This window comes from Saccharothrix sp. NBAS 001, from assembly GCF_056640475.1.
Genome location: NZ_CM153251.1, coordinates 1 through 57,671, shown reverse-complemented (window position 1 = coordinate 57,671; position 57,671 = coordinate 1). Strand labels below are relative to the sequence as shown.

At 70.7% G+C, this 57,671-nt stretch carries 47 protein-coding genes (1 of these 47 running past the window's edge); 18 read left to right on the top strand and 29 right to left on the bottom strand.

From position 1 onward, the window contains the following. The 3 genes in view from AC0HI0_RS00235 to AC0HI0_RS00225 are tightly spaced (at most 59 nt apart) and all read left to right on the top strand, a layout consistent with a single transcriptional unit that may run on beyond the window. Positions 1-115 carry the 3' portion of an MFS transporter gene (locus AC0HI0_RS00235; RefSeq protein ID WP_480934555.1) on the top strand. The gene continues 1,085 nt to the left of window position 1, outside the view, so only the last 115 of its 1,200 coding nucleotides appear in the window; the start codon falls outside the window, past its left edge; its stop codon occupies positions 113-115. Between the two features lie 59 nt (positions 116-174). After that, complete coding sequence (locus tag AC0HI0_RS00230; protein WP_480930166.1) at positions 175-831, top strand: hypothetical protein; 657 nt, start codon at positions 175-177, stop codon at positions 829-831. An 11-nt stretch (positions 832-842) separates the two neighbouring features. Continuing rightward, a complete protein-coding gene (locus AC0HI0_RS00225; RefSeq protein WP_480930165.1) occupies positions 843-1,685 on the top strand; it encodes a transporter substrate-binding domain-containing protein in 843 nt (280 codons plus the stop codon). A gap of 39 nt (positions 1,686-1,724) precedes the next feature. Here the strand turns inward: AC0HI0_RS00225 and AC0HI0_RS00220 are convergent, their stop codons facing one another. From AC0HI0_RS00220 to AC0HI0_RS00210, 3 genes are all read right to left on the bottom strand, one after another. Next, positions 1,725-3,053, bottom strand: coding sequence for a cytochrome D1 domain-containing protein (locus AC0HI0_RS00220; protein WP_480930164.1), 1,329 nt, complete (start codon positions 3,051-3,053; stop codon positions 1,725-1,727). Between the two features lie 175 nt (positions 3,054-3,228). Next, a complete protein-coding gene (locus AC0HI0_RS00215) occupies positions 3,229-4,464 on the bottom strand; it encodes a hypothetical protein (protein ID WP_480930163.1) in 1,236 nt (411 codons plus the stop codon). A gap of 47 nt (positions 4,465-4,511) precedes the next feature. Beyond that, positions 4,512-5,372: a glycosyltransferase gene (locus tag AC0HI0_RS00210; protein ID WP_480930162.1), complete on the bottom strand. Its 861-nt coding sequence runs from the start codon at positions 5,370-5,372 to the stop codon at positions 4,512-4,514. A 119-nt stretch (positions 5,373-5,491) separates the two neighbouring features. On the opposite strand from AC0HI0_RS00210, the gene AC0HI0_RS00205 reads away from it, so the two are divergent. The 3 genes from AC0HI0_RS00205 to AC0HI0_RS00195 are packed head-to-tail and all read left to right on the top strand — an operon-like array spanning position 5,492 to position 9,179. Then, the gene (locus tag AC0HI0_RS00205) at positions 5,492-6,541 is read left to right on the top strand and encodes a glycosyltransferase family 2 protein (RefSeq protein ID WP_480930161.1); all 1,050 of its coding nucleotides are present in this window, start codon (positions 5,492-5,494) and stop codon (positions 6,539-6,541) included. Then, positions 6,526-7,965 (top strand): lipopolysaccharide biosynthesis protein, encoded by a 1,440-nt coding sequence (locus AC0HI0_RS00200; RefSeq protein WP_480930160.1) that lies wholly within the window; start codon positions 6,526-6,528, stop codon positions 7,963-7,965. The genes AC0HI0_RS00205 and AC0HI0_RS00200 overlap by 16 nt, the downstream gene beginning before the upstream one ends. Next, positions 7,962-9,179 (top strand): rhamnosyltransferase WsaF family glycosyltransferase, encoded by a 1,218-nt coding sequence (locus tag AC0HI0_RS00195; RefSeq protein ID WP_480930159.1) that lies wholly within the window; start codon positions 7,962-7,964, stop codon positions 9,177-9,179. Before AC0HI0_RS00200 ends, AC0HI0_RS00195 begins: the two co-directional genes overlap by 4 nt. A 303-nt stretch (positions 9,180-9,482) precedes the next feature. Here AC0HI0_RS00195 and AC0HI0_RS00190 read toward each other — a convergent pair whose 3' ends face one another. Next, the gene (locus AC0HI0_RS00190; protein ID WP_480930158.1) at positions 9,483-10,754 is read right to left on the bottom strand and encodes a hypothetical protein; all 1,272 of its coding nucleotides are present in this window, start codon (positions 10,752-10,754) and stop codon (positions 9,483-9,485) included. Between the two features lie 479 nt (positions 10,755-11,233). Further along, the gene (locus tag AC0HI0_RS00185) at positions 11,234-12,088 is read right to left on the bottom strand and encodes a hypothetical protein (RefSeq protein ID WP_480930157.1); all 855 of its coding nucleotides are present in this window, start codon (positions 12,086-12,088) and stop codon (positions 11,234-11,236) included. A gap of 196 nt (positions 12,089-12,284) precedes the next feature. On the opposite strand from AC0HI0_RS00185, the gene AC0HI0_RS00180 reads away from it, so the two are divergent. Next, positions 12,285-13,418 (top strand): hypothetical protein, encoded by a 1,134-nt coding sequence (locus AC0HI0_RS00180; protein ID WP_480930156.1) that lies wholly within the window; start codon positions 12,285-12,287, stop codon positions 13,416-13,418. Next, positions 13,415-14,806 carry an O-antigen ligase family protein gene (locus AC0HI0_RS00175; protein ID WP_480930155.1) on the top strand — a complete coding sequence of 464 codons (1,392 nt, stop codon included), beginning with the start codon at positions 13,415-13,417 and terminating at the stop codon, positions 14,804-14,806. The genes AC0HI0_RS00180 and AC0HI0_RS00175 overlap by 4 nt, the downstream gene beginning before the upstream one ends. A gap of 277 nt (positions 14,807-15,083) precedes the next feature. Here the strand turns inward: AC0HI0_RS00175 and AC0HI0_RS00170 are convergent, their stop codons facing one another. The 9 genes from AC0HI0_RS00170 to AC0HI0_RS00130 all read right to left on the bottom strand — a co-directional run bounded on the left by AC0HI0_RS00170 (position 15,084) and on the right by AC0HI0_RS00130 (position 27,880). Next, positions 15,084-15,641 carry an acyltransferase gene (locus tag AC0HI0_RS00170; protein ID WP_480930154.1) on the bottom strand — a complete coding sequence of 186 codons (558 nt, stop codon included), beginning with the start codon at positions 15,639-15,641 and terminating at the stop codon, positions 15,084-15,086. Beyond that, positions 15,638-16,744, bottom strand: coding sequence for a DegT/DnrJ/EryC1/StrS family aminotransferase (locus AC0HI0_RS00165; RefSeq protein WP_480930153.1), 1,107 nt, complete (start codon positions 16,742-16,744; stop codon positions 15,638-15,640). Before AC0HI0_RS00165 ends, AC0HI0_RS00170 begins: the two co-directional genes overlap by 4 nt. After that, complete coding sequence (locus AC0HI0_RS00160) at positions 16,741-17,394, bottom strand: NeuD/PglB/VioB family sugar acetyltransferase (RefSeq protein ID WP_480930152.1); 654 nt, start codon at positions 17,392-17,394, stop codon at positions 16,741-16,743. Before AC0HI0_RS00160 ends, AC0HI0_RS00165 begins: the two co-directional genes overlap by 4 nt. 98 nt (positions 17,395-17,492) lie before the next feature. Next, positions 17,493-22,268, bottom strand: a complete 4,776-nt coding sequence (locus tag AC0HI0_RS00155) for a DUF4082 domain-containing protein (RefSeq protein ID WP_480930151.1) — start codon at positions 22,266-22,268, stop codon at positions 17,493-17,495. Between the two features lie 291 nt (positions 22,269-22,559). Continuing rightward, on the bottom strand, positions 22,560-23,675 hold the full coding sequence (locus AC0HI0_RS00150; RefSeq protein WP_480930150.1) for a DegT/DnrJ/EryC1/StrS family aminotransferase: 1,116 nt from the start codon (positions 23,673-23,675) through the stop codon (positions 22,560-22,562). Beyond that, positions 23,676-24,668, bottom strand: coding sequence for an NAD-dependent epimerase/dehydratase family protein (locus AC0HI0_RS00145; protein ID WP_480930149.1), 993 nt, complete (start codon positions 24,666-24,668; stop codon positions 23,676-23,678). It abuts the gene before it with no gap. Continuing rightward, a complete protein-coding gene (gene rfbC, locus AC0HI0_RS00140; protein ID WP_480930148.1) occupies positions 24,665-25,267 on the bottom strand; it encodes a dTDP-4-dehydrorhamnose 3,5-epimerase in 603 nt (200 codons plus the stop codon). Before rfbC ends, AC0HI0_RS00145 begins: the two co-directional genes overlap by 4 nt. Beyond that, on the bottom strand, positions 25,264-26,415 hold the full coding sequence (locus AC0HI0_RS00135) for a Gfo/Idh/MocA family protein (protein WP_480930147.1): 1,152 nt from the start codon (positions 26,413-26,415) through the stop codon (positions 25,264-25,266). The genes rfbC and AC0HI0_RS00135 overlap by 4 nt, the downstream gene beginning before the upstream one ends. Position 26,416: 1 nt before the next feature. After that, positions 26,417-27,880, bottom strand: coding sequence for a sugar transferase (locus AC0HI0_RS00130; RefSeq protein WP_480934554.1), 1,464 nt, complete (start codon positions 27,878-27,880; stop codon positions 26,417-26,419). A gap of 606 nt (positions 27,881-28,486) precedes the next feature. On the opposite strand from AC0HI0_RS00130, the gene AC0HI0_RS00125 reads away from it, so the two are divergent. Then, the gene (locus AC0HI0_RS00125; RefSeq protein ID WP_480930146.1) at positions 28,487-29,062 is read left to right on the top strand and encodes a hypothetical protein; all 576 of its coding nucleotides are present in this window, start codon (positions 28,487-28,489) and stop codon (positions 29,060-29,062) included. A gap of 264 nt (positions 29,063-29,326) precedes the next feature. On the opposite strand, the gene AC0HI0_RS00120 is transcribed toward AC0HI0_RS00125, so the two are convergent. After that, a complete protein-coding gene (locus tag AC0HI0_RS00120; protein WP_480930145.1) occupies positions 29,327-29,569 on the bottom strand; it encodes an RNA-binding S4 domain-containing protein in 243 nt (80 codons plus the stop codon). 477 nt (positions 29,570-30,046) lie between these two features. Between AC0HI0_RS00120 and AC0HI0_RS00115 the strand changes: the two genes are divergently transcribed. Continuing rightward, positions 30,047-30,475, top strand: coding sequence for a DUF742 domain-containing protein (locus AC0HI0_RS00115; protein WP_480930144.1), 429 nt, complete (start codon positions 30,047-30,049; stop codon positions 30,473-30,475). 95 nt (positions 30,476-30,570) lie between these two features. Here AC0HI0_RS00115 and mug read toward each other — a convergent pair whose 3' ends face one another. Genes mug through AC0HI0_RS00095 form a run of 4 tightly spaced genes read right to left on the bottom strand, consistent with a single transcriptional unit; the run spans position 30,571 to position 33,991 of the window. Beyond that, a complete protein-coding gene (gene mug / locus AC0HI0_RS00110) occupies positions 30,571-31,071 on the bottom strand; it encodes a G/U mismatch-specific DNA glycosylase (RefSeq protein WP_480930143.1) in 501 nt (166 codons plus the stop codon). Beyond that, the gene (locus tag AC0HI0_RS00105) at positions 31,068-32,738 is read right to left on the bottom strand and encodes a bifunctional metallophosphatase/5'-nucleotidase (RefSeq protein WP_480930142.1); all 1,671 of its coding nucleotides are present in this window, start codon (positions 32,736-32,738) and stop codon (positions 31,068-31,070) included. Before AC0HI0_RS00105 ends, mug begins: the two co-directional genes overlap by 4 nt. Before the next feature lie 9 nt (positions 32,739-32,747). Next, entirely contained in the window at positions 32,748-33,425 is a 678-nt protein-coding gene (locus tag AC0HI0_RS00100) for a copper resistance CopC family protein (RefSeq protein ID WP_480930141.1), read from the bottom strand. Between the two features lie 20 nt (positions 33,426-33,445). Further along, positions 33,446-33,991 (bottom strand): hypothetical protein, encoded by a 546-nt coding sequence (locus AC0HI0_RS00095; RefSeq protein ID WP_480930140.1) that lies wholly within the window; start codon positions 33,989-33,991, stop codon positions 33,446-33,448. Positions 33,992-34,425: 434 nt separating this feature from the next. Here AC0HI0_RS00095 and AC0HI0_RS00090 point away from each other — a divergent pair, with 434 nt between their 5' ends. From AC0HI0_RS00090 to AC0HI0_RS00070, 5 genes are all read left to right on the top strand, one after another. Next, a complete protein-coding gene (locus tag AC0HI0_RS00090; protein WP_480930139.1) occupies positions 34,426-35,178 on the top strand; it encodes a response regulator transcription factor in 753 nt (250 codons plus the stop codon). After that, positions 35,156-36,595 (top strand): sensor histidine kinase, encoded by a 1,440-nt coding sequence (locus AC0HI0_RS00085; protein WP_480930138.1) that lies wholly within the window; start codon positions 35,156-35,158, stop codon positions 36,593-36,595. Before AC0HI0_RS00090 ends, AC0HI0_RS00085 begins: the two co-directional genes overlap by 23 nt. A gap of 65 nt (positions 36,596-36,660) precedes the next feature. Beyond that, entirely contained in the window at positions 36,661-38,463 is a 1,803-nt protein-coding gene (locus AC0HI0_RS00080; RefSeq protein ID WP_480930137.1) for an ArnT family glycosyltransferase, read from the top strand. Continuing rightward, complete coding sequence (locus AC0HI0_RS00075; protein WP_480930136.1) at positions 38,460-39,713, top strand: bifunctional glycosyltransferase family 2/GtrA family protein; 1,254 nt, start codon at positions 38,460-38,462, stop codon at positions 39,711-39,713. Before AC0HI0_RS00080 ends, AC0HI0_RS00075 begins: the two co-directional genes overlap by 4 nt. Further along, positions 39,710-41,536 carry an ArnT family glycosyltransferase gene (locus AC0HI0_RS00070; RefSeq protein ID WP_480930135.1) on the top strand — a complete coding sequence of 609 codons (1,827 nt, stop codon included), beginning with the start codon at positions 39,710-39,712 and terminating at the stop codon, positions 41,534-41,536. The genes AC0HI0_RS00075 and AC0HI0_RS00070 overlap by 4 nt, the downstream gene beginning before the upstream one ends. Here AC0HI0_RS00070 and AC0HI0_RS00065 read toward each other — a convergent pair. The 4 genes from AC0HI0_RS00065 to aspS all read right to left on the bottom strand — a co-directional run bounded on the left by AC0HI0_RS00065 (position 41,529) and on the right by aspS (position 46,617). After that, entirely contained in the window at positions 41,529-42,356 is an 828-nt protein-coding gene (locus tag AC0HI0_RS00065; RefSeq protein WP_480930134.1) for an SGNH/GDSL hydrolase family protein, read from the bottom strand. The genes AC0HI0_RS00070 and AC0HI0_RS00065 overlap by 8 nt on opposite strands. A 51-nt stretch (positions 42,357-42,407) precedes the next feature. Further along, positions 42,408-43,607 (bottom strand): hypothetical protein, encoded by a 1,200-nt coding sequence (locus tag AC0HI0_RS00060; protein ID WP_480930133.1) that lies wholly within the window; start codon positions 43,605-43,607, stop codon positions 42,408-42,410. A gap of 148 nt (positions 43,608-43,755) precedes the next feature. Beyond that, positions 43,756-44,697, bottom strand: a complete 942-nt coding sequence (locus tag AC0HI0_RS00055; RefSeq protein ID WP_480930132.1) for a DUF389 domain-containing protein — start codon at positions 44,695-44,697, stop codon at positions 43,756-43,758. Positions 44,698-44,826: 129 nt separating this feature from the next. Beyond that, positions 44,827-46,617, bottom strand: coding sequence for an aspartate--tRNA ligase (gene aspS / locus AC0HI0_RS00050; protein WP_480930131.1), 1,791 nt, complete (start codon positions 46,615-46,617; stop codon positions 44,827-44,829). 155 nt (positions 46,618-46,772) lie between these two features. On the opposite strand from aspS, the gene AC0HI0_RS00045 reads away from it, so the two are divergent. Continuing rightward, a complete protein-coding gene (locus AC0HI0_RS00045; protein ID WP_480930130.1) occupies positions 46,773-47,564 on the top strand; it encodes a peptidylprolyl isomerase in 792 nt (263 codons plus the stop codon). A gap of 105 nt (positions 47,565-47,669) precedes the next feature. On the opposite strand, the gene AC0HI0_RS00040 is transcribed toward AC0HI0_RS00045, so the two are convergent. After that, positions 47,670-48,857: a S8 family peptidase gene (locus AC0HI0_RS00040; RefSeq protein ID WP_480930129.1), complete on the bottom strand. Its 1,188-nt coding sequence runs from the start codon at positions 48,855-48,857 to the stop codon at positions 47,670-47,672. 240 nt (positions 48,858-49,097) lie between these two features. Between AC0HI0_RS00040 and AC0HI0_RS00035 the strand changes: the two genes are divergently transcribed. Then, positions 49,098-49,535: a GNAT family N-acetyltransferase gene (locus AC0HI0_RS00035; RefSeq protein WP_480930128.1), complete on the top strand. Its 438-nt coding sequence runs from the start codon at positions 49,098-49,100 to the stop codon at positions 49,533-49,535. A 29-nt stretch (positions 49,536-49,564) separates the two neighbouring features. Here the strand turns inward: AC0HI0_RS00035 and AC0HI0_RS00030 are convergent, their stop codons facing one another. The 3 genes from AC0HI0_RS00030 to AC0HI0_RS00020 form a co-directional block, all read right to left on the bottom strand. Next, positions 49,565-50,692: a S8 family peptidase gene (locus AC0HI0_RS00030; protein ID WP_480930127.1), complete on the bottom strand. Its 1,128-nt coding sequence runs from the start codon at positions 50,690-50,692 to the stop codon at positions 49,565-49,567. Between the two features lie 58 nt (positions 50,693-50,750). Then, positions 50,751-51,962: a S8 family peptidase gene (locus tag AC0HI0_RS00025; RefSeq protein ID WP_480930126.1), complete on the bottom strand. Its 1,212-nt coding sequence runs from the start codon at positions 51,960-51,962 to the stop codon at positions 50,751-50,753. A gap of 75 nt (positions 51,963-52,037) precedes the next feature. Next, on the bottom strand, positions 52,038-53,204 hold the full coding sequence (locus tag AC0HI0_RS00020) for a S8 family peptidase (protein WP_480930125.1): 1,167 nt from the start codon (positions 53,202-53,204) through the stop codon (positions 52,038-52,040). A 343-nt stretch (positions 53,205-53,547) separates the two neighbouring features. Here AC0HI0_RS00020 and AC0HI0_RS00015 point away from each other — a divergent pair, with 343 nt between their 5' ends. Next, positions 53,548-54,510, top strand: a complete 963-nt coding sequence (locus AC0HI0_RS00015; RefSeq protein WP_480930124.1) for a hypothetical protein — start codon at positions 53,548-53,550, stop codon at positions 54,508-54,510. 24 nt (positions 54,511-54,534) lie between these two features. Here AC0HI0_RS00015 and AC0HI0_RS00010 read toward each other — a convergent pair whose 3' ends face one another. Both AC0HI0_RS00010 and AC0HI0_RS00005 read right to left on the bottom strand, forming a co-directional pair. Then, positions 54,535-55,692, bottom strand: a complete 1,158-nt coding sequence (locus tag AC0HI0_RS00010) for an acyl-CoA dehydrogenase family protein (protein WP_480930123.1) — start codon at positions 55,690-55,692, stop codon at positions 54,535-54,537. A 50-nt stretch (positions 55,693-55,742) separates the two neighbouring features. Next, the gene (locus tag AC0HI0_RS00005; RefSeq protein WP_480930122.1) at positions 55,743-57,671 is read right to left on the bottom strand and encodes an acetyl/propionyl/methylcrotonyl-CoA carboxylase subunit alpha; all 1,929 of its coding nucleotides are present in this window, start codon (positions 57,669-57,671) and stop codon (positions 55,743-55,745) included.

Below are 57,671 nucleotides of genomic sequence, written 5' to 3'. Positions count from 1 at the left end.
GGTCTCGTCGGTCGGATTCGGTTTCCTGCTCCAGTTCGCCGCGTTCGGCACCGCCGTGTACGCCGCGATCGGCGCATTGGTGCTCTCCGTCGTGGTGGCTTGGCGAATGACCTGAAACACCCGCTCTGAACCGATATCGTGGGCGCTTCCGACGGAGTGCTCCGGAGCGGCCCCTTGAAACGTCCGTGGTGGGCGATCCAACTGCTGTGGGCAGTGCCCCTGCTGCTCGGCGTGTCGTGTTTCGTGGTCTGGTTGCTGTTGCTGGGCAACAAGGGTCAGGGCATCGCGGACGCGGTGTCGTTGCTGGTCGGCACCGCTTCGCTGGTCGCCACGGTGATCAGCCTGCAGAATTCGACGGTCCGTAAAAGGGCGGAGAAGTCACCCCGCCGGCCATTGCCGCGCTGGGCCGTGGGCGCGGTCGTCGCGGCGGTCGGCGCGATAGCCGGCGCGTTCTTCTGGCTCATCGTGGTGAAACCGGACGTGCCGGTCACCGACCTGGTCGACCTGTCCAACGCGGACCGGATGAAGGACGGCGAACTGGCCTCCTTCCCGGTGCCCGGTCGACCGCCCGAGCGCCAGTACCTCTACTTCGTGCCGTCGCTGGTCAACCACGAGCCGGTGGGCGACTGCGTCGGCGCCGCGCGGTTGAGCGTCACGCTGGTCCGCGACGGCCGCAAGGACCCGCCCCGCGAGGAACTCCTGTCCGACCGCGAGATCCGGCTCGACCTCGACGGCACGACCCGCGAGGCCCGGGTGCTGGTCGCGCTGTCCGTACCGGACCCGACGTGCGTCGTGGACCTCAGCGTCACCGAAGCCGTGCTCTACAACTGAGGAGGACCCGGATGTCCCGCCGCATCACCGCCGTGCTCGCCGCGGTCGCCGCGCTGGCCGCCTGCCAGGGGCCGGTCGGGGGCCAGCGCCCGACGTCCAGCAACCAGAGCACGTTGATCCGGTCGGTGAACGTGGGTGTGGGCACCGACATCCCCGGACTGGGCCTGCTCAACCCCGACACCCACGAACGCCTGGGCTTCGACGTCGACCTGTACCGCTGGCTGGGCAACAACACCGAGCCGAAGTTCGCGCCGGTCGAGGTCGACGTGCTGATCGCCGACCGGGTCAACGCGCTGGCGCTGGGTCGCGTGCAGCTGGTCGTGGAGGTGTTCTCGATCACCGACGAGCGGCGCGGCAAGATCGGTTTCGCCGGGCCGTACCTGACTTCGCAGCAGGGTTTCCTGGTGCGCGACGGCGAGGGCACCGCGATCAAGTCGCTGGACGACCTGGCCGGCAAGACGGTGTGCACCCAGGCCGGCAGCACCTCCTACAACCAGCTCACCACCGGTGCCCTCAAGGGGCAGGTGACCACGACCAGCGAACTGGGCACCCGCCAGTGCGTGGACCGGTTGCTGCGCAAGGAGGTCGACGCCGCTTCGACGGACCAGATCGTGCTGCGCGGGTTCGCCCGGCAGAACCCGGGCTTGAAGGTGCTCGACCTGACCTTCGGGGCGCAGGAGCGCTACGGCGTCGGCCTGCCGAAGGGCGACCGCGAACTCTGCGAGCGGATGTCCCAGGGGATCAAGGACTTCATCACCAACGGCGCGTGGGACCAGTTCTTCCGGTCGAACTTCGGCGACCTGTCGCCGGAGGGCCACAAGCCCGACCCGAACCGCCTCGACCCGTGCCCGTGACCGCCGGAGGGGCGGCGGCCCCTCCGGCGGTCGCCGGCCTCAGAGCAGGCCGATCCAGCCGTGCGCGCGCGACGGGCCGTGCGCGCTGTCACCCGGGAACGCGGCGGTGTAGCCCTGGAGCAGCGTCGCCAGGCCGACCAGCAACGGCACGTCGGCGTTGCAGGAGGCCCGGCCCGACGAATTGGTGACCGCCGTGCACAGCGGGTGGCCCTTCAACGTCCGGAACGCGACCGTCTTGCCCACCACGGGGTTTCCGGTGTGCGACTCCTTGAGCGTCGCGTTCATGCCGCGCACGGTGAACCCGACCAGCCGCAGTTGCAGCGTCGCGTACCCGGCGGTCAGCTTGGTCGGCGCGGGCGGCACCGCGTGGATCGCGACGCCGACCGGGTTGGTGCCGACCGGGATCGTGCCCACCACGGCCAGCGTCGCGGTGTCCACGATGGACACCGTGCCGCTGTTGAAGTTGGTCACGTAGGCCTTGCCGCCGTCCGGGGTCAGCGCGACGCTGATCGGTCGGTTGCCCACCGCGATCGCGGTGATCGGGGCCAGCGCCGGGATGTCCAGCACGGACAGCGTGTGCCCCTCGCTGTTGGTGACGTAGGCGCGGGCGCCGTCCGGCGAGATCGCGATGCCGTGCGGGATGAAGCTGACCGGGATGGTGCCGATGATGGCGTTGGTGGCCACCGCGACCACCGCGACGTTGTTGGAGAACTTGTTGACCACCAACAGCTTCGTTCCGTCCGGCGTCACCGCGACGGCGGTCGGGGTGTTGCCGGTGGGGATCTCGGCGATCTCGGCGTTGGTGGCCGTGTCGACCACGGACACCGTGCCCGCGCCGACCACGTCGTGCGCCACGTACAGCCGGGAGCCGTCCGGGGTCAGCGCCACGCCGTCCGCGTTCGGCCCCACCGGGATGGTCTCGGTGGCGGTCAGCGTCGCCGCGTCCACCACGGACACCGTGCCGGCCCGGTAGTTGGAGACGTAGACGTGGCCGCCGCTGGGCGACACCACGACCCCGGCCGGCCCGTCACCGACCGGCACCGCCGCGTCCACCGTGTTGGTGGGCGTGTCGATGACGGTCAGCGTGTTGTTGCGGACGTTGGTGACGTACCCGCGCGCGCCGTCGAACGCGACTCCCACGCCGTACGGGGAGTTTCCGTTCGAATCGGACAGCGTGCTGGTGACGGTGTCGGTCGCCGTGTCGAGCACGGAGACCCCGCCGCCGTTGTTGGCGACGTAGCCGAGCACGCGGGTCGGCGCGGCGACCGCCGTCCCCGCGGGCACGAGGAGCAGCGCCGCGCCCAGCGCGACCGCGCCGCCGAGGGCGATCGGTCTGCGGAACTGCCTGCGTCGGTCGGTTCTGGGCATCGGGCGCCTCCATGTCGACTGGTATCCCGCATTGCCCCAATCGCGGGAAGCCCTCCGCCCGTTAGCCGCGAATCCGCTTCCTCCGCACCGTGATCGGTACGGACGCACCGCGCCCGACCCCGGTGACCGCACGCGGGCACGACCGACGGCCCGCACCCCCGACAGCCCACCGACCTCAGAACCGGTAAACGTGAACCTGGTACGGACCGAAATCGTCGACGATCTTCCCGTTCTCGATCGGCACCGTGCGGTTCTCGTCCACCACGGTCGCCGTGCCCGATTCGACCGGAACGGTGATCTCGACCCGCGCCGATCCACTTCGGGGAAGCGAAGTGTTCCCGTCGGTCTGCGCGAGCACCCACCGCGCGCCCTCGGTCTCCTTGTGCAGCACCGAAACCGGCACCCCGTTGGCGCTCTTGGCGGTCACCCCGGGCCGGTTGGCCGCGTTGAGCACCGGCGCGAGCGACTTCAGCCGGGCGTTGACCTCCTTGACCTTCGCGGTGATCTCCGGCCGGGTCAGCACGCTGGAGTACTCGCCCTTGCCCTCGGTGTAGAAGCTGTGCGCGAAGTAGTTGATGCCGGTCGCGCCGTGCAGGATCGTGTTCCACACGGCGGATTCGAGCTGGTCGGGCGTGATGGTCTCGCCGTGCGTGTGCGGGTGCCCGGTCTCCACGAACCCGTAGAGCGGCTTGTCCGGCCCGCACCACTTGCGCATGGTGTCGATGACCTCGCCGTAGCTGAACGCCCCCACCTTGTCGCCGCGATCGGGGTGCGTCCACCCGTAGTAGTCCGCCGACGCGATGTCCGCCGCGGCGCAATAGGTGCGCATGTCCTCTTCGTACGACTTCTCGATGTGGCCGTACCCGACGCCGCCGCCGGGCGTGCCCATCCACACGCCGAAGTTCAGGTAAGTCGGCCGGGACGGGTCCTTGGCGCGGACCTCCTCCGCCTTGGCCAGGATCGCCGACGGCTGCATGTCGGGGTGGAACACGTCCCCGTAGACCTTGTTCATGTCCGGTTCGTCGGCGATCAGGTAGCCGACGTAGTTGCGCGCGTGCGCGGTGTCCTTGAGGACGTCGTCGACCCGCTTCGGGTCGGGGTACACCCGCCAACCGGTCTCCAGCAGGCCCTCCTTGCGGAGGTACCACCACTCGTCCTCCCAGAGCCCGAGCCCGAAGTCGACGCCGATCTCCTGGTAGGTCCGGCCGATCTTCGCGCCGTTCTCGACCGACGACGGGTCCTGCATCCAGACGTTGATCGGGAACAGCCCCGGGTCCCCGGCGGGGTTGGGCCCGTTGGCCCACTTCTTGTAGTGCTCGGCCACCGAGGCGACCGACGAACCGGTCGACGGGGCGGACGAGTGGGAGGCCGGCGGTTCGGCCTCCGCCGTGCAGGCGGCCGTGAGAAGCACCACAGCGACCGCCAGTCGGGCACGAACCATCGGTTTGGACGTCCTGTTCAGCTCGGTGACTTGACCCGGCCGCGCGCGGCGAGGACCTGCTTGGCCTTCTCGAACCCGCCCGGTCCGAGCACCTTCATCGCGGCGGTCTTGGCGAGGTAGCGCGCCCCGTCCCGGGCCACGCGCACCGGGTGCCCGACGAACCGGTCGCGGGCCAGCACCCGGCCGTCCGGCTCCGGCAGGTCGTCCAGCGAGTCGCCGAACAGCGCCCGGTAGGGCGCGGGCGAGACCAGCCGGCCCCGCGTCCGGTTGCTCACGTTGCCGCCGTGCACGACCTGGAGCCAACCCGGCGCGCCGCCCAGCGAGACCGCCTCGGCGTGCCGGTGCAGCCGGTTGTGCCAGTCCGCCCAGCAGGTGATCGGGTCGTCCCAAGTCTCCCGCACGGACGCGAACGCGTTGTCCTCGTCGTGGTGCGCGAACAGCCCACCCGGGCTCTTGACCAGCCCGTTCGCCAGGTACAGCGCGGTGCGGCGACCAGTCGGCCGGTCGGCTTGGAGCCGCGCGACGAAGTCCGCCGCCAACCCGTCGTCGTTGTCCAGGTTGGTCGTGATGAGCCCGTCGCCGCGCACCGGGAACAGCTTGCCGAGGTCCTCGACCAGGTCCTCCCGGCTCACCTGCTCGCGGAACACCGGCGTGTACGCGTCGCCGTGCTCGCGGATCCGGTCCTTGAGCCACTCGGGGCTCTCCGGGTCGAAGTAGATGATCCACCGGTAGTTCGCGGACGTCTGCGCGCGCACCGACGGCAGGCAGTACCGCTCGAACAGCCCGACGCGCTCGGTCAACCACCCCTCCCGCGCCCGCACGATGCTCTCGGCACCCACGGACGGCAGGTTGAAGCGCGTCAGAATGACGTGGTCCATCACGACCCCTTCCCGTTGCCCGGTACATCGGGATCCCGGGCCCATCGTTATCCGCGCGCTGCTGACGATCCGTGACGGCAGGCGGTTAACGATCCGACGCCGTCACCGATGTCTAGGACGTGACTCAAGCCCCGACACGACCCACGGTCGACGTCGTCATACCTTGCTACAACTACGCGCGATTCCTCAGAGCATGCGTGCAGAGCGTGCTCGACCAGCCGGGCGTGGACGTGCGCGTGCTCATCATCGACGACACGTCGACCGACGACACACCCGAGGTGATGGCGGAGCTGACCGAGGACCCGCGTGTCGAAGGTCGCCGCCACGAAGTCAACCAGGGACACATCGCCACCTACAACGAGGGCCTGCTGGAGTGGGCCAAGGCCGACTACACCGTGCTGCTGTCCGCCGACGACCTGCTGGCACCGGGCGCGCTGGCCCGCGCCGCCGAGGTCTTCCAGGCGAACCCGAACGTCGGCATGGTGTACGGCCGGGTCGTGTACTACGCCGACCACGACGACCTGCCCTCGATCGTGACGCCGCCCGCCGGCCACACCGTGTGGTCCGGAGTGGACTGGATCGAGAACCGCTGCCGCACCGGGCAGAACGTGCTGTCCTCGCCCGAAGCCGTGGTGCGCACGTCGATCCAGCAGCAGGTCGGCGGCTACCGGCCGGACCTGCCGCACGCCGGCGACCTCGAAATGTGGATGCGCATCGCGGCGGTCTCCGACATCGGCTACGTGCGCGGCAAGCCCGCCGCGTACTACCGGGTCCACCAGCAGAGCATGTTCCGCACCCAGTTCTCGTCGGTGTTCGCCGACCTGGAGCAGCGACAGGCCGTGTTCGACCGGTTCTTCTCCGAACACCCGGACCTCCCGCCGCGCCTGAAGAACCTGGCCGACCGCTCCATCGCCAAGGACGCGCTGTGGCGCGCGGTCCGCGCCTACGACCGCGACAAGCTCGACGAGATCCCCACCGAGGAGCTGGTCGAGTTCGCCCGCAAGGTCTACCCGCACACCGAGCGACTGCCCGAGTACCGGGCGTTGAAACGGCGCAAGGCGCTGGGCCCCGCGCTGTGCAGCCGGACCCAGGTGTTCGTCGGCGCGCACCTGGCCAAGCGCGGGCGCGGCCTGGTCGGCAAGCAGGTCTGGAAGTGGCGCGGACAGTGACCACCCTGGAGGGCAAGGTCACCAGGGCGATCCGGTGGAGCGCCATCAACAGCCTCCTGCAGCGGGTGTCGCAGGTCGGCGTCGGCGTCCTGCTGGCGCGGCTGATCGCACCGGAGCAGTTCGGCGTGTTCGCCGTCGCACTCGTGGTGCTCAACATCGTGCTCAGCGTGAGCGAGATGGGCGTGAGCGTCGCCCTGGTGCGCACGGACGAGCCGGTGAAGGACCTCGCGCCGACCGTCACCACGCTGTCGATCCTGTCCGGGTGCCTGCTGTGCGGCATCTGCGTGGTCGGCGCGCCGTGGTTCGCCGAGGCGATGGACACCCCGCAGGCGACCGGTGTGATCCAGCTCATGTCGGTCGCGCTGGTCGTCGCGGGCGCGTCGGCCGTGCCCGGCGCGCTGCTCCAGCGCGAGTTCCGGCAGGACCACAAGTTCGCCGCGGACACCTCGGCGTTCGTCGTGGGCACCGCGGTCGTCATCGTCATGGCGCTGCTGGGCTTCGGCGCGTGGAGCCTCGCCTGGTCCCGGATCGCCACCAACCTGACCGCCGCCGTGGTCATGTTCGCCTTCACCAAGGAGCGCTACCGGCCCGGTTTCGACCGCACCCGGGCCCGCGAGCTGCTCGGCTTCGGCCTGCCGCTGGCGGGCGCGTCGCTGCTGGTGTTCGGCGTGCTGAACGTGGACAGCATCATCGTCGGCAGCCTGCTGGGCACGCTGCCGCTGGGCTACTACCTGCTGGCCACGAACCTGGCGAACTGGCCGGTCGGCGCGTTCTCCCAACCGGTCCGCAGCGTGTCGCTGGCCGCGTTCTCCAAGGTCCGCGACGACCCGGACCTGTTCCAGCGGACCTTCGCCCGAGCGCTGGGCCTGCTGGCCCTGTTCACGGTGCCCGCCTGCGTCCTGCTGGCGTCCCTGGCGGACCCGTTGGTGCGCACCGTCTACGGCGAGCGCTGGGCCCCCACCGCAGCGGCGCTCGCCGCCCTGGTCCTGCTCGGCGCGATGCGCGTCGCCCTGGAACTGGGCTACGACTACCTGGCGAGCGCCGGACGTTCGAGGGCCATCCTGGTCATCCACCTAGTCTGGCTGGTCGCCCTGGTCCCCCTGCTCGCGCTGGGCGCGCACCTGGACGGCATCCGCGGCGTGGCGTTGGCGCAGAGCGTCGTCGTGCTCGTGTTCATCATGCCCGCGTACCTGATCGCGTTCCGCCCGTACGGCATCAAGGTGAGAGCGCTGGCCGCCGCCGTGGCCCGGCCCGTCATGGGCGGGGTGGTCATGGTCGCCGTCGCACTCACCGTGCAGTGGTTCGTCCCGAACTCGTTGTGGCGCTTGATCATCGGCGGCGCGCTGTCGCTGTTGGCCTACGCCGTCGTCGTCTTCCCCCTGCGCCACGAGGCGCTGGGGCTGCTGCGAAGGGGTCCGCGTTGAGGCCAGTCGAGGTGTTCCAGCGAAGGGCGCACCAGATGTCCCGGATCGTCCGGGAACAGGGTGTGCGGCAGTTGGGCGCACGCGCCCTGCGCAACGCCGCCAAGCGCCTGGGCGCGGACGAGGACGTCTTCCCGGTGCGCCTCGAAGACGTCCGGAAGGCCGACATCACCCGGCACAAGCCCGCGACGATCCCCCCGATCCCCCCGGACGGCTCGCTCACCGTCAACTGGGTGAGCACCCCGCCCGCGCCGGGTTCGGGCGGCCACACCACCATGTTCCGGCTGATCCAGCACCTTGAATCGCTCGGCCACACCTGCCGGCTGTACCTCTACGACGTGTACGGCAGCCGCGCCGAGGACCACGAGCCGGTCATCCGGGCGTCCTACCCGGGCTTCCGGGGCCAGGTCCTCGACGTGACCGCCGGGATGGCCGACGCGCACGCCGTGTTCGCCAGCGCGTGGATGACCGCCTACCCGGCGTTCAACGACCCGTGCGCGGGCAAGAGGTTCTACCTGGTGCAGGACTACGAGCCGTGGTTCTACCCGGTGGGCGGCCTCTCCGCGCTGGCCGACAACACCTACCGCATGGGCTTCCACGGCTTCACCGCCGGCCGCTACCTGGCCGAGAAGCTCCGCGCCGACGTCGGGATGCCCGCCGACTGGTTCGACTTCGGCTGCGACGCCGACCGCTACCACCTCAAGGAGAACACCCGGCGCGACGGCGTCGTCTTCTACGCCAGGCGGCTGGCCCCGCGCCGCGCGATCGAGATCGGCCTGCTGGCCCTGGAGATCTTCGCCGAACGCCACCCCGACGTCGACATCCACACCTACGGCGAGAAGATCGGCCAACTGGGCCCCCGGCACGTCGACCACGGCCTGGTGACCCCCGACCAGCTCAACGACATCTACAACAGGTGCTACGCGGGCCTGACCCTGTCGATGACGAACGTCTCCCTGGTCCCCCACGAAATGCTGGCCGCAGGCTGCCTGCCCGTCGTGAACGACGCACCGCACAACCGCGTGGTCCTGGACAACGACCACGTCCGCTACGCACCCGCGACCCCTCACGAACTGGCGCGGGAACTGTCCGATGTGGTCACCACCCCGGACTTCGCCCAAGTGGCCCAAGCAGCGTCCGCCAGCGTCTCCAGCCGCTCCTGGGACGCCGCCGGCCACGAACTGGAAAAAGTCCTCAGACGAGAACTACAAGTCTGAGGCCCACTCACACCCCACCACACCACACACCCCCAGCCCTCCCGCCCTACTCCTCCCACCGCTTCTCACAGCCCCGAAGCGTGACCTCACGCCAGGCAGACCGAGCAGCGGCATGGGCAGAGCTGCGCCGCGCGCCTTCCGCCACCCGACGCAACACCCGAAGGCGCGCGGCGTAACGAACCGGCCCGAAATGCGGCGACTCCGCCGGCTGGACCACGATCCCCGAGCGTGCTGACAAAACGCGCCTCCGCAGTCGACATGATCCCTGTGCCACAAGCACAATCGCCGAACGATCGCACACCGTTAGCCGGCCGCGAACCGGTACACGTGGACCCCGTAGGGCTCGAAGTCGTCGACCAGCACACCATCGACGACCGACACCGTCCGCCCCTCGTCCACCACTTCGGCAACCCCACCACGAACCGGCAACGACACCCGCGCCCGGGTACGAGCACTACCGGGCCGAGCCGAGTCCCCGTCAGCCTGGGCGAAGACGTAGTGCCACCCGTCCACCACCTTGTGCAGCACGGCGATCGGCACAGCACCCTCCCCACGCACCCCACCCACCGAAGGCGCGTTCAACACCGGGGCGAACGCCCGCAACCGACCGTTGAGCGCCTTCAGCCGTGCCGCCACGTCAACCCGGCTGACCGCACTGGCAAACCCCCCACCCAGAGCCCCACCACTCTTCGGATCCCCACCACTCTCCGGATCCCCACGCCCCTCCGGATAGAAACTGTGCGCGAAGTAGTTGATGCCGTTGGCTCCGTGCAGCACGCAGTTCCACACCGCCGCCTCGATCTGATCAGGCGAAATCAACCCGCCATCCTCGTACGGATGCCCCGTCTCGACAAAGCCGAAAACCGGCTTGTCCACCCCACACCACCGCCTCATGGTGTCGACGACCTCACCGTACCGAAACGCCCCCACACCCTCGGAATCCCCGTCCGACCACCCGTAGTAGTCCGCCGAAGCGATATCCGCCGCCGAACAGTAGGTACGCATGTCGGCCTCGTAACTCTCCTCCACGAACCCGTACCGCTCCCGCCCACCCGGCGTCCCCATCCACACACCGAAATTGACGAAAGTAGGCCGTGAAGGATCCCGCCGCCGAGTCTCCTCCGCCACCCGCACGACCGCAGAAGGCTGGAACTCGGGATGCAACCGCCCACCCTGAGACTTCTGCATGTCAGGCTCGTCCACCAGCAGATACCCGAGAAAGTTCCGGGAATGCCCAGGATCCGCCAGCACCGCGTCGACCTTCCCGTGCGACACGTAGGCCGACCACCCGGTCGCGTACAACGCATCCCGCCGCCGCACCCAGGCATCATCGTCCCAAAGCCCCAACGTGGCAGAAACCCCAACGTCCCGATAAGCGACCCCGACCAACTTCCCGTCGACCACCTCGGAAGGGTCCTGCATCCACACGTTGACCGGAAAAACCGCCGGATCCCCACCCGGATTGGGCCCGTTGACCCACCGCCGGTAGTAATCGGCAGTAGGCCCACCCACCAACTCCGCAGGCCGCACCACAGGTTCCACAACAGGCGCACACGAAACCACCAGAAGCAGCACCCCGCCAAGCACCCCCACACGGCCAACCGGCATGGCGCACACCCCTCTGTCACCCAACTACATCGCCAGCGACCAACAAAGAGTTTCGCAACCACACCCCGCCACACCGGCGCAGCCCACACACCCCAACCTGCGTCGTGTCATCCCCGTGTGGCCTGCGCGCAGCGAACCGCGCTTGAGTAGGGAGTGCAAGCACGCCCTTCGCTTGCACTCCCTACTCAAGGGTGGTTGTCTCAGACCAGGCCACACGGGGATGACACGACGCCCACCGCACTTCGTGTCCATCCTCGGCGGCCAGCCCGTCCGGCGAGGACGCCCTAAAACCCACCCCGCCCAGCAACGCCAGCCACACCCCGCGCAGCCACACCCCCACCCCGCGCAGCCACACCCCCACCCCGCGCAGCCACACCCCCACTCCACACAGCCGCAGCCCCGCCTCACACAGCCGCAGCCCCACCTAACACAGCCGCGGCCCCGCCTCACACAGGCGACGGCGAGGTGGCGTCCCGGATCAACAACTTCGCTTCAGCGGACCCGTCAGCCGGCACCTCGTGAATCGCCGCCAACTTGGAGTCCTTCGGCACCGCCGAGAACACCAACCGCGAATCGTCCAACCACGTGGCCTGGTCGTCGATCCCCGCCGTGCCCGGCAACCGCCGCTCCTCCCCCGTCCGGAGGTCCAGCACCGCGAGATCCCACGGCCCCAGCCGCCCGATCCGCTTCTTGTACGCGATCTTCGTCCCGTCCGGCGACAACGACGGGCACTCGGCGTCACGCCTCAGTGACGTCACGCGACGATCGACCAGGTCGCCCTTCACCAGCCACGTGAACCCGCCCGACGCCAACGTCGCGTAGAACGTCCGGTCGTCCGAAGCCACCGTCAGTCCCCAGTAGTTCACGTCCTGTGCCGTGTGGACGCTGCCCTCGATGTCCGCCGTGAAGCCCTCCAACGACTCCACCGCCGTCCCGGACCGCACGTCGAAGAAGCCGGTCCGGGTCGAGAACCCGCCCGGCACGGCGTACGAGTCGCCCGTCACGAACGACGTCCACGACACCACCTGCCCGGACGCGGACACCTTCGCCCGGCTGGGCACGCCGGGCAGCGCCACCGAGTGCGAGGCCCCGTCCCGGGTCACCTCCGCCGCGTACGTCGGCCCGGGTCCGGCCAACTTCAGGCACACCGTCGTGCCCGCCGCGCGGTACACCCGCTGGCAGGCCAGCGACGTGCCGCTGCGGGTGTCCGGGGACGCCAGGGCGACCTCCTCGACCCGACTCCGACCGTCCGCCAGCTCGACGAACATCAAGTCCGCGTCCACCGTCGCGACCGGTACCACCGGTTGCTCCTGGACGACCCTCACCACATACACCACACCGGCCGCGACGACCAGTACGATGGCACCGACGGCGAGCGCGACGCGCCGCGAGCCCAAAGTCCATCACCACCTGTAACGACAAGGCGCGAGTCGGCCGATTTCAGAGTAACAACACCTTGCGGTGACGCACTCAGGGTAAACACGGATCGGGGAGCGGATGGATTTCTGGGGCGCCGTGCGCACGCTGCGGAGGCGGTGGTACATCGCCGTGCCGTCAGCGGTGGTCGCCGTAGCGGTGGCCGCAGGCATGTTCCTGTCGATCCCGACCCGCTACCAGTCCACGGGTGTGATGGTCCTGACCACACCCGCGGCGGGTGGCACGTTCTCGCAGAAGGTCACGCCCGAAGAGGCCGTGAAGATCAACCCTCTGCTGGCGTTCGACGGCAGCCTCGCGACCACCTCGCAGATCCTGGCGCAGATCCTGGCCGACCCGAAGACCCGCGAGCAGCTCGGCATCACCAAGGGCTCGGTGCTGAACTACACCGCGACGGGTGGCGGCCAGAACGGCCCGTTCCTGTTCATCACCGGCGACAGCGAGACGCCCGACACCGCCGAGAAGATGGTCACCACGGTGATGGAGTTCGCCTCCAAGGAGCTGGAGGACCAGCAGCGCAAGCTGAAGGCCCCGGAGTCGACCTTCATCACCTCGCAGGTGATCGTCAACCCGACCGAGGCCGAGGCGCAGATCGGCGGCAAGGTCCGGTACGCCGGCGCGGCCTTCGTGCTGCTCATGCTGCTGACCACCGCCGCCACCTTCGGCGCGGACAGCATCATGAACAACATCAAGCGGCGCAAGGCGAAGGAGCAGGCCGCGGCCGACGCCGAGCCGGACCCCGAGCCCGCCCAGGAGCAGTCGTCGGTCAACGGCGCGCCACGCCGCCCGCCCGCACCGCCCGCTCCTCCCGCGCGCCGCCCGCAGCCCACGGCCAGCGAGCAGACCATCAAGGTGAAGGTCCCCGGCACGCCGCCCACCGGCATCCCGGCCGCGAAGATGAACCAGGCGGGCCAGAACCAACCGGCCAAGCCCGGCGGCCTCACCGCCTCCCAGCAGGCCAAGCCCAGCACTCCCCCCGGCGGGATGCCCACCGCGAAGCCGAACCAGCCCCAGAACCAGGCCAAGCCCCAGAACGGCCCCCAGGGCGGCCCTCAGAACGCACCGCAGAACGGACCGCAGAACTCCCCACCCAAGCCGACTCCGGCCAAGCCGCAGCCGACCGCCAGTGAGAAGACCGTGAAGATCGCCGTGCCGCCACCGACACCGACATGGCCGAGCAACGAAGACAGATCTTGAGCGAGCGGCTCCAGCGGATCAGGCAACGTGCGGACGGCGCGACCCTCGTCTGCGTGTACCTGTTCGCCCTGCTGATCATCCCGGCCCGGCTGGTGCTGTCGTTCGTCCCGATGACGCTCCCGCCGGCCCTGGTGTTCGCGCTGCTGCTGGGCGTCGTCTGGCTGGCCGCCCAGATGGTCGACACGCTCGGCATGGGCAAGGGCCGCAACGTGGTGCGCACCGCGCTCGCCCTCTACCTCGCCTCGCACCTCGCGACCTACGGCGTGGCGACCAGGCGGTGGCTGCCCACCGACGAGCTGACCGTCGCCGACTCCAGCATCATCCGGATCCTCGCGACGCTCAGCATGGCCGTCTTCATCTGCGACGCCGTGCGCACCAAGGAGCGCCTGGACAAGGTCCTCAAGCTGATCGTCGCCTGCTCCGCGGTGATCGCGTTCGTCGGCCTGGTCCAGTTCGGGCTCGGCGTCGACCTCGCCTCCTACGTCAGCATCCCCGGCCTGCGGGCGCAGGAGAACGGCTACGCGGTGATGGAGACGCGGTCGATCTTCCGCCGCCCCACCGGCACCACCAACCACCCCATCGAGTACGGCCTGATCTGCGCCATGGCGGTGCCGATGGCCACCCACTACGTGTTCAAGGCGCGCGACGACGGCACGCCCTACAAGCGGTGGCTGATCTGCCTGGCGCTGTGCGGCCTGGGCGCGATGACCGCGCTGTCGCGGACCGCGATCCTGGGCATGACCGTCGCCGGCATCGTGATGATCTTCACCTTGCCGCGCAAGCGGAAGATCACCGCGATGGTGGTCGGCGGCGGGTTCTTCCTGGGCGCGAGCCTGGTGGTGCCCGGCCTGTTCGGGACGCTGCGCGGCATGTTCTCCAACATCGAGGACGACCCGAGCGTGAAGGCGCGCACCGCGGACTACGCGGCGGCGGCCGAGCAGATCGACCTGAACCCGTTGTTGGGCCGGGGCTTCGGCACGTTCCTGCCGACCAAGTACACGATCCTGGACAACCAGTTCCTGCTGACCTTGATCGAGAACGGCTACCTGGGCATGTTCGCGCTGATCGGGCTGTTCGTGGCAGCCGGGTTCGCGGTGCTCCAAGTGCGCGTGATCAGCCGGGACGACCACCTGCGCGGGGTCGCCGCGGCCGTGCTGTCCGCGGTGCTGGCCGGCGGCATCGCCGCGTTCACCTTCGACCTCCTGGGCTTCAGCGTGGCCACCGGCATGGCGTTCACCATGATCGGCCTGGCCGGCGCGATGCTGCGGATCGCCAAGCAGGAAGCCGCCGCCGCCGAGGAGAAGCGGACGCTCAAGTCCGTCATCCTGAGCCGACGCCCCTTCGCGAAACCCCCGCGCCCCCAGCCCGCCGACTCGAACCGGCCCTGAAAGCGCAAGCCAGGCTCCAGGCACCACCTGATCACCGACGGCAAACCCGGACGGCGCCGATCGCGGCCACCACGAGAACCGCCGCCTGGTCCGCCGCCGCAGGGCTACCGCCGACTCCGCGTCACCAGAGCCCGAAACGAACCGGGCTCCGAGCAACCGCCCGGAGCCCGTCCTCACAACCTCTTCCAGTCACCCTCGACGCCGGCGCTCAGCGCCAGTACCAACGCCGCGCTCAGCGCCAGTGCCAACGCCCGCACTCAGCGCCTGCGCCACGCGCTCAGAGCGCCACCAACCCCTTGTCACCTTCGGCGAACCGGTTCCCGCAATCCGGGCACACCAACCCCGCGTCCAGCCGCTGACCGCACGAGCACACCCATCCCTTGTGCCGAGCGGGATTCCCGGCCACGAACGCGTGCGCGGGCACGTCCTTGGTCACCACCGACCCGGCGGCCGCGAACGCGTGCTCGCCGATCTCCACCCCGCAGACCACCACGGTCCCCGCACCCAGCGACGCCCCGCGCCGCACGACGGTCGACAGCAAGTCGCCCCCGGTCTTCCGGATCGCCGCACGCGGCCGCAGGTCGTTGGTGAACAGCACGTTCGGCCCGAGGAACACCTCGTCCTCGCACACCACGCCGTCGAACACCAGGGTCCCGTTCTTGACCGTCACCCGGTCCCCGAGCACGGCCTTGCCCTCGACGAACGCGTTGTCGCAGATGTTGCAGTCACGACCCACCCGCGCGCCCGGGAGCACGTGCGCGAACGCCCACACCCGGGTGCCGTCGCCGACCTCGTCGCTCTCGCACAACCCCTTGGGGTGCACAAAGACGCTCACCGCCCGGCCTCCCCCACCGCCGCCGCCAGGGCCGCCACGACCCGCTCCTGCTGCGCCAGGGTGATCTCCGGGAACAGCGGCAGGGACAGGATCTCCCCGGCCACCGCCTCGCTCACCGGGAAGTCGCCGCGGGCGTGCCCCAACGAGTCGAACGCACCGGTCAGGTGCACGGGCGTCGGGTAGTGGATGCCCGCGCCGATCCCGGCCGCGTGCAGGGCGGCCAGCACCCGGTCCCGCTCCGCGACCCGCACCACGTACAGGTGCCACACCGGCAGGTTGCCCTCCAGCACCACCGGCAAGGTCACCCCCGCCACGGACTCCAGCAGCGCCGAGTACCGCTCGGCCGCCGCGCGGCGAGCCGCGTTCCAGCCCTCCAGCCGGCGCAGCTTGGCCGACAGCACCACGGCCTGCAACGTGTCGAGCCTGCTGTTGAACCCCAGCACGGTGTGCTCGTACTTGCGCGGCGAACCGTGCTCGCGCAGCAACCGCACCGCGCCGGCCAACTCCTCGGACGAGGTCAGCACCGCCCCGCCGTCGCCGTAGGCACCGAGGTTCTTGCCGGGGTAGAAGCTCGTGGCGGCGATGTCGCCGAGGCCGCCGACGGCCACGCCGTGCCGGCGCGCGCCCTGGGCCTGCGCGGCGTCCTCCACCACGGGGACCCCGAACGACCGCAACTCCTCGACGGCCGCGGCCTGGCCGTACAGGTGCACCGGCACGATCGCCTTGGTGCGCGACGTCAGCGCGTCGCCCACCAGCGAGGTGTCGATGAGCCCGGTGTCGGCGACGCAGTCCACCAGGACCGGCGTCGCGCCGGTCCGGGCCACGGCCTCGGCGGTGGCGATGAACGTGTTGGCCGGCAGCACGCACTCGTCGCCGGGCCCGACCTCCAGCGCGCGCAGCGCCAGCTCGATCGCGTCGGTGCCGTTGCCGACCCCGACGCAGTGCGCGACTTCTTGGTAGGCGGCGAACTCCGCCTCGAACTCGGCGACCTGCCGGCCCCCGATGAACGCCGTCGTCTTGAGCACCTCGGCCCAGCCGTCGGCGACCTCGTCGGCCACCTGTTCGTGCTGGGCACGCAGGTCCACCAGCGGGATGTCGATCACGAACCGTTCCCCTCTCGCAGTCGTCCGGCCGGCACACCCGCCCAGACCTCACCCGCGGGCACGTCCGTGAGCACCACCGAGCCCATGCCCACCACCGCGCCCGCGCCGATCGACACGCCTTCCCGGACCGACGAACCCTGGCCCAGGTAGGCGCTCTCCCCGACTCGTACCGCTCCGCCCAGCGACGCGCGGCCGGCGAAGGTCACACCGTCGCCCACCTCGTCGTCGTGGGTGACCAGCACGTGGGGCATCGCCACGACGTGCGCCCCCAAGCGCAACGGCGTCGTCACGACCACCCCGGCCAGCAGGACCGTTCCCGGCCCCACAACGGCCCCTGGCGGCACCGAAGCCGCCGGGTGCACCACGGTGGCCCACCGATCCTCCGGCAAGCCCAGCCGCCGCACCACGGTCATCCGGCCCAACGGTCGCCGCGCGCTGGCGATGCACACCAGCACCGCGGCGTCGGGCCGCTCGTGCACCAGCTCCGACCCGCCCAGCACGGGCAGACCGTCGAGGTCCGCGCCGTGCCGGGTGGGGTCGTCGTCCAACGCGCCCACGGGGGTCCACTCCTCCGGCAGGAGGCGGACCGCCGCGAGCACCTCGCGCGCGAGCCCTCCTCCGCCGACCAGCAGCAGCGGCCGTGGTGTCATGCCATCCCCTCGAATCGCTCGAACCCGCTCCGCGATGCGAGCCCGATCCGCCTCGCAACGCGGACCGGCCGGGTCCAGTGTGGACCCGGCCGGTGGTCTCAGCTGGTCGTGAAGACCACGTCGACCCAGTAGTGGTTGCCTTGATAACTGTTCGTCGGGAACCCGCTGCCGACCTGGTACAGGCCGTTCAGCGCGCCCTCGGCGGTGGCCGGCGAGGTGAGCGGCGGCGACGTCGCGGTGTAGCCCGCGAAGTAGCCGTGGTTCACCGCGTAGTGGCCGTTGGGCGCGGTGTAGGAGGCCACGTAGGTCGTGCCCGCCGTCACCGCCAGCGGCGTGCCGAACGTCAGCGTCTGCCAGCCGGTCGCCGTCTCGCCGCTGAACGTGCCGGTCTTCAGGGACACCCCGGCCGCCGACCACACCGTGCCGGTGTGGGTGCCGGTGTTGCCGGTGCCCTTGTAGAACTTCACGCCCGTGATGAACCCGTCGGCCGACGGGGTGAACCGCACCCCGAGTTCGTACCCGTCGCCGTCGTCGGCGGACGGGACCGTCGGCACGGTCGCGCCGCTGAACAGCGAGCACGGGCACGTCTGGCTGGTCGCCGCGGTGAACGACCAGGTCAGCGCCGTGGCCATGATGTTGCCGCCGACGTCGGCCGCCCGCACGCTCGCGGTGTACTTCGTGGTCGCCGCCAACGGCTTGGCGGGCGTCCACTGCACCGTCTGCTGGTCGGCGGACCGGGTGAGCGTGCCGTCGAGCTTCGCGCCGCCGGGGTCGCTGACCGAGAACTGCGTGTTGGTCAGGTCGATCGGCTCGTCGAAGCTCGCCGTCACCTGGGTGGTGAGCGGCACGTCGACCGCGTCGGTCAGCGGGGTGTGGCCGGACGCGACCGGCGCCGTCGTGTCGGCGTTCGGCGTGTAGACGACGTCCACCCAGTAGTTGTTGCCCTGGTGGGACGTGGTCGGGAAGCCGCCGCCGGTCTGGAACACGCCGTTCGGGTTGCCCTCGCCGGTCTGCGGCGCGGTCAGCGGCGGCGCGTTGATCCCGGTCGCCTGGAAGTAGCCCTGGTCGATCGCGTAGTGGCCGTTCGGCGCGAAGTACGACGCCGTGTAGATCAACCCCGGTGCGACCGTGACCGGCGAGGAGAACGTCAGCGTCTGCCAACCGGACGCCGTCTCACCGGAGAACGTGCCCGTCGCCAGGCGGACACCCGCCGAGGACCACAGCGACCCGGTGTGGGTGCCGGTGTTGCCCTCGCCCTTGTAGAACTTGACGCCGGTGATCTTGCCGCTCTGCGTCGGGCTGAACCGCACGCCCAACTCGTAGGAGCCGCTGTCGTCGGCCGACGTGGTGGTCGGCACGGTCGCCGAGCTGAACAGCGAGCACGGGCACGTCGCCGTGGTGGACGTGGTGAACGACCACGTCGCCGTCGACGTCATCGCGTTGCCGTTCACGTCGGCCAGCAGCACGCTCGCCGTGTACCGCGTGTTGGGCTTCAACGGGCCGCTCGGCGTCCACGTCACGGTCTTCTGGTCGCCGGACAGCGCCACCGAGCCGGTCAGCTTCGCGCCGCCCGGGTCGGTGAGCCAGATCTGCGTCGACGCCGGGTCCATCGCCTCGGAGAACACCAGCGACAGCGAGGAGTTCGGCCCGACGTTCGTGGCGTCGGTCCCCGGCGTGCGGGTGTTGAGGGTCGGCGGCGTGGTGTCGCCGTTGAGCCCGTTCTTGTAGATCACGTCGACCCAGTAGTTCGCCGCGTTGTACGAGGACGTCGGGAACCCGCCGCCCGCGCCGTAGCGGTACAGGCCGTTGGGGCCGTCCGTGCCGTTGGACAGCGCGCGCATCGCGCCGTAGCTGGCGCTCTGCCCGTCGAAGTAGCCCGGCGTCACGGAGTAGTGCCCGTTGGGCGCGTAGTACGAGACGACGTAGGTCGTGTTCGCCTGGACCACGACCGGCGAGGAGAACGTCAACGTCTGCCAGCCCGACGCCGTCTCACCGGTGAACGTGCCGGTGGCCAGCAGCAGGCCACTGGCCGACCACAGCGAACCCTTGTGGGTGCCGGTGTTGCCCGCTCCCTTGTAGAACCGGACGCCCCGGACCTCGCCCTTGCCGTTGAACCGGACCTTCGTGCCGACCTCGACCGCCGTGGCGTCGTCCGCGCTGGGCGTCGCCGGGGAGGCGAAGTCGTCCCAGATCGTGCACGGGCACGTCGCCGGCCGGTTCGCGCCGGTCGTGAAGCCGAAGTTGTACAACGCGGTCTGGTTGCCCGCCGCGTCCTTCACCCGCACGCCCGCCGTGTAGGCCGTGCCCGGGGTGAGCGCCGCGTTCGGCGTGAACTGGGCGGTCTTGCCGTTGCCGGTCACCGACGCGGTGCCCGCGACGGCGACGCCGCCCGGACCGGTCAGCGTGAACTGGAGCGAACTCGGGTTGATCGCCTCGTCATAGGTGGCGGTCAGGGTGGGGGTGAGCGCGACGCTGGCGGCGCTCGCCAACGGGCTGGTGGCCACCAGTTCCGGCGCGCGGGTGTCGGGGCCGGGGTCCGGCGCCCACACCACGTCGACCCAGTAGTTGCTGTCGTCCTGGGACTCGCGGTCGGGGAAGCCCGCGCCGGAGCGGAAGAGGCCGTTCTTGCCGTCCACCCCGCTCTGCAGCCCGGTCAGCGGCTCCAGGTACTTGGAGCGGCGGCTGAAGTACTCGTTGTCGGCCGAGAAGTGCCCGGTCGGCGACAGGTACGACACGACGTAGGTGGTGTTGGCGTTGACCGCCACCGGCACCGGGAACAGCAGGGTCTGCCAGCCGCTCGCGGTCTCGTTGACGAACGTGCCGGTCGCCAACTGCTGGCCGCCGGCCGTCCACAACGTGCCGGTGTGCGTGCCGGCGTTGTTGGGGCCCTTGTAGAACTTGACGCCCCGGACGTAGCCGTTGGTGTTGGCCCGCCACTTCACGCCGAGTTCCAGCGCGGAGCCGTCGAGGATGTCCGGTGTCTTGGGGGCCTCGTTGGCCGCGAAGATGCCGCACGGGCAGGCCCGTGCCGCCACCGCGGGAGTCGCCGTCACCGGCGTGGAGAGGTTCAGCGAGTCGTCCACCGCGCGCACCCGCAGTTGCGCCGGTCCCGAGGACGGGGGCGTGTAGGTGTAGCTCCACGAGGTCTGGCCCGCCTGCCACACCGCCGGGTGCCAGCGGACGCCGCCGTCCGTCGACACCTCGACGCCGGTCACCTGACCGTTCCAGTCGACGACGGTGCCGTTGAACGTGTACGGCTGGCCCACGCTGGAGACCGCCGGGACGTTGTTGAAGCTCACCGACGGCGCGGTCGTGTCGGTGATCGCGGCCGACTGCACCAGGCCGGGCATCAGCGAGGCGGCCTGGACGCCCATGTCGGCCAGGAAGTTCACCGTGGCCTGCTGCATCCGGATGTCGGAGGTCGGCGTGTTGGTGAGGAACGCGTGCTCGTCGTCCAGGCCCCACGCCCACTGCACCGTGCCCGCGCCGAACACCAGCGAACCCGACGGGTACTTGTAGTAGGTGATCGCGTGGGTCTTGGTGTCGGGCGTGTAGTAGTCGCCGTGGTTCTGGAGCACGTACGGGCCGTCGAGCATGGCGACCGTGGTGCGGGAGAACTGGCCGACGCCCGCGGGCTGGTAGCCGTTGTCCTCCACGGTGTTCCACTCGTAACCGAGCGTGCCCGGCTGGAACGTGTACGTGGTGCCCGCGGCCATGTTCTGGAGCGACGTGTTGCGCCAGAGTCTCATCTTGCCGTACGCGGCCGGGACCTGGAGCGAGTCGTCGCGCCGGCCGTTGACCGTGAAGATGTTGCCCAGCAGCGAGTTCTCCGGGCGTCCGCCGTCCTGCGGCGGGCTGTAGCGCGGGTCCCGCCAAGTGCCGGTCCAGTCGGCCAGGCCGTCGTTCTGGGTGCCCTTGGTCTCCTTGTAGCAGGCGACCGTGCGCCAGTCCGTCTGGGACGAGTCGATGCTCTTCTCCCAGCGGGTCTTCCAGAAGATCTCGTTGCCGGTGAGGAACGCGAGGTGCACGCCCGCGTCACGGGCCGCCTCGACGTTGGCGCGCTGCTCGTTCGACCAGTACTCGTCGTGCCCGACCGCCATGAACACCTTGTGGTTCTTGATCAGCTGGCCGCGCCGGGCGCTGTCCACGTCCGTCGTGTAGCTGACGTCGTAGCCGTTGCGCTCCATGAAGCGCAGCATCGGGTACTCGGCGTTGAAGATGAAGTTCTCGTCGCCGTCACCGCCGGTGTACGGACGGTTGTAGCTCACCTTGTACGCCTGGCCGCCCTGGCCGGGGCCGTCGCCGAAGTACAGCGAGTTGCCGCCGTAGCGGTTGTAGGCGACCCAGGTCGAGTCCGAGGTCTGGAAGAAGATCTTCGAGGTGCTCGTGTCGTCGCGGATGACGAACGCGATCTCGTTCTGGAGGCCGTTGTCGTTGCGCGTGACCCGGGCGTAGTAGATGCCCGAGACCGCGTTGGCCGGCACGTTCCAGGTCAGCGACACGGCCCAGTTGCCGCAGTCGATCAGGGCGCTCGGGGTGTCGCGCAGGCACGGCGGCTGGTTCTGCGGGGTGTTGCGCGAGATCGAGTCGACCTGGCGCGCGCCGACGCCGCCGTACCAGCCGAGCCGGAAGATGTCGAGCGTGTACGAGGAGGCGTTGGTCAGCATCTTGAACGCGACCTGGCCACCCGGGGTGGAGCTGATGTCCGTGGTGTAACCCAGGATCGAGTCGTCGCGAGACGGCACCTGCCAGTCCGGGGTTCCCGGCTTGGTGTTCTCGCACAGCACCTTGTTGACGACGGGTGCGTCACACGGGGCGGCGTTCGCGACCGTCGCGGTGAGGAGGACCAGGGGCGTGACACAACCGGTCACCATCAGTGCTGCACATAGGGCCCTAACAAGACGTCTTGCCGGCGACGCCATAGACCAGTCAACTCCTCGAACGCACTCCGTAGCGCGGCCGTCACTACTCCCCGTAGTGCAACCTTATTGCTCCGAACGTCGCCTGAACTTGTCAAGCTGTTACCCCGGTGGAGATCTCATTTGGATGACAATGCCGAACCTCGGGTCCGTAGTCACTCTGCGTAACCACGCTGGGCATGACGAGGCCCGGTGGCCGGGCCCTGCCCCCGGCCACCGGGTCGTTGCCGACGCCGACCGCTCCCGCTAGGCGGTCGCGGCGTTCAGCGCATCGACGACCTCGTCCTGCTCCTCGTCGGTCAGGCCCACGAAGTGCGGCAAGAGGATGTGGTCCGCCGCCACCTTCTCCGTCACCGGCAGCGACGGCGTGGCGTCGCCCGCGTGGTACACGGGCTCCAGGTGGCACGCCGTGATGCGCCGGGTGGCGACACCGCGCTGTGCCATCGCGTTCATGACGTCGATCCGGGCGTGCCCGGTCAACCGCACCAGGTAGGACTGGTAGACGTGCCCGAACCCGGCCGGCTCGTGCGGCAGGACCAGGGACTCGTTGCCCGCCAGCAGCTCGTCGTAGCGGGCCGCCAGGGAGCGGCGGGTCTTGACCACGTGGTCCAGCTTGCCCAGCTGCACGATGCCGACCGCGGCCTGGATGTCGGTCATCTTGTAGTTGAAGCCGACCTCGTCGTAGCTCTCCGAGATCACCGCGGTCGACGTGTGCCGGGTGAGCGTGGAGATCGAGGCCGCGTGCGCGCGCAGCGCCTTGAGCTTCGCCGCCACCTCGGAGTCGTCCGTGGTGACCACGCCGCCCTCACCCGTGGTGAGGATCTTGCGCGCGTCGAAGGAGAACACGGTGATGTCGCTGATCGTGCCCAGCCGGACACCGTCGATGGTCGCGCCGTACGCGGGCGCGGCGTCCTCGACCAGGTGCAGGCCGTGCTTGCGGGCGATCTCGCGCAGCGCGTGCAGGTCCGCCGGCAGGCCGATCTGCGACGCGGGCATGATCGCCTTGGTGCGCGGCGTGATCAGCGCTTCCACGTGCGCCGGGTCGATGTTGTAGGTCCGCTCGTCGATCTCCGCGAACACCGGAGTGGCACCGGTGTAGCGGATGGAGTTCGGCGTCGCGATGAACGTGAACGACGGGCAGATCACCTCGTCGCCCTCGCCGATGCCCAGCGCGGCCAGCGCGAGGTGCAGGCCGGTGGTCGCGCTGTTCACGGCCACCGCGTGCTTCGCGCCGACCTGCTCGGCGACCAGCTCCTCGAACTTCGCCGCGCGCGGGCCGACCGACAGCCACCCGGACAGCACCGCCTCGGCGGCGGCGTCGGCCTCTTCCTGGCCGACGTAGAGGCGGGTGATCGGGATCATCTACTTGGCTCCTTGCAGATTGGGGTTCCCGGCGGCGGTCTCGACGCGCCACCACTCGACGAGGTTCTTCAGGCCCTCGTGGAGGGACACCGTGGACTCGAAGCCGAGCTTGGTGCGCGCGGACTCGGTGCTCGCCAGCCGGCGCGGCACCGCGTTCACCTTGCGCTCCGGGCCGTGCTCGGGCCGCAGGTCGGTGCGGCCCATGACCTCCAGCAGCGCGTCGGCGAGCTGGGCCAGGCTGGTCTCGGTGCCGGAGGCGACGTTGAACACCTCGTCGGACACGTCGCTCTTGGCGGCCAGCACGTTCGCGCGGGCGATGTCGGAGATGTAGACGAAGTCCATCGTCTGGCTGCCGTCGCCGAGGATCAGCGGCGGGGTGCCGGCCGCGATGCGCTCCATCCAGCGCACCAGGACCTCGGTGTACACGCCGAACACGTCCATGCGCGGGCCGTACACGTTGAAGTACCGCAGGGCCACGTAGTCCAGCCCGTACATCTCGTTGAAGCTGCGCAGCAGGCCCTCGTTGTAGACCTTCGCCGCGCCGTAGAGCGTGCGGTTGGCGTAGGCGTGGTGGCTCTCCTCGGTGGGGAACACCTCGGCCAGGCCGTAGATCGACGCGGACGAGGCCGCGACGACCTTGGTCACCTTCGCCTCGACCGCCGCCTCCAGCACGTTGAACGTGCCGGTCGCCAGCACGTCGTGCGCCAGGCGGGGCTCCTCCGCGCACTGCGTGATCCGGATGGCGGCTTGGTGGAAGACCAGGTCCACGCCGTCCATGGTGGACTTCACGGTCTCGACGTCGCGCAGGTCGCCCTCGACGAACTTCACCGCGCCGGCCGCGAGCGGGCCGGCCAGGTTCTCCATCCGGCCGCGCACCAGGTTGTCCAGCACGACGATCTCGGCGACGCCCTCGTCGAGCAGCTGGTCGGCGATCGTCGAGCCGATCAGGCCCGCACCGCCGGTGATCAGGACACGTGCGTCACGCAGGTTCACGCTGATTCTCCATAGTGGAACGCCGGGTTCTCCAGGTAGGTCGCCAGGCTGGGGTTGGCGCTGTCCTTCGCGGACAGCGTCGGGTTCTCGATCGGCCACGGCACGCCCACGTCCGGGTCGTCCCACGCCAGCAGGCCCTCGGCCGCCGGGTTGTGGAAGCCGGTGGTCTTGTACTGCACCTCGGCGATGTCGGAGAGCACCGCGAAGCCGTGCGCGAACTCCGGGCCCATCAGCAGCTGGGTGCGGTTGGTGGCGGACAGCTCGATGCCGAACCACTTGCCGAACGTCGGCGAGCCGACCCGGATGTCCACCACGACGTCCCAGATCGCGCCGACCGTGCAGCGGATCAGGCGGTGCTGCGGGGCCAGGCCGTTCTGGAAGTGGAACCCGCGCAACACACCCGCCGACGACCGGGAGTGGTTGTCCTGCACGAAGTCCAGGTGCAGGCCGTGCTGTTCCCAGCGCCGCTTGCTGTAGGACTCGAAGAAGAAACCCCGCTCGTCCTCGAACCACTCCGGCTGGACCACGAACACGCCTTCGATCCCGGTCGGCGTGACCGTCATGTCCATGCCCTGCTTCGGGGCCGCTACCCCAGTCATGCAACCGCCTCTTCCAAGTTGGCCGGACCGACGTCCCGCACCGTGACAAACTCCCCGCCGGCCGCCAGGCTGGCCGACGCCGCCTCCAGGGTGGCCAGCACCCGCAGACCCGACCACCCGTCGGTGAGCGGCGCGCGCTTCTCCGTGATCGAGGCGGCGAACTCCGCCATGACGCCGCGCAACGCCTCGCGCTCGGGCAGCGCGGGGGCGACGGTGTCGCCGCGGCGGTAGGACACGATCGCCTGGGTGCGCGCCTCGTGCCCCTCGATGACGTCCGCGCCCCGGTCGTGCACCGACACGCGCTGGACGACGTTCAGGTCGTCCCACACGATCGTGCGGCGCGAACCGCCCACGATCATGGTGCGGATCTTGGTCGGCGACAGCCAGTTCACGTGCACGTGGGCCAGCACCCCGTCCGACAGCTCCAGCGTCAGGTGGCCGATGCACGCGCGGCCCGCGCCGATCGGGTCCGAGCCGTGCGCGGAGACCCGCGTCACGCGCACGCCGTCGGGCAGGATCGCGTCGAAGATCGACAGGTCGTGCGGCGCGAGGTCCCAGAACACGTCGACGTCCGGCTGCACCAGGCCGAGGTTGACCCGCACCGAGTCGAGGTACTGCACGGTGCCGATCTCACCACCGCGCACCAGTTCGCGCAGGTGCTGCACGACCGGGGTGTAGACGAAGGTGTGGTCGAGCATCAGCGTCAGGCCGCGGTTGTCCGCCTCCCGCACCAGCTCCAGACCTTCCGCGTACCCGGCCGCCAGCGGCTTCTCCACCAGCACGTGCTTGCCGGCGCGCAGCGCGGCCATGGCCACCGGCAGGTGGGTCGCGGCCGGGGTGGCGATGGCGACCGCGTCGACGGCCGGGTCGGCCAGCACGTCGTCCAGCGAGCCGGAGACCCGCACGGTCGAGTAGTCGCCGAGCACGCGGCGGGCGCGTTCGGTGTCCAGGTCGCACAGGTACCGCAGCTTGAGGCCGGGGGTGGCCTGGGCGTTGCGCACCAGGTTCGGTCCCCAGTACCCGGCGCCGATGACGGCGATGCCGATCGGCTGGTCCATCTCGCTCCTCAGATCAGTGGGTGTGCCGGCGGCCCGGTCGGTCCCGGTGCCGGTGTGCTCGATGTCGGCGGGCGGCGGTTCGGCGGCCACGTCAGTAGGCGCCCTGACCGCCGAAGACGGCCCGGAAGGTCTTCCAGATGATCAGCGCGTCCAGCGCGAGGGACCAGTCCTCGACGTAGCGCAGGTCCAGCCGGACGGATTCCTCCCACGACAGGTCGCTGCGGCCCGAGACCTGCCACAGGCCGGTGAGGCCGGGCTTGACCATCAGCCGGCGGCGCACGTCGGGGGCGTACTTCGCGGTCTCCTCGGGCAGCGGCGGACGAGGTCCGACCAGCGACATGGAGCCGGCGAGCACGTTGAGCAGCTGCGGCAGCTCGTCCATCGAGTAGCGGCGCAGCACCCGCCCGACCGCGGTGACGCGGGGGTCGCGCTTCATCTTGAACAGCACGCCCGCGCCCTCGTTCACCGACTCCAGCTTGGCGCGCAGCGCGTCGGCGTTGGTGACCATGGTGCGGAACTTGACGATCGTGAACGGCTTGCCGTCCTTGCCCACCCGGCGCTGCTTGTAGAGCACCGGCCCCCTGGTGTCGATCATGATCGCCACGGCGACCGCGAGCAGCACCGGCGAGAGCAGGCAGACGAGCAGGAACGAGCCGACCTTGTCCACCATCGCCTTGATCACCCGGCGGAACCCGGTGAACGACGGCTCGGTGACCCGCAGCAGCGGCATGCCCAGCACGCCGGTCACGTGCAGGCGCGGGCCGGCGAAGTCCATCAGCGCCGGCGCGACGACCATCTCGGTGCCGGTGCCCTCCAGGTCCCAGGCGAGCTGCTGGAGCCGGCGCGGCGTCCAGTAGGCGTCCGGGGTGACCGCGACGATCCGGTAGCCGCCCCGGCGGACCTGGTCGGCGAGTTCGCCGAACCGGCCGACCACCGGGATGCCCTCCAGCTCGACGCCGATCTCCGCGCGTCCGTCCACAGTGCACACCGCGTCCACCCGCCAGCCCAGGTGCGGCGCGCGGCGGGTCCGCGAGATCAGGTCCTTGACGGTGTCCACATTGCCCGCCGCGAGCACCGGCAGCAGGCACTTGCCCTCGCCCCGGGCGCGGTGCAGCGGCCTGCGCAGCGCGTAGCGGACCGGGAACGCCACGAGAGCGATCGCCGGGCCCACCACGAACACCCAGAGCCGCGCCCCGGGCATCCCGGCGGCCAGCGCGCCCAAGCCCAGCGCCACCACCGACCCGAACAGCCCCCGGCCCAGCCGGCGGAACTCCTCCGCGCCCTGGCCGAGCACGGTGGTGTTCCAGACCCGGTTGAGGAACAGGGAGCCGACGACGATCGCGACCGTGACCGCCTCCAGGGCGAGCAGCGGCAGCGGGCCGAAGGTCAGGTGGTTGGCGGACAGCACCGCACCGGCGAGCACCACCACGAGGACGGTGCAGACGATGTCGGCGGCGATGACCCCGTACCGGTAGGCGGGCTCCCACGTGCTCACCGTGGGATGGGTGGTGCGGTTGATCGACGCGAGATCGGCCGTCAGGTCGGTCGTCGTCATGTTGGTCGTCGTCACCCCCGCGACCGGTCTGCGGCGCGTGGGTTGGACCTGCTCGCTCATCGCTGTGCTCCCCCGGTTGGGCCGGTTCGGACGTGCAACATCGCAGGGCATCCCCGACGGACCCGCGTGTGGTGTGTTGGCAAATGTGCGGTCGGCGTTTTTTCTCGCCTGCGCAAACCGTCATTCGTCAGGCCAGGGCGGCGCGTTACACACACAGTGAACAGCTTCCTCGAACGGCATTCGCCGCGCTACGCGACCGTGCACACACGTGCACCGGCGTGTGACGTGCGGTTACCAAACAAGTGTCCCAAAAAAGCCCAGCAAGTGACAGGTGGGCACCGTCCACAGTGACCGGTGGTCCGCGCCAGGCACGAGCGGGGTGATCCATCGATTCTGGGACGGCTCGCGTTACACCCGGTTTTCGACCGGAGTCGAAAACGAGCCGCGAACGGTCCAAAAAGGGCCGAAAGGCCCTAAGGTCGGGCGGGCGCAGGTGGCACCCCGCTGTCACCCATTCACAGACCGGAAGCGACTATTCGGCGCAACGGTCCGGGCACTTCCCGTGACGGCCGGACAAAATGCCCGACCTGGGCGGAGGATCGCGGAGTGACCCAGTTCACGTCGGTGCACAATGGGCCGGTGTACGTGGTCCTGGCGGTTGGCGGACTCCTCGGTGCGCTCCACGGCCGATGGGCGTGGCGCACCCGGCTGTACCCGCGTTCGGCGCGCGGGTGGTGGCTCGGGGTGATCGACTTCACGTGGAGCCTGCCCAACACCGCGCTGGGCGTGCTGCTGCTGGTGTACGCGTTGAGGCGCGGGAACTCGGTGGATACCGACTTCACCCGGCACAGCGGCACCATCGGGCTGCGCGACGGGGTGATCAAGGGGTTCGCCACGACCGTGGGGCCGGTGCAGGCCGGGGTCTCGCCCGGCATCGACCGGCACGAGGCCGTGCACGTGTTCCAGGCCCGGCTGTTCGGGCCGCTCTACCTGCCGTTGGTGCTGCTCAACTGGGTGGTGGCGACGGTGCTGCCGTACTGGCTGGTCTACCACGACCGGGAGCGCGCGCCGATCGACGGCGTGGCGGCGTACTTCCAGCGCGGGGTGTACCCGCACTGCTGGCACGAGGAGTGGGCGTACCGGGTGCAGGGGACCCCGCCCTCGGCGGGTTCGGGATCCTGACGGCGGTTCGGGATCTCGCGGGTTCGGGATCTCGCGAGGGGTGGGTTCGAGGGCTTGGCGGTTCGAAGGTCTGGGCGGTTCGGGATCTTCGCGGATCGCGAACTTGGCGGATCGGGATCTTGAGGGTTCGGGATCTTGAGGGTTCGGGATCTTGAGGGGTTGGTTCGGGATCTTGGGTATCCGCAAGGGTCAGTCGTGCTCGAAGGGCCGACTGAAGGTTTGCTGAAGGTTCCCGGGAGTGGATCTCGGGGAAAGTACGCGACTCTAACGGTTCGCGACCAAACGGGCCTTTTCCTCGCCGACCGCGATCACGTCGCCGTCGTGCAGCTGCGCGCCCCGGCGGGACTCGACCCGGCCGTTGACGGTCACGTCGCCCTCCTCGACCAGCTCACGCGCGTGCGCGCCGTTGTCCGCCAGGCCCGCCAGCTTGAGGAACTGGCCCAGCCGGATCATGTCGTCGGAGATCTCCACCTCGCGGATGCGCACCTCGTCATCATCGCGCAGCACCGTCCGCACGGCCGCACGAGCACCCGGTAACGAGGATTGCACGAGGTCGAAACACGGCGGACACGAACCGGACGCGCCGAGGGCTACCGTTCCCGAGGTGTGAGCACCGGCAGCCCGGACCCCCGACGCGCGGCACCCCGGCGTCGGCGGTCCCCGAGGGGTGAGGTCGGCTCGACGGGTGCCCGGTTCGGGTCGTCTGCGCTTCGCCGAAGTCTCGACGACCCGGTCGACGGGTTACCCGGCGGTCGTCACGACCAGGCGGGCGACGTGCCCGAACCGGTGAAGCGGCGGCGATCGCCGCGCGGCGAGGTCGGCGCGACCGGGGCCAGGTTCGGGTCGGCGGCGTTGCGGCGGAGTCTGGACGACCGACTGGAGGACCTGCCGGACGCGGCTGATCTGCGGGATGCTGGGCCGGTGCGTGATGTGGAGCGTGGGACGGGAGCCGGACGTGGGTCACGAGCGGAGCGCAGGCCCCCGTTGGACGAGACAGCTCCGTTCAACAGGCACTTCGACGACGAGGTGAACCCGGCGCGGGTCGGGCCGGACGACGAGGTCGAGCAGGAGTGGAGCGGCTCCCTGGTCAGGCCCTACGCGTGGACCGGCGGGCGGACCTCCTCCGAGTACGACCTGCGGCTGGAGACCCTGGTCTCGCTGGAGGAGAACGGGGTCGCGATCGCCATGCGCGACACGGGGCCGGAGCAGCGCTCGATCGTGGAGCTGTGCGCGTACCCGAGGTCGGTGGCGGAGGTGTCCGCGCTGATGTCGCTGCCGCTGGGCGTGGTGCGGGTGCTGCTCGGGGACCTGATCACGATGGGTGTCGTGGGGATGCACGACAACGTCGCGGCGGCGGACGGGCCCGACGTGCTGCTGCTGGAGCGCGTGCTGGAAGGGCTGCGCAGGCTGTAGTGCGGGGGCAGCACGGCCGGCCGGGCGGGGGCGGCTGGTCAGGCGGGGGCGGCTGGTCGGGCGGGGGCGGCTGGTCGGGCGGGGGCGGCGCGGCGTCAGGCGGTCGCGGCGAGGCGCAGCTCGCGGAAGACGTCGGCCAGGTCGGGTAGCTGGTAGTGGGCGTTGAGGCCGCTGGGGTTGGGGAGCAGCCACAGCCGGGAAGCCGCGATCGGTTCGGGTTGCGGGCCGACCTTGGCGGTCGGCCTGGAGAACGCGGTGCGGTAGGCGGTGATCCCGACGACCGCGACGAACCTCGGTCGCCGGGACTCGGCCAGCGCGGTGAGCACGGCCGCGCCCGCCCGGAGTTCGGCGGCCGTCAGCTCGTCGGCCTTCGCGGTGGCGCGGGCCACCAGGTTGGTGATGCCCAGGCCGTGGTCGAGGAGTTCGAACTGCTCGTCCGGGGTGAACCGGCGCGGGGTGAAGCCGGACAGGTGCAGGGCGGGCCAGAAGCGGTTGCCGGGACGGGCGAAGTGCTGCCCCTTCTCCTCGGACAGCAGGCCGGGGTTGATGCCGCAGAACAGCACGTCCAGGTCCGGTGCGAGCACGTCGGGGATCATCGGATGATCACCGGGCTGCCGTCGACCACCAGCCGCCAGCTGGGGATCTCGAACGCCGCCGGGTCCAGCCCGGTCGAGCCCACCCAGTCGATCAGCAGGCGGCGGATCTCCTGGTGCCGGCTGTGCAGCACCGGGGCGGTCGAGACGTGCGGGAAGTTGCCGCCGCCGGAGTGCCGGTAGTTGTTCACGGCCACCGCGAAGCGGTCCCGGGGCCGGATCGCGGAGCGGGCGTAGTGGAGGTTCGTGACGCGGTCGCCCGGTGGTCTGGCCAGGTCGATGTCGTAGGTGAGCGGGTCGGTGTGCCCGGTGGCGACGTCGTAGAGGTAGTCCGGGGTGTTGTCGGCGTTGGTCAGCTCGTCGGGGTGGTGCGGGCCGGGCGTGGAGTGGGCGCGGAAGTAGTGCGCGGAGCGTTCGAGGTAGTCCTTGAGCTGCGCGCCGGTCAGTTCGACGCCCACCAGGGTGTTCTCGAACGGGTAGAGGCCGGCCACGTCCCGGATCGACACCTCGCCGGCGGGGATCGCGGCACTCCGGTTGAACGGGCACGTGATGGAGACGACGGGGAACGCGCCCTTCAAGGAGGTGTGGAGGGTGGCCGCCTGCACGTGGTTGACGAAGTCCAGGGCGGCGGTGCGCTGGTAGCGGGCGGTGTGGACGGACATCGCCGACCGGCACGTGCCGATCCGGGAGTTCGCGTAGGCCACCACTCGGTCGTGGGCCTCGCGGACGAGCGCGCTGACGACGGGGTCCTCCGGGACGGTGTTGGTGTTGCGGACGTGCGCGCGGGAGTCGGTCCGGTGCCAGCCATCGGGGGTCTCCACCAGGTCGAACTCCATGACGCTGAGCCGTTTGCCCCAGTAGAGGGGTTCGGTCAGCAGGACCGTGCGGCCGGTCGCGCGGTTGGTGACGTGCCGCTGCGGGATCTCCACGTGGGCGTGGCCGACCAGGATCGCGTCGACGCCCGGCACCTCCTCGGCCAGCAGGGCGGCGCAGTTCTCCGGGAACGGCAGCAGGTCGCCGAGCGAGGACGACAGGTCCGCGCCGGAGTGCGCGGCGACGATCACCAGGTCGCACTGCCGGGCGAGCGGCGGGACGTGCGTCCTGGCCTGCTCGACCAGGCCGGGGAAGGTCAGGTGGCCGTCGACGTGGTTCTTGTCCCACACGGCGATGCCGGGGTTGGTCAGGCCGAGGATGCCGACGCGCAGCGGCGTCGAGCCGGTGTGGACGGTGACGGTGGTGTGGGCGCGGAAGGCCGGGGTCCCGTCGGTGGTCAGCGCGTTCGCGGCGAGCAGTGGGAAGTCCAGTTGCCGCTCGAAGGCCCGCAGGTGGGCGATGCCGTAGTTGAACTCGTGGTTGCCGACGGCCGCGGCGGTGTAGCCGAGGGCGTTCATCGCCACCGCCATGGGGTGGGGGTGGTCGGGCTCGATCGCGGCGAAGTAGTGCCCCAGCGGGGTGCCCTGGATGGTGTCGCCGGCGTCGATCAGGAGGGTGTGCGGGGTGGTCCGGCGCACCTCGCGGACCAAAGTGGCGATCTTGGCCAGGCCGACGTCGTCGTGGTCGGGGTCGTCGTACTCGCGGTCGGCGTAGTAGTCCCAGTTGAAGACGTGGGCGTGCAGGTCGGTGGTGCCCAGGACGGTGAGGGTGAAGCGCGCGCCCGGCCCGTGGGTCATGAGGTGACCCTATTCGGAAGGCGGGTTGGGGAGTCCGTCGTCCCTGGGGGTTCCGTCGTTCTGGGGGGTTTCGGTGTCGTTGGGGGTCGTCTGCTGGTCCTTGCGGTCCTTGAGGCGCAGGGTCACGGCCACGGCCAGGGCGATCAGGATCAGCGCGCCCACGATCCACGGCCAGATCGGGGTGCCGGACTCGGGTTGTGGTTGGGCGGGTTCGGAGTTGACGAAGGCGGAGACGGTGGCGGTGGGGTTGGCGATGGTGGGGGTGGCGGATCCGGGGGTGGATCCGGGGGTGGTGGGGGTGGGGAGTGGGAGTGGGGTGGGTGTTGAGGCGAGGGAGAAGATGGTTTTGCCGTTGACGTAGTCGCCGTCCAGGGCGAGGACTTGCCAACTCAGGATGTACTGGCCGGGCGGGGTGGCCTTGGGGGTGACCTGGGCGGTCAGGGTCGGGCCGGACGCGGTGATCTCGCCCGCCTGCCACTGGGTGCCGTCTGGGGCGGTGATCGCGATGGTGGCGCTCTCGGCGGGTACCGGCTCGCTGAACGTCAGGGTGAGCTTCGTGGGCGGTTGGGGCAGGGTCGCCCCGTTCGCCGGGTCGCTGCTGAGCAGTTCGGTGTGGGCGAACGCGGTCGGGGTCGCCGTGAGCACGGCGAACGTGGCCAGGAGTGCCGAGAGCGCCAATCGCTTCATAGCGGACAGTTCTACCTGGTTCAGCGGGTGGGCGGCTGCCCCGGATCGTTGCCCTGGCCGGTGCCGGGGTTGCCGCCGGGGGGCTGTTGGCGGTCGCCGCGCCGGCCTCGGGTGTTGCCTTCGACGATGCTGGTGGCGGTGCCGTTGGAGGCGATCAGCATGACGGTGTTGCCCTTGGCCAGGCCCGTGGTGCCCTTGTTGCCGTTGACGGTGGTGTTGGCGTCGATCTTGTAGGTCTGGGTGTAGCCGTCGGTGCTCTTGACGGTGATGGACGAGTCGCTGAGTTCGGTGATCTCGCCGTTCTGGAACTCGCCGTGCGCGGTGTCGCCGAACGGGCCCGGTCCCGTGATCATCATGCCGGGGCCGCCGTAGCCCCGGGGGCCGCCCATGCCCTGTTGGGCGGCGTCGGAGGTGCTGGCGGCGTAGATGACGCCGCCGCCGGCCGCGGCGATGCCGACGGCTATGGCCGCGGCGATCACGATCTTCCGGCCGGACCAGCTGGGGCCGGGAGCGGCCTGTGGTGGAGGTTCCTCACCCCAGGTCGGGTTCTCGGTGTCGGTAGTCATGTCGACCACCGTGGCCGGGGAGTCTGTGCGTGGGCTGTGCGGCTGTTGGGGTGTGGCTGTGCGTGGGTGTGGGTGTGGGTGTGAGTGGGTGTGGGTGTGAGTGGGTGTGGGTGTGAGTGGGTGGGGCGGCTGGGAGAAGAGAAAAAGCGCGCTCGCCGCTGGGCAGGCCGCCGGGGGGAGGAAGGGCGCGCCGTGTTCTCCCCGTATGGCCTGGTCTGAGACAACCACCCTTGATCAGGGAGTGCAAGCGAAGGGCGTGCTTGCACTCCCTGATCAAGCGCGGTTCGCTGCGCGCAGGCCATACGGGGAGAACACGGCGAGGGGCGGGTGCTGGGTGGTGGGGGCGTTGTGTGTGCGTGTGTGTGCGGGTCGGGGGTGCGTGGGGTGCCGGGGGTGTTCACAGGTGGTACACAGGGGCGGCACAGGGTGGGCTCATGGCCCGTTGTGACGATTGGGGTATGCGTGCGGTGAGTGCTCCTGAGCTTCGGCGGGCCGACGGGAGTCCGGTTCGGGTTCTCGTGGTCGACGACGAGTCCACTTTGGCCGAGTTGATGTCCATGGCTTTGCGGATGGAGAAGTGGGAGGTCCGCACTGCCCTCGACGGGACGTCCGCGGTTCGGGTGGCTCGGGAGTTCCGGCCTGATGTCGTGGTGTTGGACGTGATGTTGCCGGACTTCGACGGGCTTGAGGTGCTTCGGCGGATTCGGGCCGATGTTCCGGCGTTGCCGGTGTTGTTCCTGACCGCCAAGGATGCCGTCGAGGATCGGATCGCGGGGTTGACCGCCGGGGGCGACGACTACGTCACGAAGCCGTTCAGCCTTGAGGAGGTGGTGCTCCGGTTGCGCGGGCTGTTGCGGCGGACCGGGGTTTCCGAGGCTGGTGCGGGGACCGAGTTGGTCGTGGGTGACCTGGTGCTGGACGAGGAGACCCGCGAGGTTCGGCGGGGTGGGGTTTCGGTGGAGTTGACGGCCACCGAGTTCGAGCTGCTCCGGTTCCTGATGCGCAACCCCAAGCGGGTGTTGAGCAAGGCGCAGATCCTGGACCGGGTGTGGAGCTACGACTTCGGTGGGCAGGCGAACATCGTCGAGCTGTACATCTCGTACTTGCGCAAGAAGATCGACGCCGGGCGCGCGCCGATGATCCACACGATGCGGGGCGCGGGCTATGTCATCAAGCCTGCACCCTAAGCGCTGGCCGTTGCGGACGCGGCTGATCGTCGAGCAGGTCGTCCTGATCGCGATCGTGTGCGCGGGCATCGGCGTGGTCACCGTGTTCGCGTTGCGGGACTTCCAGATCAACCAGTTGGACCAGCGGTTGCACGACGCTTCGAACCGCGTTGTGGGTCGCGGGCCGTTCATGCCCGGCCCGCCGCCGGACAACCCGCTCAACCGGCCCGGGTTCGAGTCCGGGACGTTGGTGCTGATGATGCGGACGTCGGGGACCGACGGGTCGCTGATCAACCCCGGCCGGGACGCGCCCGAGGGGTTGACGGCCGAACAGGCGCGGGGGCTGGAGTCCGTTCCGGTCGACGCCAACGCCCGCAGCGTCTACCTGGGCGGCGCGCTGGGCGACTACCGGGTGGTCGCGGTGCTGGCCCGGGACGGGACCGTGGTGGTGACCGGGCTGCCCATGGCCGGGGTGAACGACGCGATGGTGCGGATGGGGTTCATCGTCGGCGGGGTGGCGCTGGCCGGGTTGGTCGCGGTGTCGCTGGCCGGGGCGTTGATCATCCGTCGGACGTTGCGGCCGTTGGAGAGGGTCGCGGCCACGGCGGGGCGGGTGGCGGAGCTTCCCCTGCACCAGGGGGAAGTGGCGCTGGCCGAGCGGGTGCCGGAGGGCGACGCCAATCCGGACACCGAGGTCGGGCAGGTCGGGTTGGCGTTGAACGCGATGCTGGACCACGTCGGCGAGGCGTTGACGGCGCGCCACGCGAGCGAGACTCGGGTTCGGCAGTTCGTGGCGGACGCCAGCCACGAGTTGCGGACGCCGCTGGCGGCCATTCGCGGGTACGCGGAGTTGACGCGTCGCAGCTCGGCGGACGTGCCGGAGGAGATCGGGCACGCGATGCGCCGGGTGGAGTCCGAGGCGGTGCGGATGACGTCGTTGGTGGAAGACCTGTTGTTGTTGGCGCGGTTGGACGCCGGGCGTCCGCTGGGGCGCGACACCGTCGACCTCTCGCGGGTCGTGGTGGACGGGGTGAGCGACGCCCGGATCGCCGGGCCGGAGCACGATTGGCGGTTGGAGTTGCCGCCGGAGCCGGTGACCGTGCTGGGCGACGGGCACAAGTTGCAGCAGGTGTTGGTGAACCTGCTGTCCAACGCGCGGGTCCACACGCCGGCGGGGACCACGGTGACCACTTCGCTGCGGCGCGAGGGTGGTGGTGTGGTGCTGACCGTTTCGGACGACGGGCCCGGGGTTCCGGCGGAACTCCAGAACGAGGTGTTCGAGCGGTTCTCACGTGGGGACACCTCGCGGTCCCGTGCTGCGGGCAGTACTGGACTGGGGTTGTCGATCGTGGCCGCCGTGGTGGCCGCGCACCAGGGAGAGGTGTCGGTGGAGAGCCGGCCCGGCCGCACCCGGTTCGTGGTGCGCCTGCCCGGCTGAGTCGCACAGCCTGCTCACAGGGAAGGCACAACGACCGCCCAGGCGTGGCCAGCAGGCTCTGGTTCATGCGAGCGCGACTACCCCTGTTGCTGTTGCTGGCCGGGACGGCTGTCCTCTACCTCTGGCGCTTGGGCGACTCCGGGTGGGCCAACGCCTACTACTCCGCCGCCGCCCAGGCCGGGGCGCGGAGCTGGTCGGCCTGGTTCTTCGGGGCCACGGATTCCGGCGGCGCGATCACCGTCGACAAGACACCCGCTTCGGTGTGGGTGATGGGGCTTTCCGCTCGGCTGTTCGGGGTCGACGCCTGGAGCATTCTGGTTCCGCAGGCGTTGATGGGCGTGGGCAGCGTGTGGCTGTTGTACGCGACGGTTCGGCGGGTCGCGGGTGGCGCGGCCGGGTTGATCGCGGGCGCGGTGTTGGCGTTGACGCCGGTCGCGGTGTTGATGTTCCGGTTCAACAACCCGGACGCATTGTTGGTGTTGTTGTTGGTCGCGGGTGCCTACTGCACGGTGCGGGCGGTCGAGAAAGCGTCGTGGAAGTGGTTGGCGCTGGCCGGGGTCGCGGTGGGGTTCGCGTTCCTGACGAAGATGCTCCAGGCGTTCTTGGTGCTGCCCGCGTTCGGGGTGGTGTACCTGGTCGCGGCACCGGGGGCGGTGCGGCGGAAGGTGCTCCACCTCGCCGGTGCGCTGGGGGCGATGGTCGTCGCGGGTGGGTGGTGGGTGCTGGCCGTCGAGCTGGTGCCCGCTTCCGCGCGGCCCTACATCGGGGGGTCGCAGAGCAACTCGGTCCTGGAACTCACCTTGGGGTACAACGGGTTCGGGCGGCTGACCGGGGACGAGGTGGGCAGCGTCGGCGGTCGTGGCGGTGGCGGCGGGTGGGGGTCCACCGGGTGGAGTCGGCTGCTCGGGGCCGAGATGGGCAGTCAGATCGCCTGGTTGCTGCCCACCGCCGTGGTGCTGCTGATCGCCGGGTTCTGGGCCGGTGGTCGGCGTGAGCGGGTCGGGTTGGGGTTGTGGGGCGGGTGGCTGGTGGTCACCGCCGGGGTGTTCAGCTTCATGAGCGGGATCATCCACGCCTACTACACCGTGGCGCTGGCGCCCGCGATCGGGGCGATCATCGGGATCGGGTCCGTGGCACTGTGGCGGCGTCGGGCCGAACCTGTTGCGGCTGCGGCGCTTTCGGGGGCGTTGGCGGTCACCGCGTTGCAGTGCTACCTGTTGCTGCTGGCGTGGTCCGCCGGGTTGGCGGCTGCGGTCCTGGTGTTGGGGTTGTTGGCCGCGGTGGGGGTTTTCCTGGCCGCGGTCGCGCCCGCGGTGGTGGTGGTCCCGGTTGCCGTGGTGGCGGCGTTGTTGGGGCCTGGCGCGTACTCGGTGGCCACTGCGGCCACTCCGCACTCGGGGGCGATTCCCAGTGCTGGGCCGGAGAGCGGGATGCGGGCGGGGCCCGGCGGGGGCGGGGTGGTGATGATGTCGCCTGGTGGCGGGCGCAATGGTGGTGTGGGCGGGTTGTTGAGCGCGCCTTCTCCAGGGGCCGAGCTGGTGGCGTTGCTGCGGAGCAACAGCGGGAACTTCCGGTGGGGTGCCGCTGCCGTCGGGTCGAACAACGCCGCCGGGTACCAGTTGGGCAGCGGGGTTCCGGTGATGGCCGTGGGCGGGTTCAACGGGACGGATCCCGCGCCCACGCTGGAGGAGTTCCAGGCGATGGTCCGAAGTGGACTGATCCACTACTTCGTCGGGGGCGCGGGGATGCCGGCGGAGAGCGGGTCCGACGCGTCCGAGCGGATCGCCGAGTGGGTCGCCGAAACCTTCGCCGCGACGACCGTGGACGGCGTCGACGTCTACGACCTCACAGCGGACGCACAGCGATGACACACTCCGTGCCCAGCTCGGGACTCGACGCTGACCCCATGACGCTCGCGACGCTCACGACGACCCCCGTGCTCGACGTGGTGGTCCCCGTGTACAACGAGGAGAGAGACCTCGCGCCGTGCGTGCGCAAGCTGCACGCCGACCTGACCGGGACGTTCCCGTACCGGTTCCGGATCACCATCGCCGACAACGCCAGCACGGACGGCACGTGGGCGGTCGCGCGGGAACTCGCGGAGGAGTTCGCCGACGTGGTGGCGGTCCACCTGCCGGAGAAGGGGCGCGGGCGGGCGCTGTCGGCGGTGTGGTCCGCCTCCGACGCGCAGGTGTTGGCCTACATGGACGTCGACCTCTCGACCGACCTGGCGGCGCTCGCCCCGCTGGTCGCGCCGCTGATCTCCGGGCACTCCGACGTCGCCATCGGCAGCCGGCTGGCGCGCGGCGCGCGGGTGGTGCGCGGACCCAAGCGGGAGTTCATCTCGCGCTGCTACAACCTGATCCTGCGGGGCGCGCTGGCGGCCCGGTTCTCCGACGCGCAGTGCGGGTTCAAGGCGATCCGGGCGGACGTGGCGCGGCGGCTGCTCCCCCACGTCGAGGACACCGGGTGGTTCTTCGACACCGAACTCCTGGTGCTGGCCGAACGGGCCGGCGCCCGCATCCACGAGGTCCCGGTGGACTGGGTGGACGACCCGGACAGCCGGGTCGACATCGTGTCCACGGCGGTGGCCGACCTGAAGGGCGTGGCCCGGGTCGCGCGCGGGTTGGCCTCCGGCCGGATCCCGGTCGGCGAGCTGCGGGCCCAGTTGGGGCGCGCGCCGCTGGAACCGGTGACGCCGGGCGTGCCCCGGGGGCTGTTGCGGCAACTGGTCCGGTTCGCCGCGGTCGGGGCCGCCAGCACGGTGGCCTACCTGGTGCTGTTCGTGCTGCTGCGCGGCGGGTTGGGCGCGCAGGGCGCGAACCTGGTGGCGCTGCTCGTCACGGCGGTCGCCAACACCGCCGCCAACCGGCGGTTCACCTTCGGCGTGCGCGGCAGTCGCGGTGCCGGGCGGCACCAGTTCGAAGGACTGCTGGTGTTCGGCCTGGGGCTCGCCCTCACCAGCGGCGCGCTCGCCGCGCTGCACCACTTCTCCTCCCCCGGCGGCGCGGCCGAACTGGCCGCCGTCGTGGGCGCGAACCTGCTCGCCACCGTCCTGCGATTCCTGTTGCTGCGCAACTGGGTCTTCCGCAACCGTCCCCTGGAGTCCACCTCATGACCGCCACCCTCGCGGCACCCGCACCCGCGTCGACCTCGCCGGCACCGCGCCGCTCCTGGACCACCCCGGCCCTGGTGGTGCTGCTGGTCGGCACCGCGGCGCTGTACCTGTGGAACCTCACCGATTCCGGCTGGGGCAACAGCTACTACGCCGCCGCCACCCAGGCCGGCGCGCAGAGCTGGACGGCGTGGCTGTTCGGCGGGCTGGACGCGGGCGGCGTCATCACGGTGGACAAGCCGCCCGCCGCGCTGTGGGTGAGCGGCCTGTTCGCCCGGGTCTTCGGGTTCTCGTCCTGGACGGTCCTGGCACCGCAGGCGGTCGAGGGCGTGCTCGCGGTGTGGCTGCTGCACGCCACGGTGAAGCGCACGTCCGGCGCGGTGGCCGGGCTGCTGGCCGGCGCGGCGCTGGCGCTGACCCCGGTGGCGGTGCTGATGTTCCGGTTCAACCTGCCCGACGCGCTGCTGGTGCTGCTGATGGTCGCGGGCGCGTACTGCACGGTCCGGGCGCTGGAGAAGGCTTCCTGGAAGTGGTTGGCGCTGGCCGGGGTCGCGATCGGGTTCGCGTTCCTGACCAAGATGGGGCAGGCGCTGCTGGTGCTGCCCGCGTTCGCGGTGGCCTACCTGGTGGCCGCGCCCACGACGCTGGGCAGGCGGTTGCTGCACCTGGTCGGCGCGGGCGTCGCGGTGGCGGTGTCGGCGGGCTGGTTCATCGCGCTGGTCGAGCTGTGGCCGAGCGGGTCGCGGCCTTACATCGGCGGTTCCACGAACGATTCGCTGTGGCAGTTGGCCATGGGCTACAACGGCCTGGGCCGGATCTTCGGCGGCGGCCGGGACGGTGGCGGCGGCAACGGCACGATCATGGGCGGCGGCAACGGGAACATCGGGTTCGGCGGCAGCACCGGCGTCGACCGGCTGTTCGGGGCGAGCATGGGCGCGGAGATCTCCTGGCTGCTGCCCGCCGCGATCGTCGGCGTGGTGGCCGGGCTGTGGTTCACCCGCCGCGCGCCGCGCACCGACCGCACGCGGGCCGCGTTGCTGCTGTGGGGTTTGTGGGTGCTGGTCAACGGCGTGGTGTTCAGCTTCATGAGCGGCATCACGCACCCCTACTACACCGTCGCCCTCGCGCCGGGCGTGGCCGCGATCGTCGCCATCGCGGGTCGGGAGATGTGGCGGGGACGGGCGCACCTGCCGGTGCGGACGGCGCTCGCGGTGATGGTCGCGGCGGCCGGCTTCTGGGGTTTCGCGCTGCTGAACCGGTTCCCGGACTGGGCTCCGGTCGTCCGGTGGACGGTGGTGGCGCTGACGGTCGTGGTCACCACGGCGATCGTGATGGGCGTGCGGCGGGTCGCGGCGCTCGCGGTCGTCACGGCCCTGCTCCCGTCGGCGGCGTTCGGCGTCGCCACGGCGGCGACCACCCACGCGGGTTCGATCCCGATGTCCGGTCCCGCCGGGTACTCCGACGGGATGGGCGGCGGCATGGGTGGCCCGATGGGCGAGGAGAGCGCGTCCGGCGAACTCGCCGACCTGCTCCGGGCCACCACCGGCACGTGGGCGGCGGCCACGACCAGCGCGCAGGGCGCGGCGAGCCTCTCGTTGGCCAGCGGCAAGGCCGTCATCGGCATCGGCGGCTGGAGCGGCGGCGACCCCGCGCCCACGTTGGCGGAGTTCCAGCAGTACGTGCGGGACGGCCGGATCGGCTACTACGTGTCGGGTGGACGGTCGATGGGCGGTGGCATGGGCGGCGACAGCGAGATCGCCGCGTGGGTGGCCGACAACTTCACGGCCACCGAGGTCGGCGGCTCGACGGTCTACAAGCTCAGCTAGGCCGCCGGTACGCCTCGACGGGGCGGTGGCCGCCGGCTTCGGCCGCGACCGCCGCCCCCTGCTCCGCCTTGCCCAGCCACGACCGGTACATGATGGTCGCCGCGTAGGGCAGGAAGTCCCGGCCGCGCTTCCACAGCCACGGGACGCCCTTGAACAGCAGCCACGCCAGGTGGTGCAGCGGCGTGATCCGGATGCCTCCGTTGCACTCCAGGCTCACCGGGCGGGGCACGGCGCAGCCCAGTTCGGCCAACCGGTTCGCGAAGGCCTGGGCCAACCGCCGGTGCCCCAGCTCCGACGGGTGCAGCCGGTCCACCGCCCACGTCTCCAGCGAGTACGCGCCGTCCATCAGGTCCAGGTCGACGCACCCCACGCCGTGCCGCCGCACGACCGCGTCGATCACCTGGTTCAGCTCGGCGATCCGCGCGGACAGCGCCCGGCGCAGCGCGCCCGGCATCCGGAACACCCGGCTGTGGTCGTGGAACCGCACGGTCACCACGGACGCGCCCGCCGCGACGAGTTCGCCGACGATCGCGTCCAGGTCCTCGTGCAGCCGGGCCGCGTCGAAGTCGGAGCGCAGCGTGTCGTTCATGCCGGCCAGCAGCACCGCCGCGTCGGGCGCGGCCCGCAGGGCGGCCGGCAGCTGCTCGAACCGGACCGACGCCACCCGGGCGCCGGGGAAGGACGGGTTCACGTAGCGGACGTCCGGAAACGACGCCGCGAGCAGCGGACCCACACCCCGCCACCCGCCGCGGACCGGATCGCCGACCCCGACCGTCGTCGAGTCGCCCAGGACCACCAGGCTTCGCACCGCTTTGGCCACCCGATGACCATCGCGCAACGACGTGTCCACCCGGGAACAGCCGGCGGAACGCTACCGGAATGCCGGGTACAGCGGCAGTTCCGCGGCGTCCGACCCGTACCGGGACGTCAGCGCCGCGATCACCGCCTCGGCGTGCGCGGCGACCGGCTTCACGCCCAGCGCCAGCGCGTCCGAGCGCAGCCGCACCCACCGCGAGGTGAGCACGGTGCTGCGCGGCGGCGAGTCCAGCGGCCGGTGCCCGGACGGCAGCGCCGAGTCCAGCCCCGGCAGACCGCGCCACGTGCCCAGCCACACCCACAGCAGCTGCGATTCCAGCAGCCGGGGCAGGAACACCGCGTCGTCGTCCAGGTCCGGCCACACCGAGCCGACCTCGGCCCGCCACGCCGCCACCATCGCCTCGGACATCCCGGCGGGCAGCCCGTAGCCGCACCAGCACGACGGGAACGGCACCCGCAGGCACGCCGCGTCGAACACGATGTCGCGCACGCAGCCGCCCTCGAAGTCCAGGAACCGCACGCCCCGGCTGGTCACCAGGTGGTTGTCCGGACAGGACGTGGACGGGCTGAACGCGCGCCGGCGGGACGCGCCGAACCCGCGCAGCGCCTGCTCGGCGAACTCCACCGCGGCGGGCGGGGTGTCGACCTCCAGCGCTTCGAGGAGCAGCTTCGGCAGCCCGGCCAGCGCGGCGTGCACGTCGACCGCGATCGGGTCCGCGCAGCACTGGCTGCCCTGGCGGCGCATCAGCGCGTCGAAGTCGGCGTCGCGGCCCGCCGTGGTGGCGTGCAGCCGGCCCATCGCGTGCGCCCACGAGAGCAGCCCGCGCTCGGCGGCGCGCGCGTCCGAGCCGAGCAGCTTCTCGGCCAGCCGAGGGGCCTTGCCGAGGTCTTCGAGCACGACCAGCCGCTTGCCGTTGTCCTGGGCGACGAGTTCGGGGGTGAGCCGGTCCTCGCCGGGCAGCGCGGTGAGCAGCTTGTGCGAGACGGCCTCGTGCGCGAACGGGTCCCGGTCGGCCACCGCCGACGGGTAGCGCTTGACCACGAGCGTGCGGGGCAGCGAGAACGGCGTCGCCGCCACCCGCACCCGCACCACCACGGACCGACCGGCACCACCGAGCCGTTCGGGGTCGGCCAGCCGCACCGCCGCGCCGAACCGACCGCTCAGCACCGATTCGGCGGCGGCTACCGCCGCGAGCAGTTCGGAGTGGTCCGCGTCGTCGATGTCCGCCGGGCCGGCGGTGATCTCCACGCTCATCCCCTCCGACCCTACCCCGGTGGCCACCGACCTGACAGAACCCGTCCGGGCACCGTGACGGTAGTGCTCATATGCATGGTTCGACCACCACTTGTCGATACTGCAACCAAGTCAGCGCAGTGGCACAGCCGTCCCACTGGGCGGGAAGTCAGCCGTTGGAGAGCGGTCGCCCCAGGTCACGGCTCCGACTACGCCGATTGCGCAGCGCGAGCACCGCCGCGGCGGCCACCACGATCCCGACCAGGTTCACCGCCAGTTGGAGGACCGACATGCCGCAGATGGCCCACTCCCCCAGCACCGCCGCGATCGCCGCGTACCCGGCGGCGGGCACGGTGGTGACCGAGATGAACACCCCGACCAGCGCCGCGGACTTCGCCGAGGTCATCGACAGCATCCCGGCCGCGCCCGCGAGCAGCGCGACGATCAGCGAGAACGGCCCGACCTGGAACACGAAGTCGACCTCGTGCGCGGCCAGGACCATGCTCCGGTCGAACAGCCCGGCGTAGGAGCCGACCACCGCGCCGCCGAAGGTGACCACCATGGCGAGCGGGAACCCGACCGCGAGCGCCAGACCGGCCCGCCGCACCAGGTCCCAGCGCCGCAGCACGGACCCCACCGCGATCGCCGCCAACGGCCCGAACTCGGGCCCGACGACCATCGCGCCGACGATCGTGACCGGCGAGTTCGTCACCACCCCCACCGCCGCCAGCAGGCAGGCGATGGTGAGGAACGACAGGAACGTCACGTTGAGCCGCGACTCCTCGCCGGTCCGGGCGATCAGCTCCTCCCACACCACGGCGTCGGCGGCCTCCCCCGGCGCGGCCTCCTCGGCCCGGTCGGCGGCGTCGGACAGGGCGGTGTCGATCTGCTCCAGCGTGACCCCGCCGCTGTGGTCGATCCCCAGCCCGCACAGCGCCTCGACCACCTCGTCGGTGGCCTCCCGCGCCACGTCGGCCTCCACGACGTCGCCGGCGGGCTCGATGGCGGCACCGGGGAACAGCACGACGTGCGTGACGCCGGGGTGCTCCTTGAGCACGGCCAACACCTCGTCGGTGGCATCGACCGGGCACACGGCCCGCAGGTGCAACATGCCCCAACTGTGCCCGACCCCCGACGAGCCCGCCCGAGCCCACCCCGGAAACCGGCACCGCCTACGAACGCGTCGGCCGCCCCCGGGCGATCCCGGGAGCGGCCGACGAGCGGGTCACGCCCGCCCGGCTTACGCCTTCGCGTCCTGGCCCTTGGGCTCCTGGGGCTTGGCGTCCACCCCGGCCTCCTTGCGCTGCTGGGCCGAGATCGGGGCGGGCGCGGAGGTCAGCGGGTCGAACCCGCCGCCGGACTTCGGGAACGCGATGACCTCGCGGATCGAGTCCGCGCCGGACAGCAGCATGGCGATCCGGTCCCAGCCGAACGCGATGCCGCCGTGCGGGGGCGCGCCGTACTTGAACGCGTCGAGCAGGAAGCCGAACTGCTCCTGGGCCTCCTCCGGCCCGATGCCCATGATGTCGAAGACCTTCTGCTGCACGTCGGCCCGGTGGATACGGATCGACCCGCCGCCGATCTCGTTGCCGTTGCAGACGATGTCGTAGGCGTAGGCCAGCGCGTTGCCCGGGTCGGTCTCGAACTTGTCGATCCAGTCGGCGTTGGGCGAGGTGAACGCGTGGTGCAGCGCGGTCCACTGGCCGGTGCCCAGCGCGATGTCGTCGCCGATCTTGTCCACGGCCTCGAACATCGGCGCGTCGACGACCCAGACGAACGACCAGGTGCCCTCTTCGATCAGGCCGATCCGGTGCGCGATCTCCACCCGGGCGGAGCCCAGCAGCGCCCGCGCGCCGTCCGGCTCGCCCGCGCCGAAGAACACGCAGTCACCGGGCTTCGCGCCGACGGCGGCGGCCAGGCCGGCGCGCTCCTGCTCGGACAGGTTCTTGGCGACCGGGCCGCCCAGCGTGCCGTCCTCGGCGACCAGCACGTACGCCAGACCGCGCGCACCGCGCTGCTTGGCCCACTCCTGCCACGCGTCGAGCGTGCGCCGGGGCTGGTCCGCGCCGCCGGGCATGACCACCGCGCCCACGTACGGGGCCTGGAACACCCGGAACGGGGTCTCCCGGAAGTACTCGGTGAGTTCGGTCAGCTCCAGCCCGAACCGCAGGTCGGGCTTGTCCGTGCCGTACTTGGCCATCGCCTCGGCGAAGGTCATCCGGCGGATCGGCAGCGGGATCTCGTAGCCCGCGAGACCGCTCCACAGGCCGCGCAGGATCTTCTCCCCGAGCGCGATGACGTCGTCCTGCTCGACGAAGCTCATCTCGATGTCGAGCTGGGTGAACTCCGGCTGCCGGTCGGCGCGGAAGTCCTCGTCCCGGTAGCAGCGCGCGATCTGGTAGTAGCGCTCCAGCCCGCCCACCATGAGCAGCTGCTTGAACAGCTGGGGCGACTGCGGCAGCGCGTACCAGGAGCCGGGGCGCAGCCGCGCGGGCACCACGAAGTCGCGCGCGCCCTCCGGCGTGGACCGGGTCAGCGTGGGGGTCTCGACCTCCACGAAGTTCTCGGCGTGCAGCACGTCGCGCGCGATCCGGCTGGCCTCGCTGCGCAGCCGGATCGCCTTCGCGGGGCCGGAGCGGCGCAGGTCCAGGTAGCGGTGCTTGAGCCGGGTCTCCTCGCCGACCTCCAGGTGGTCGTCGAGCTGGAAGGGCAGCGGCGCGGACTCGTTGAGCACCTCCAGCGCGGAGGCGTAGACCTCGATCGCGCCGGTGGACAGGTCGGGGTTCTCGCTGCCCTCGGGCCGCAGGGTGACCTCGCCGACGACCTTCACCACGAACTCGGAGCGCAGCCGGTGGGCGCGCTCGGCCATCTCGCCCTCGCGGAACACCACCTGCGCGATCCCCGAGGCGTCCCGGAGGTCGATGAAGATCACGCCGCCGTGATCGCGCCTGCGGGCCACCCACCCGGTCAGGGTGACGGACTGCCCGGCGTGCTCGGCGCGGAGCGTCCCGGCCTCGTGCGTGCGCATCACGGGTACTGCACTCCTCAGGTCCAAGGTGCTAGCTGAATGTCACTCGGGCGTCAAGGCTAGCCAACGACCCCCCGGAACCCGCCACCAGGTTTGTTTGAGCCCCCTCCGCGCGCCCGCCGGATGCCTGTGCTCACCCGGTGGTCAGACGCCTGCTCGTGAGCGCCGTGTCGGTCCTGCTCGCCGGTGGCTGCGCCTACACGGTCCAGGGCGCTCCGGTGGCGGGCCCGCTGCCCGAGGTGCCGACGGTCGAGTGCTCCTACCTCGACACGTCCGAGGAGCCGAACAACAAAGCCGTCGAACCACCGTCCGGCAAGCAGGTCCCGGCCGCCGGCCGGGTCGTGGTGCGACTGGACACCGCCTCGGGCGCGCTGGAGTTCACGCTGGACGCGGCGTCCGCCCCGTGCTCGGTGCACAGCTTCCGCCACCTGGTCGGGCAGCGCGTCTACGACGGCAACCCGTGCCACCGCCTGGTGACCGAGGGCATCCGGGTGGTCCAGTGCGGCGACCCCACGTCGAGCGGCGTCGGCGGCCCCGGCTACCGCTGCGACGACCCGAAGGCCCGGACCGGCGGCTACCGGCGCGGCGTGATCGGCATGGCGAACCGGGCGACGGCGGGCACCAACGGCAGCCAGTTCTTCATCGCCTTCAAGGACAGCGAATTCCCGCCGGACCACCCGGTGATCGGCGAGGTCACGAAGGGCCTGGACGTCCTCGACCAGGTGGCCGCCGCCGGCGTGGTCCCGGTGTCGAGCGCCACCGACGGCAAACCCGTCAAGGAACTCAAGTTCAAAAGGTCCAGGAGAAGTAGTACGCATTCCCGACGCGGCCGACACCGTGCCGGACCTGCGGCTACCGCCTGCGGTTCGCCGATCGACGGCCGGACCGCCGAATTGACGGGAACAGCGGCTTCGGGGTGGCCGGGAAAGCGATCCACGCGGGACGGATGACGTCGGGCCGAATGGTCGACGTGCGACTTGTGAATTCGCGTCGGGCCGGCCCGCGGAAAAGGCCGTCCCCGGCGGGCACCGGGGACGGCCGACGTGATCCGGCGATCAGGCGCTGGGCGCCAGGTAGAGCAGGCGGTTCGGCGAGCCGGAACCCGGGCCGGTCACCTTGCCCGGGGTGGCCTGGCCGACCAGGTACGACGCGACCTGCGCCGGCGTGGCCGCCCGGTTGTTCTGGAGGTACCGCGCGACCGCGCCCGCCACGTGCGGCGTGGCCATCGAGGTGCCCGAGATGGTGTTGGTGGCCGAGTCCGAGGTGTTCCAGGACGAGGTGATGCCCGACCCCGGCGCGAAGATGTCCAGCACCGAGCCGTAGTTCGAGTAGCTGGCCCGCGCGTCGGTCTTCTCCGTCGCGCCCACCGTGATCGCCTCGGTGACCCGGGCCGGGGACGTCGAGCCCGCGTCGGTGTTGCTGTTGCCCGCCGCGAGCGCGTACGTGACACCGGCCTGGATCGACTTGCGCACCGCGTTGTCGATCGTCGTGGACGCGCCACCGCCGAGGCTCAGGTTCGCCACCGCCGGCTTGACGTGGTTCTTGGTCACCCAGTCGATGCCCGCGACGACACCGGCGGTCGTGCCGCTGCCGCCGTTGTCCAGCACGCGCACGCCGTAGATCGTCGCGCCCTTCGCGACGCCGTACTGGCTGCCCGCGATGGTGCCCGCCACGTGCGTGCCGTGGCCGTGGCCGTCCTGCGCCACGTTGTCGTTGTCCACCGCGTCGAACCCGTTGCGGGCCCGGCCGCCGAACGTCGAGTGCGAGATCCGCACACCGGTGTCCACGACGTAGACGTTCACGCCGGCGCCGGTCGAGGTGTAGCTGTACGCCGAGTCCAGCGGCAGGTTCTTCTGGTCGATCCGGTCCAGGCCCCACGACGGCGGGTTGGACTGGGTGGTCTCGACGTGGAACACCTGGTCCTGCTCGACGTACTCGACGGCCGGGTTGGCCGCCAGCCGCTTGGCCGCCGACTCCGGCAGCGAGACGGTGAAACCGTTGAGCGACTTGCTGAACACGCGGTCGACCTTGCCGCCGTAGCGGGCGGCCAACGACGCGGCGGAGTCCGCCGAACCGTCCTTGAGCTTCACGATGAAGCTGTTGTGCACCTTCTCGGCCGCGTCGGCGGCGCGGATCTCGCCTTCGGCGGCCTGGGCGGGAGACGCCAACAGGGTGGAAGCCGCGGCGGTGATCGCCACCGCGCCGACGCCGGCCAGGAACCGGACCTGTCGTGACTGTCGCATCAAGTTTCCGTTCTCGAAGTGGTGACCGACGCGCCCACCCACCGGGACGGAGATCGCAGGGTGTGGGTGTGACGCAGGGCCACCTTGCCCTCGCTGACAGTCACCAACTCAAACAGCCGGACCCGCCGCCGGCCAAGGGCGAAAGATTGCCAGTTATCACTCTGCGTGAAGAAAACCCGTGACCAGCGTTTTCCCGAATTCCGGGAGACCTGGTAAAAGCGAGCCGATACCGTCCCTGACATGCGATTGGAACCCGTCACCGAGGACAACTACCGCGCCGTCATCGCCCTGGAGGTTCACGAAGAGCAACGGAGCTTCGTGGCCACCAACCTGAAGTCCATCGCCGACGCGTGGATCCACCGGCCCCTGATGGAACCGATGGCGATGTACTCGGCAGACGACCTGGTCGGCTTCACGATGCTCTCCCGGGAGCACCCGCACGACCTGCACGTCGTCCGCTTCATGATCGACCGGCGGGCGCAGGGCAGAGGTCTGGGCCGCAAGGGCCTGGCCGCCGTCGCCGAGGTCGCCCGCGCCGAGCGGCGCACGCGGCTGTCCCTGAGCATCGTCCCCGGCAACGCCGTGGCACACGGCCTCTACAAGGCGTTCGGCTTCGTGGAGACCGGCGAACTGGACGAGGGCGAGATCGTCATGAAGCACGACCTCGCCCCCGCCTGATCGGCCCCGCCGACGTCAGCGCACCGACGTCACCGCGAGGGCGACCAGTACAGCAACGCGCCCCACGACAACGGCGTGGCTTCCTTGACGATCTCGGCCTGCACCTGGGCCGGGGTGGCCGTCGTGTTGCGCTGCAAGTACCGCAGCGCAACACCGGACACGAACCCGGTCGCCGGAGACCCGCTGATCGTGTTGGTCGCCGTGTCGCTGGTGTACCAGGCCGACGTGATGCTCTGCCCCGGCGCGTACACGTCCACGATCCGGCCGTAGTTGGAGAACGACGTCCTGGTGTCGGTGTTGGTCGAGTACCCCGACGTGATCGCCTCGGCCACCCGCGCCGGCGAGAAGTTGATCGCGTCGGAGTTGCTGCCGCCCGCCGTCACCGACGCCGTGACGCCGGACTTGATCAGCGCGACCACCGCGTCGTCCAGCGCCTGGGACACCCCGCCGCCCAGGCTCAGGTTCGCCACCGCGGGCTTCGCGGCGTTGCGCGCCACCCAGTCGACGCCCGCGATCACGCCCGCCGTCGTGCCGCTGCCGTTGCCGTCGAGCACCCGCACGCCGCACACCCTGGCCTGCTTCGCGACCCCGTAGGTCTTGCCCGCGATCACGCCCGCCAGGTGCGTGCCGTGGCCGTTGTCGTCCTGCGCCACGTCGTCCTTGTCGATCGCGTCCCAGCCGTTGCACGCCCGTCCGCCGAACTCCTGGTGCGTCACCCGGATCCCGGTGTCGATCACGTACGCCGTGGTGCCGCGCCCGGTGGTCGTGTAGGCGTACTTGGTGTCCAGCGGCAGCTTCCGCTGGTCGATCCGGTCGAGCCCCCAGGGCGCGTTGTCCTGCCTCGTCGGCGGGGCGATCCGCACGACCTGGTCCTGCTCCACGTACTCCACCGCCGGGTCCGCGGCCAGCCGCCGGGCCTCGGCCGCGCCGAGCTTCGCCGTGAAGCCCTTGAACGGCCCGGAGAACACCCGGTCCACACCGGCCACCTTCGACGTGACGACGCCGAACGCCGCCGCGTCGGTCAACTTCACGATGTAGCTCCCCGGCACCGCCGACGCGGAGTTCGCGTGCAGCACCGCGCCTTCGGCCTGTGCCGGTGTCGACACGACCCCCATCGCCAGGGCGGCGACGCCCAGGCCGGTCATCAGCTTGCGCATGGCAGTTTCCTTTGCAGGGAGGGGATCCCCGGGCCACAGGTGTCCCGGGGACGAGCGGTCACCGCGTGGGCGACCAGTACAGGAGCCGACCCCAGGGCAGCGGGGTCGCCTCGTTCACCAGTTCCGCGTGCACCTGGGCGGGTGTCGCGGTCGGGTTGAACTGGAGGAACCGAACGGCCACACCGGACACGAAACCGGTCGACATCGACGTGCCGCTCAACGTGTTGGTCGCCGTGTCGCTGGTGTGCCACGCGGCCGTGATCCCGATGCCCGGCGCGAACAGGTCGACACCCGGGCCGTAGTTGGAGAAGGAGGCGCGCGTGTCGGTCTGCGTGGACGACCCGGACACCAGCGCTTCGACGACGCGCGCCGGCGAGGTGTTCACCGTGCCGCTGCCACTGCCGCCGGCCGTCACCGACGCCGTCACACCGGAGCGGATCATCGCCCGCACCGCGTCGTCCAGCGCGGTGGACACCCCGCCGCCGAGGCTGAAGTTGGCCACCGCGGGCTTGCGCGCGTTGCGGGTCACCCAGTCCACACCCGCGATCACGCCGGCGGTCGTCCCGCTGCCCTGGGCGTTGAGCACGCGCACCGCACCCACGGACACGCCCTTGGCCACGCCGTAGACCCGGCCCGCGATGATGCCCGCCACGTGCGTGCCGTGGCCGTTGTCGTCCTGCGCCACGTTGTCGTTGTCCACCGCGTCCCACGCGTGGAACGCCCGTCCGCCGAACTCCTGGTGCGTCACCCGGATCCCGGTGTCGATCACGTACACCGTGACCCGCTCGCCGGTCGACGTGTAGCTGTACTTAGTGTCCAGCGGCAACGCCCGCTGGTCGATCCGGTCGAGCCCCCAGGGCGCGTTGGTCTGCGTGGTGGGGGCGTTCGCCGACGCGCCGACCCCGCCCGTCCCGCCCGACGAGGCCCGCACCACCTGGTCCTGCTCGACGTACTCCACCAACGGGTCGGCGGCCAGCCGCCGCGCCTGCTTCTCGCTCAACCGGGCCGAAAACCCGTGGAACCCACCGCCGAACACCCGCTGCACCCCGGCGACCCGCGCCCCGACCGAGTCCACCGACACCGAGTCCTTGAGCTTCACCAGGTAGCTCCCCGGCACCGCCCACGCCGACCCGGCGTGGCGCACCACGCCTTCCGCCGCGCTGGCCCCACCGGCCGAACCCGACGCCACCCCCGGCGCCACGACCGCGCCGAACAGCACCGCCGCCACCAGCGCGGACCTCGACCTGCCCGTTCTCATCTGCGTGTGCATGAATGTTTTCCTTTGCGGGGATGGGGAAAACCCCGGCGCGGGTCGCGCGCCGGGGTTCCCGTGACACAGGGGGCGTCAGGCCGTGGGGGCCCAGTAGAGCAGCCGGTTCGGCGAGCCGGAGCCGGGGTTGGTGACCTTGCCGGTGGTGGCCGCGTTCACGATCGCGGTCTGGGCCTGGGCGGGCGTGGCCGCCCGGTTGGCCTGGAGGTAGCGGGCCACGACGCCGACCACGTGCGGGGTCGCCATCGAGGTGCCGCTGATCGTGTTGGTCGCGGTGTCGCTGGTGTTCCAGCTGGACAGGATGTCCGAGCCGGGCGCGAACACGTCGACCAGCGAGCCGTAGTTGGAGAAGCTCGACCGCGCGTCGGTCTTCGTCGTCGAGCCGACGGTGATCGCCTGGGTCACCCGCGCGGGCGAGTAGCCGGAGGCGTTGGCGTTGCTGTTGCCCGCCGCCACGCCGTAGACGACACCCGCGGCGATGGACTTGCGAACCGCGTCGTCCAGGGTGGTGGACGCGCCGCCGCCGAGGCTCATGTTGGCCGCGGCCGGCTTGACGTGGTTCTTGGTGACCCACTCGATGCCCGCGACGACACCGGCGGTGGTGCCGCTGCCGTTGTTGTCCAGCACGCGCACCGCGTGGATCGTGGCGCCCTTGGCGACGCCGTAGGTGTTGCCCGCGATGGTGCCCGCCACGTGCGTGCCGTGGCCGTTGCCGTCCTGGGCGACGTTGTCGTTGTCCACGGCGTCGAAGCCGTTCTTGGCCCGGCCGCCGAAGTCGGTGTGGCTGATCCGGACACCGGTGTCGATGACGTAGACGTTCACGCCCGCGCCGGTGGTGTTGTAGGTGTACTTCTGGTCCAGGGGCAGGTTCTTCTGGTCGATGCGGTCCAGGCCCCACGGGGGGTTGGTCTGGGTCGCGGCGATCCGCACCACCTGGTTCTGCTCGACGTAGTCGACCGCCGGGTCGGCCGCGAGGCGCTTGGCCGCGCGCTCCGACAACGTGGCGGAGAACCCGTTCAACGCCGTGGAGAAAATGCGGTCCACCTGCCCGCCGAAGCGCGCGGCGAGCGAGTTCGCACTCGCCGTGGAGAAATCCTTGAGCTTCACGATGTAGCTGTTCGGGATCGCGTCGGCCGCGTCGGCGGAGAGGATCGCGCCCTCCGCCGCCTGCGCGGGCGGTGCGACCAAGGCGAGCGCGACCGCACCGACGGCGGCTCCGGCTGTCAGGTTGAGCTTGCGCATACTCGTGTCCGTTTCTTCGCAGGGAACGGTCGACGGCGCCCGCCAGCGGCAAGGGAGCGGGGCCTCCACCGCGTGGGGTGTGCCACACATCACCCCACGTCTTCGAGGCTATGCGGCGGTTCGGGTACCGGGAAGCGACCAGACGTCCCAGTGGCGGTGGGACGATCGCCCGGACCACACCTTCACACCACTGCTGTTAATGAGAATTCAAACATTCCATGGCCGACCGGATTTTGCCCGCCGATTCGGTTAAATTCACGTCGGGAAACCCGATCGGCTGTACCGCGGAGTGGATTTCGCACGATAACGTCGCTCGCCTTGTCCTCGGGAGAACGGAGCGGAGATGCCTACGCCAGTCGTCGGACCGGAATCGCGGGTACGCGATCCCCGACGCATCGACGCAGGAGCGGACCCCTTCGCGGACGCATTGCGATCGGCGATCCGGGCGAAAGGGCTGAGCCTGGAACGCATCCAGCACAAGCTGCGGTCACGCGGCGTGGCGGTGAGCATCGCCGCGCTGAGCTATTGGCAGTCGGGGCGACGCCGACCGGAACGGCCCGACTCACTGACCGCAGTCGGCCACCTGGAGGAGATCCTGGAGGTCGGCGAAGGCGGCCTGAGCACCCTGCTGGGACCGCCGCGACCACGCGGGAAGGCACGACCCCGGATGCGGTTGGCGGGCCCGGAGGGGTGGGCCCAGGCGGGCGACTACGAGTCGGTCGCGGAACTGCTGGCGGACGTGGACACCACCACGGACCAGGACCTCACCCGGCTCAGCTTGCGGGACCAGGTCGAGCTGGCGATGGACGGCAGCACCCGCCGGGTGCGGTCGCGCCAGGTGCTGCGCGCCGAACGGGCGGGCGTCGACCGCGTCCTGCTGGGCTACGACACCCGGCTGCCGGGCGACCCGCTGCCGGTGATCGGCACGCTGCGCTCGTGCAGACTGGGGCGGGTCTCCGCCGACCCGCGGAACGGTCTGATGATCGCCGAACTGCTGTTCGACCGGCCGTTGCGCAGGGGAGAGCGCACCGCCGTGGAGTACGAGTTGATCCACGTCGCGCCGCACCACCCGACGTACGACAACACCCACTCGCGCCGCTTCCGGCACCCGGTTCGGGAGTACGTGCTGGAGGTCCGGTACGACTCGCGCTGCCGTCCGGTGCGCTGCGAGCAGTTCACCTCCGACCTGTCCGGCGGAGAACCCGCCGACGTGCGCGAAACCCCGGTGGACACCTGGGGCTACGCGTACGCCGTCGCCTTGGACTTCGGTCCCGGGGTGGTCGGCCTGCGCTGGCAGTGGTCGTGAGCCGACGCCGGACGTGGTCGTGACTCAGTAGGAGCGCGGCAGCCCGAGGGTGTGCTGCGCCACGAAGTTCAGGATCATCTCGCGGCTGACCGGAGCGATCCGGGACAACCGGGACGCGGCGAGCAGGGCACCGAGTCCGTACTCGGCCGACAGCCCGTTCCCGCCGTGCACCTGGATGGCCTGGTCCACGGTCGCCGCCACCGCCTCACCGGCCGCGTACTTGGCCATGTTGGCCGCCTCACCCGCAGCCCGGTCTTCTCCAGCGTCGTAGAGAGCCGCGGCCTTCTGGGTCATCAACCGAGCGAGTTCGACCTGGATCGCGCACTGCGCCAACGGGTGCGCGACGCCCTGGTGCGCACCGATCGGCGTGCCCCACACCGCACGGGTGCGGGCGTAGTCGGCAGCCTGGGCCAAGGCGCGGCGGGCCATGCCGGTGGCGAACGAGGCCGCCATGATCCGTTCCGGGTTGAGCCCGGCGAACAACTGGGCCAACCCGGCGTCCTCGGCCCCTACCAGCGCGTCCGGTGGCAGGCGGACATCGTCGAAGAAGCAGGTGAACTGCTTCTCCGGGGACACGACCTCCATCGGGATGTGCTGGTAGGTGAAGCCGGGCGCGTCGGTCGGCACGATCATCAGCGACGGCATCAGCCGCTGCCCCGACGAGTCGACGTGCCGGGCCACCACCAGCACCGCCGACACCTCGTCCACCCCGGAGATGTAGTACTTGCCGCCGGAGAGCACCCACTCGTCGCCGTCGCGGCGGATGGCCGTGGCCAGCTTGTGGGAGTTGGACCCGGCGTCCGGCTCGGTGATCGCGAACGCCATCTTGGTGGTCCCGTCGGCGAACCCGGGCAGCCACCGGCGCTTCTGCTCCGCCGTGCCGTAGCGGGCGATCACCGTGGCGCAGATGGCCGGGGAGACCACCATCAGCAGCATCGGGCACCCGGCCGCCGCCAGTTCCTCGCACACCGCCGCGAGGTCGCCGATGCCGCCGCCACCACCGCCGTACTCCTCCGGCACGGCCACGCCCAGGTAGCCCAGCCTCCCGGCCGCCGCCCACAGCTCGTCGGTCTTCTCCCCCGCGCGGGCCTTGGCCACGAAGTACTCGTGCCCGTAGCCGCCGGCGAAGTCGGCGACCGCCTCGCGCAGCGCCCGCCGCTCGTCGCTCTCCACGAAGTCCACGCCCGTGCCTCCTCTGCCGCTCCCGCCACACCCACCTCGGCCCCGGGACGTCACCGCACGGCGGAACCCGCCCCAGCGGCCGTCTCAGGCCCCGTTCCAGCGCCCGCTTGAGGCCCTGCCGGCTCGACCACGGCGAGCACGTCGCCCGCGTCGACCCGATCCCCCGCCGCCACGCGGACTTCCGCGACCGTGCCACCGGCCGCCGCGAGCACCCGGTGCTCCATCTTCATCGCCTCCAGCACCACCAGCTCCGCACCCGCCGCCACCGCCTGTCCGGGTGCCGCGGACACCCGGACGACCGTGCCCGGCATCGGGGCCGCGGTGGCTCCCCGGGCGAGGGTGGCGACCGGCTCGGGGAACCGGGGCAGCACCCGCAGCGCGTGCCCGTCCGCGACCACCAGGTCCCCGTAGACGGCCACCGCGACCGCCCGCCGCACCCCGTCCCGCTCCAGCACGACTGCGCTGCGTGACGCCGATACCACGTGCACACCGGGATCGGCCACTACCCCGCGCCGGGTGTGCCGGTAGACCACTTCCACGGTTTCACCGTTGAATTCGAACAGTGTTTTCTGGGGTTGCGACGGAAGATTCCGCCAGCCCAGCGGTAGGTTCGTCCGACGAATTTCGGCCAGGGCCAACGCGGCCGCCAGTGCGGGCCCCCGGACGTCCACCTCGGGTGGTTCGACGAGTCCGTGCTGGTCGAGGAACCCGGTGTGGGTGGCCCCCGCGACGAAGGCCGGATGGCGCAACACCCGCACCAAAAGTTCGCGGTTGGTGACCAACCCGTGCAGGTCCGACCGGTCCAAAGCGGTGGCCAGTTTGCGAATCGCGGCATTCCGGGTCGGCGCCCACGCGATGACCTTGGCCAGCATGGCGTCGTAGTGCACTCCGACCTGGCTGCCGTCCTCCACTCCGCTGTCGGTTCTTACGCCGTCCGGCACGTGGAAGCGGTGCAGCACACCGGTCGAAGGGCGCCAGTCGTGCGCCGGGTCTTCCGCATAGAGGCGGGCTTCCACAGCGTGCCCGCGCGGTTGTGGCGGCACCTCCGGCAGCCGTTCTCCTTCCGCTATCGCGAGTTGCCAGGCGACCAGGTCGACCCCGAAAACCTCCTCGGTCACCGGGTGCTCGACCTGCAAACGGGTGTTGACCTCAAGGAAGTGGAACCGCTGGTCATCGGTGAAAAGGAACTCCACGGTGCCCGCGCCGACATACCCGATCGCGCGCGCCGCTTTGACCGCCGCGTCGAACAACCGTTGCCGCGCTTCGGGTCCGACCGCGGGGCTGGGCGTCTCCTCGACGATCTTCTGGTGCCTGCGCTGGACGGAGCACTCGCGTTCGCCCAAAACCCACACCGTGCCGGAGGTGTCGGCGAGCACCTGCACCTCCACGTGCCGGGCGTTCTCCAGCAGTGGTTCGCAGAACACCGTGCCGTCGCCGAACGCGGCTTCGGCTTCCCGACGTGCGGCGGCCACCTGGCCGGCCAGCTCGTCCGCCGAACGCACCACCCGCATCCCGCGACCACCGCCCCCGGCGGATGCCTTGACCAGCAACGGGAACCGGTCGGCCGACCCGGGGTCCAGCTCCGGCAGCACCGGCACGCCCGCGTCGGCCATCAGCTTCTTGGCCGCGACCTTCGAACCCATCGCCTCGATCGCGGCCGGGTCCGGCCCGACCCAGGTCAGCCCGGCGGCGAGCACCGCGCGGGCGAAGTCCGCGTTCTCGGACAGGAAGCCGTAGCCGGGGTGCACCGCGTCCGCGCCCGCCGCGCGGGCCGCGTCGACCAGGGCGTCGATCCGCAGGTAGGTCTCGGCGGGGGTCGCGCCGGGCAGCCGGACGGCGGCGTCGGCCTCCCGCACGTGCGGCGCGTCGGCGTCCGGGTCGGAGAACACCGCGACCGGGCTGATGCCGAGGTCGCGGCAGGTGCGGGTGATCCGCCGGGCGATCTCCGCCCGGTTGGCGATCAGCAGCTTGACGATCAT

Coding starts and splice junctions, on each gene's coding strand:
- rfbC (WP_480930148.1), bottom strand. CDS start 25,267: ATGACTGGGGTAGCGGCCCCGAAGCAGGGCATGGACATGACGGTCACG.
- mug (WP_480930143.1), bottom strand. CDS start 31,071: ATGATCCCCGACGTGCTCGCACCGGACCTGGACGTGCTGTTCTGCGGC.
- AC0HI0_RS00005 (WP_480930122.1), bottom strand. CDS start 57,671: ATGATCGTCAAGCTGCTGATCGCCAACCGGGCGGAGATCGCCCGGCGG.
- AC0HI0_RS00155 (WP_480930151.1), bottom strand. CDS start 22,268: ATGGTGACCGGTTGTGTCACGCCCCTGGTCCTCCTCACCGCGACGGTC.
- AC0HI0_RS00025 (WP_480930126.1), bottom strand. CDS start 51,962: ATGCACACGCAGATGAGAACGGGCAGGTCGAGGTCCGCGCTGGTGGCG.
- AC0HI0_RS00225 (WP_480930165.1), top strand. CDS start 843: ATGTCCCGCCGCATCACCGCCGTGCTCGCCGCGGTCGCCGCGCTGGCC.
- AC0HI0_RS00015 (WP_480930124.1), top strand. CDS start 53,548: ATGCCTACGCCAGTCGTCGGACCGGAATCGCGGGTACGCGATCCCCGA.
- AC0HI0_RS00080 (WP_480930137.1), top strand. CDS start 36,661: ATGCGAGCGCGACTACCCCTGTTGCTGTTGCTGGCCGGGACGGCTGTC.
- AC0HI0_RS00020 (WP_480930125.1), bottom strand. CDS start 53,204: ATGCGCAAGCTCAACCTGACAGCCGGAGCCGCCGTCGGTGCGGTCGCG.
- AC0HI0_RS00160 (WP_480930152.1), bottom strand. CDS start 17,394: ATGACACCACGGCCGCTGCTGCTGGTCGGCGGAGGAGGGCTCGCGCGC.
- AC0HI0_RS00035 (WP_480930128.1), top strand. CDS start 49,098: ATGCGATTGGAACCCGTCACCGAGGACAACTACCGCGCCGTCATCGCC.
- AC0HI0_RS00055 (WP_480930132.1), bottom strand. CDS start 44,697: ATGTTGCACCTGCGGGCCGTGTGCCCGGTCGATGCCACCGACGAGGTG.
- AC0HI0_RS00060 (WP_480930133.1), bottom strand. CDS start 43,607: ATGAGCGTGGAGATCACCGCCGGCCCGGCGGACATCGACGACGCGGAC.
- AC0HI0_RS00030 (WP_480930127.1), bottom strand. CDS start 50,692: ATGCGCAAGCTGATGACCGGCCTGGGCGTCGCCGCCCTGGCGATGGGG.
- AC0HI0_RS00095 (WP_480930140.1), bottom strand. CDS start 33,991: ATGACTACCGACACCGAGAACCCGACCTGGGGTGAGGAACCTCCACCA.
- AC0HI0_RS00105 (WP_480930142.1), bottom strand. CDS start 32,738: ATGACCCACGGGCCGGGCGCGCGCTTCACCCTCACCGTCCTGGGCACC.
- AC0HI0_RS00180 (WP_480930156.1), top strand. CDS start 12,285: ATGGATTTCTGGGGCGCCGTGCGCACGCTGCGGAGGCGGTGGTACATC.
- AC0HI0_RS00085 (WP_480930138.1), top strand. CDS start 35,156: ATGTCATCAAGCCTGCACCCTAAGCGCTGGCCGTTGCGGACGCGGCTG.
- AC0HI0_RS00075 (WP_480930136.1), top strand. CDS start 38,460: ATGACACACTCCGTGCCCAGCTCGGGACTCGACGCTGACCCCATGACG.
- AC0HI0_RS00040 (WP_480930129.1), bottom strand. CDS start 48,857: ATGCGACAGTCACGACAGGTCCGGTTCCTGGCCGGCGTCGGCGCGGTG.
- AC0HI0_RS00090 (WP_480930139.1), top strand. CDS start 34,426: ATGGCCCGTTGTGACGATTGGGGTATGCGTGCGGTGAGTGCTCCTGAG.
- AC0HI0_RS00100 (WP_480930141.1), bottom strand. CDS start 33,425: ATGAAGCGATTGGCGCTCTCGGCACTCCTGGCCACGTTCGCCGTGCTC.
- AC0HI0_RS00210 (WP_480930162.1), bottom strand. CDS start 5,372: ATGGACCACGTCATTCTGACGCGCTTCAACCTGCCGTCCGTGGGTGCC.
- AC0HI0_RS00150 (WP_480930150.1), bottom strand. CDS start 23,675: ATGATCCCGATCACCCGCCTCTACGTCGGCCAGGAAGAGGCCGACGCC.
- AC0HI0_RS00220 (WP_480930164.1), bottom strand. CDS start 3,053: ATGCCCAGAACCGACCGACGCAGGCAGTTCCGCAGACCGATCGCCCTC.
- AC0HI0_RS00070 (WP_480930135.1), top strand. CDS start 39,710: ATGACCGCCACCCTCGCGGCACCCGCACCCGCGTCGACCTCGCCGGCA.
- AC0HI0_RS00130 (WP_480934554.1), bottom strand. CDS start 27,880: ATGACGACGACCGACCTGACGGCCGATCTCGCGTCGATCAACCGCACC.